Origin of the sequence: Aquimarina addita, from assembly GCF_039539305.1 — a bacterium.
GTDB lineage: Bacteria > Bacteroidota > Bacteroidia > Flavobacteriales > Flavobacteriaceae > Aquimarina > Aquimarina addita.
This window is the reverse complement of record NZ_BAABCW010000028.1, coordinates 1-51,062: the sequence shown is the minus strand read 5'-3', so window position 1 is coordinate 51,062 and position 51,062 is coordinate 1. Positions and strand designations below refer to the sequence as shown.

At 34.2% G+C, this 51,062-nt stretch carries 37 protein-coding genes; 12 read left to right on the top strand and 25 right to left on the bottom strand.

Annotation, left to right across the window (positions count from 1 at the left end):
• Window positions 1-376: 376 nt before the first annotated feature.
• From ABD816_RS20680 to ABD816_RS20600, 17 genes are all read right to left on the bottom strand, one after another.
• Window positions 377-1,339 carry a HaeIII family restriction endonuclease gene (locus ABD816_RS20680; RefSeq protein WP_344930675.1) on the bottom strand — a complete coding sequence of 321 codons (963 nt, stop codon included), beginning with the start codon at window positions 1,337-1,339 and terminating at the stop codon, window positions 377-379.
• A 3-nt stretch (window positions 1,340-1,342) separates the two neighbouring features.
• On the bottom strand, window positions 1,343-2,386 hold the full coding sequence (locus tag ABD816_RS20675; protein ID WP_344930674.1) for a DNA cytosine methyltransferase: 1,044 nt from the start codon (window positions 2,384-2,386) through the stop codon (window positions 1,343-1,345).
• 3 nt (window positions 2,387-2,389) lie between these two features.
• On the bottom strand, window positions 2,390-2,722 hold the full coding sequence (locus tag ABD816_RS20670) for a helix-turn-helix domain-containing protein (protein ID WP_344930673.1): 333 nt from the start codon (window positions 2,720-2,722) through the stop codon (window positions 2,390-2,392).
• A 339-nt stretch (window positions 2,723-3,061) separates the two neighbouring features.
• Complete coding sequence (locus ABD816_RS20665; RefSeq protein WP_344930670.1) at window positions 3,062-4,048, bottom strand: hypothetical protein; 987 nt, start codon at window positions 4,046-4,048, stop codon at window positions 3,062-3,064.
• Window positions 4,049-4,285: 237 nt separating this feature from the next.
• Window positions 4,286-11,503, bottom strand: a complete 7,218-nt coding sequence (locus ABD816_RS20660) for a PKD domain-containing protein (RefSeq protein WP_344930667.1) — start codon at window positions 11,501-11,503, stop codon at window positions 4,286-4,288.
• Window positions 11,504-11,933: 430 nt separating this feature from the next.
• Window positions 11,934-14,327 carry a cellulase family glycosylhydrolase gene (locus ABD816_RS20655; protein ID WP_344930665.1) on the bottom strand — a complete coding sequence of 798 codons (2,394 nt, stop codon included), beginning with the start codon at window positions 14,325-14,327 and terminating at the stop codon, window positions 11,934-11,936.
• A 234-nt stretch (window positions 14,328-14,561) separates the two neighbouring features.
• A complete protein-coding gene (locus ABD816_RS20650; protein WP_344930663.1) occupies window positions 14,562-21,044 on the bottom strand; it encodes a glycoside hydrolase family 48 protein in 6,483 nt (2,160 codons plus the stop codon).
• A gap of 1,127 nt (window positions 21,045-22,171) precedes the next feature.
• The gene (locus ABD816_RS20645; RefSeq protein WP_344930661.1) at window positions 22,172-23,560 is read right to left on the bottom strand and encodes a M20/M25/M40 family metallo-hydrolase; all 1,389 of its coding nucleotides are present in this window, start codon (window positions 23,558-23,560) and stop codon (window positions 22,172-22,174) included.
• Window positions 23,561-23,599: 39 nt separating this feature from the next.
• Entirely contained in the window at window positions 23,600-24,478 is an 879-nt protein-coding gene (locus tag ABD816_RS20640) for a PPK2 family polyphosphate kinase (RefSeq protein ID WP_344930659.1), read from the bottom strand.
• A gap of 128 nt (window positions 24,479-24,606) precedes the next feature.
• The gene (locus ABD816_RS20635) at window positions 24,607-25,125 is read right to left on the bottom strand and encodes a hypothetical protein (protein ID WP_344930658.1); all 519 of its coding nucleotides are present in this window, start codon (window positions 25,123-25,125) and stop codon (window positions 24,607-24,609) included.
• Window positions 25,126-25,137: 12 nt separating this feature from the next.
• Complete coding sequence (locus ABD816_RS20630; RefSeq protein ID WP_344930657.1) at window positions 25,138-25,659, bottom strand: hypothetical protein; 522 nt, start codon at window positions 25,657-25,659, stop codon at window positions 25,138-25,140.
• A 130-nt stretch (window positions 25,660-25,789) separates the two neighbouring features.
• Complete coding sequence (locus tag ABD816_RS20625; protein ID WP_344930655.1) at window positions 25,790-26,953, bottom strand: sigma-54-dependent transcriptional regulator; 1,164 nt, start codon at window positions 26,951-26,953, stop codon at window positions 25,790-25,792.
• 77 nt (window positions 26,954-27,030) lie between these two features.
• Complete coding sequence (locus ABD816_RS20620) at window positions 27,031-27,957, bottom strand: mechanosensitive ion channel family protein (protein ID WP_344930653.1); 927 nt, start codon at window positions 27,955-27,957, stop codon at window positions 27,031-27,033.
• A gap of 1 nt (window position 27,958) precedes the next feature.
• Window positions 27,959-29,191 carry an ABC transporter permease gene (locus tag ABD816_RS20615; protein ID WP_344930651.1) on the bottom strand — a complete coding sequence of 411 codons (1,233 nt, stop codon included), beginning with the start codon at window positions 29,189-29,191 and terminating at the stop codon, window positions 27,959-27,961.
• Window positions 29,192-29,249: 58 nt separating this feature from the next.
• Complete coding sequence (locus ABD816_RS20610; protein ID WP_344930650.1) at window positions 29,250-30,179, bottom strand: ABC transporter ATP-binding protein; 930 nt, start codon at window positions 30,177-30,179, stop codon at window positions 29,250-29,252.
• 235 nt (window positions 30,180-30,414) lie between these two features.
• On the bottom strand, window positions 30,415-31,539 hold the full coding sequence (dnaJ, locus tag ABD816_RS20605) for a molecular chaperone DnaJ (RefSeq protein WP_344930649.1): 1,125 nt from the start codon (window positions 31,537-31,539) through the stop codon (window positions 30,415-30,417).
• A 6-nt stretch (window positions 31,540-31,545) separates the two neighbouring features.
• Window positions 31,546-32,100 carry a nucleotide exchange factor GrpE gene (locus tag ABD816_RS20600; RefSeq protein ID WP_344930648.1) on the bottom strand — a complete coding sequence of 185 codons (555 nt, stop codon included), beginning with the start codon at window positions 32,098-32,100 and terminating at the stop codon, window positions 31,546-31,548.
• 163 nt (window positions 32,101-32,263) lie between these two features.
• Here ABD816_RS20600 and ABD816_RS20595 point away from each other — a divergent pair, with 163 nt between their 5' ends.
• Window positions 32,264-32,935 carry a YceI family protein gene (locus ABD816_RS20595; protein WP_344930647.1) on the top strand — a complete coding sequence of 224 codons (672 nt, stop codon included), beginning with the start codon at window positions 32,264-32,266 and terminating at the stop codon, window positions 32,933-32,935.
• Between the two features lie 73 nt (window positions 32,936-33,008).
• On the opposite strand, the gene ABD816_RS20590 is transcribed toward ABD816_RS20595, so the two are convergent.
• The 3 genes from ABD816_RS20590 to ABD816_RS20580 all read right to left on the bottom strand — a co-directional run bounded on the left by ABD816_RS20590 (window position 33,009) and on the right by ABD816_RS20580 (window position 35,186).
• Complete coding sequence (locus ABD816_RS20590) at window positions 33,009-33,914, bottom strand: TIGR01777 family oxidoreductase (protein ID WP_344930646.1); 906 nt, start codon at window positions 33,912-33,914, stop codon at window positions 33,009-33,011.
• Between the two features lie 63 nt (window positions 33,915-33,977).
• Window positions 33,978-34,676 (bottom strand): tRNA (5-methylaminomethyl-2-thiouridine)(34)-methyltransferase MnmC2, encoded by a 699-nt coding sequence (mnmC2, locus tag ABD816_RS20585; protein ID WP_344930644.1) that lies wholly within the window; start codon window positions 34,674-34,676, stop codon window positions 33,978-33,980.
• A gap of 3 nt (window positions 34,677-34,679) precedes the next feature.
• Window positions 34,680-35,186 (bottom strand): DUF4920 domain-containing protein, encoded by a 507-nt coding sequence (locus tag ABD816_RS20580; protein ID WP_344930643.1) that lies wholly within the window; start codon window positions 35,184-35,186, stop codon window positions 34,680-34,682.
• A 110-nt stretch (window positions 35,187-35,296) separates the two neighbouring features.
• Between ABD816_RS20580 and ABD816_RS20575 the strand changes: the two genes are divergently transcribed.
• A complete protein-coding gene (locus ABD816_RS20575; protein ID WP_344930641.1) occupies window positions 35,297-36,364 on the top strand; it encodes a branched-chain amino acid aminotransferase in 1,068 nt (355 codons plus the stop codon).
• 544 nt (window positions 36,365-36,908) lie between these two features.
• Here ABD816_RS20575 and ABD816_RS20570 read toward each other — a convergent pair.
• The gene (locus ABD816_RS20570; protein WP_344930639.1) at window positions 36,909-37,295 is read right to left on the bottom strand and encodes a pyrophosphohydrolase domain-containing protein; all 387 of its coding nucleotides are present in this window, start codon (window positions 37,293-37,295) and stop codon (window positions 36,909-36,911) included.
• A gap of 44 nt (window positions 37,296-37,339) precedes the next feature.
• On the opposite strand from ABD816_RS20570, the gene ABD816_RS20565 reads away from it, so the two are divergent.
• The 5 genes from ABD816_RS20565 to ABD816_RS20545 all read left to right on the top strand — a co-directional run bounded on the left by ABD816_RS20565 (window position 37,340) and on the right by ABD816_RS20545 (window position 41,579).
• Window positions 37,340-37,528, top strand: coding sequence for a hypothetical protein (locus ABD816_RS20565; protein WP_344930638.1), 189 nt, complete (start codon window positions 37,340-37,342; stop codon window positions 37,526-37,528).
• Window positions 37,529-37,712: 184 nt separating this feature from the next.
• Window positions 37,713-38,168 (top strand): hypothetical protein, encoded by a 456-nt coding sequence (locus tag ABD816_RS20560; protein WP_344930637.1) that lies wholly within the window; start codon window positions 37,713-37,715, stop codon window positions 38,166-38,168.
• Window positions 38,169-38,377: 209 nt separating this feature from the next.
• The gene (locus ABD816_RS20555; protein WP_344930636.1) at window positions 38,378-39,979 is read left to right on the top strand and encodes a tetratricopeptide repeat-containing sensor histidine kinase; all 1,602 of its coding nucleotides are present in this window, start codon (window positions 38,378-38,380) and stop codon (window positions 39,977-39,979) included.
• Window positions 39,976-40,602 (top strand): response regulator transcription factor, encoded by a 627-nt coding sequence (locus ABD816_RS20550; RefSeq protein WP_344930635.1) that lies wholly within the window; start codon window positions 39,976-39,978, stop codon window positions 40,600-40,602. The genes ABD816_RS20555 and ABD816_RS20550 overlap by 4 nt, the downstream gene beginning before the upstream one ends.
• 110 nt (window positions 40,603-40,712) lie before the next feature.
• Complete coding sequence (locus ABD816_RS20545; protein WP_344930634.1) at window positions 40,713-41,579, top strand: hypothetical protein; 867 nt, start codon at window positions 40,713-40,715, stop codon at window positions 41,577-41,579.
• 221 nt (window positions 41,580-41,800) lie between these two features.
• Here the strand turns inward: ABD816_RS20545 and ABD816_RS20540 are convergent, their stop codons facing one another.
• Complete coding sequence (locus tag ABD816_RS20540) at window positions 41,801-42,172, bottom strand: hypothetical protein (protein ID WP_344930632.1); 372 nt, start codon at window positions 42,170-42,172, stop codon at window positions 41,801-41,803.
• Between the two features lie 66 nt (window positions 42,173-42,238).
• Window positions 42,239-44,305 (bottom strand): dipeptidyl-peptidase 3 family protein, encoded by a 2,067-nt coding sequence (locus tag ABD816_RS20535; RefSeq protein WP_344930631.1) that lies wholly within the window; start codon window positions 44,303-44,305, stop codon window positions 42,239-42,241.
• Window positions 44,306-44,535: 230 nt separating this feature from the next.
• Here ABD816_RS20535 and ABD816_RS20530 point away from each other — a divergent pair, with 230 nt between their 5' ends.
• The 4 genes from ABD816_RS20530 (at window position 44,536) to ABD816_RS20515 (ending at window position 47,903) form a co-directional block, all read left to right on the top strand.
• Complete coding sequence (locus ABD816_RS20530; protein WP_344930629.1) at window positions 44,536-45,585, top strand: SRPBCC family protein; 1,050 nt, start codon at window positions 44,536-44,538, stop codon at window positions 45,583-45,585.
• 68 nt (window positions 45,586-45,653) lie between these two features.
• Complete coding sequence (crcB, locus tag ABD816_RS20525) at window positions 45,654-46,019, top strand: fluoride efflux transporter CrcB (RefSeq protein ID WP_344930627.1); 366 nt, start codon at window positions 45,654-45,656, stop codon at window positions 46,017-46,019.
• 118 nt (window positions 46,020-46,137) lie between these two features.
• Window positions 46,138-46,476, top strand: coding sequence for a P-II family nitrogen regulator (locus tag ABD816_RS20520; RefSeq protein ID WP_344930625.1), 339 nt, complete (start codon window positions 46,138-46,140; stop codon window positions 46,474-46,476).
• 317 nt (window positions 46,477-46,793) lie between these two features.
• Window positions 46,794-47,903, top strand: a complete 1,110-nt coding sequence (locus tag ABD816_RS20515; protein WP_344930623.1) for a porin — start codon at window positions 46,794-46,796, stop codon at window positions 47,901-47,903.
• A 156-nt stretch (window positions 47,904-48,059) separates the two neighbouring features.
• Here the strand turns inward: ABD816_RS20515 and ABD816_RS20510 are convergent, their stop codons facing one another.
• Together ABD816_RS20510 and ABD816_RS20505 are read right to left on the bottom strand one after the other, a co-directional pair.
• The gene (locus ABD816_RS20510) at window positions 48,060-48,776 is read right to left on the bottom strand and encodes a hypothetical protein (RefSeq protein WP_344930622.1); all 717 of its coding nucleotides are present in this window, start codon (window positions 48,774-48,776) and stop codon (window positions 48,060-48,062) included.
• A gap of 107 nt (window positions 48,777-48,883) precedes the next feature.
• Entirely contained in the window at window positions 48,884-49,501 is a 618-nt protein-coding gene (locus ABD816_RS20505; protein ID WP_344930620.1) for a DUF1684 domain-containing protein, read from the bottom strand.
• Window positions 49,502-49,683: 182 nt separating this feature from the next.
• Here ABD816_RS20505 and ABD816_RS20500 point away from each other — a divergent pair, with 182 nt between their 5' ends.
• Window positions 49,684-50,886 (top strand): MDR family MFS transporter, encoded by a 1,203-nt coding sequence (locus ABD816_RS20500; protein WP_344930618.1) that lies wholly within the window; start codon window positions 49,684-49,686, stop codon window positions 50,884-50,886.
• The last annotated feature ends 176 nt before the right edge of the window (window positions 50,887-51,062 follow it).

The window sequence follows — 51,062 nt, the reverse complement described above, 5'->3', positions numbered from 1 at the left end:
GCTCGTGCTTACTAAAAGCAGCAACATTTTAAAAAACGGTCTCACAAAGAGCTAAAGTTAATACCCCAGTAAATTACGAATTTTACGTTAGCCAACGTACTGAAGTTTCTGGGGTCTATGGGGGATTGAGCATAACGGTCTCGTATAAGAATAGTAGCGGATTTTTATACACTAACTTTTCGGTTAGACACAGACCTTTGTTCTATTTATTTACTTTGTTTTTAGCGATTAAACCGCTATTATTTTTATACAATGTTGTGTTTTCGTACTTTTTTTCGCAAACTTGCTAGCGTTGGCAAAGACATACTCTTTTATAATTTCAGGCTTGAGTAGTGGCTGTAGCGAATTGCAAATGTGTATGGCTTTAAGCGTTGGCTTATCCATTCACAAATATGTGATTCGTAAATAAAGTATGCGGCGCACTCACTAAATTAATATCAAATTTCAATGAAGGCTCAACTCTCGAACTTGCATTATGAATTCTAAAAGATATTTGCCAACCTTCGTTCAAAGAAACCAATAATGTCGTAGTTGAGTTTTCTTGATATATAATTTCGATTAATCTAGTCGGTAATTTTAGTTTAGGAATCTTCGCTTTTGGTTTTATCTTCTCAAAAGGTAAATTCAAAGTTCCGTGTAAATTGTAAGCCTGAATCTCAACTTTCCTTTTGCCTTTGATGACTTTGTAAAAATCTTGATTTCCAATTAAATACTGTACCAAATTTTCAGCTACAATATTTGGATTTCCTTTGTCCAAGCGAAGTAGTTCTTTTCTAAAAGCATCTAAAATTGGCAAATACACAACTTGATGCATATTTTCAATTGAAGTCCACTTGGTTGATTTGTCTTTTGCTCTTAAATCTGTGAGCATATCAAATATTGGATTGATTTCTTTAAAATAATTACCCGAACAAGAAACGCCTAACCACTTTTCTCCAAAATTGATTTTGTTAGATAATCTTGAATGTTTAACCGCTCTGTGATTATTTTTTGCAGAAATCCCAATCTCCCATTTTTGCAACGAGCGAATCATTAAAACGTCTCGTACATCTCCCGTTTGTCCAGCTTGGTCACTAACTAATTCTAAGACTAGAATATCATTTTCGCTAATTCCATTTGACAATCTTGGTTCAATGTCAAGTAGAAAATTAATAGAAGCACTTGCTGTTATTCTAAATGTATCTTGCTCAGTTTCTTCAAAACTATCAAAGAAACCTTTTGCGGTTTTGTAAGGTTCGTTTTCTGTAATTGAGACGTTTGTTAATTTGTTCAAACGTTCATAAAATTCAAAGAGTAAAGCATATTCAAACGCTTTTCCATTTATTGTCTGACTTGCCATAAATTATGAAAGTGTATTTTCTAATTCCATTTTTTTCTTTGTTACTCGTTTCGGCTTTTTCTGTGCATTCTCGATTTGAGACTTAATACTAATGGCAATATGTTTTGCCAAATTTACAGGAACTGCATTTCCAATCATTTTATATCCAGCTGAAATATGATTGTAATGAAAGATGAAATCGTTTGGGAATGTTTGAATTCTCGCGCATTCTCTAACACTTAATCTACGGTACAAATCTTCTTTTCCTGGAACAAAAACTCGTACGTTTTGCTCAATGAATTTCATTTTTGGTGCTTGTGGATGAAGTGGTGCGTGTCTTCCGCCAGCTTGTATTGTAAATGATTGCTCGTCCCAACTTCTCACTCTATTTCTCGACATAAACATTGACGAGAAACCTCCAATCATATATTCGTGATTTGGAACTTGACAATTTTCTTTATTCGTTTTATTTCCCTCTTTTGCAGGAACAACTGAGTTCTGCAAATCAGCTATTTTCTGTTCGAGTGTAACTTTCTGTTTTAATGGTTGAGGGAACTCAAATTCAAAATCGAGGTCTTCTCTGATACCAACAAAAAAGACTCTTTTTCTATCTTGTGGCACATCAAAATCCGATGCGTTTAATAATTTGAAGGATAATTTATATCCAGCATTTTTAAACATCTCCTTGATGTTTTTTAAAGCCTCGCTATGTCTTTCCAATAACATTCCACTAACATTTTCTGCTAGAAAGAATTTTGGTTGTTTCGCCTCTAATATTCTAATAAAGTCATAAAACAATTGTCCTCTTTTGTCATTTATTCCGCGTAAAGAACCAGCCTCACTCCAGCTCTGGCAAGGTGGACCTCCAATAATCCCGTCACATTCTGGAACTTCGTTAGATTTTATGTCTACAATACTTCGTCTGTCAAGAGTCGTGTTTTTATGGTTCTTCTCGTAAGTTTCCCAAATGTCCTTGTCATATTCATTTGCCCAAACAACATTAAAACCTGCTTTTTCAAAACCTAAATCTAGCCCGCCAGCTCCTGCGAAAAATGATACTACATTCATATTTTATTGTGTTTGAAGTGATTTATTAAGTGTTCTCCGATATTCTGCTTTTTCTTCCGCAACTTGTAAAAGTTGTTTAGTACAATTAGTTTCGTAAATATGTTTTCCGATTTGGTCGGTCACATATTCATTTCGTAATTCCGTAAGATTTAGTTTGAAGATTTTAGCAAGTTTTGGTAAACGTTTTTCATCAAAGTCTCGTTTTCCGTTCTCTATTTTACTCAAGTTTGCAGAGTCCAAATTCAGTTTGGCCGCAAGTTGAGTTAAAGTCAGTTCGTTTTCATTTCTTAAAAGTCGGATGTATTCTCCAAATGTGGTATTCATAAGACTTGTCATTTTTTGACAAATCTAAATGTTTTAATTTGAATATTCAATTCGAGCGTTGGGAAATTTTAGCTCTTTTGGTTTTTTAAGCGTTGGAACTTGTGTATTGGCAAAAACCTAAAGTGCTAAAATGTGCGGCTGGCAGTATGCATCACAACGTTAAATATATGGCAAGTTGGGCAGAAAATAAGCGATTACTTTCGGTTTAGCACAAGCCAAATCTTCTATATTTTGTTTTAATTTTTCTCTTTTAATACCAAATCAAAAGATTTGGTGGTTTTGCAAATAGACAACAACTTTTTGATTAAGCACTAATCGCCCAATTTGCTATATATAGTGTTGTACATCGTTTTATTTCCGTTTGACTAAAGAAACACTTTTATTATCTTTTACTACAATTGAATCTCCACCATCATGTCCTAAAACTCCATTAATTTCTCCTTTTGGATATTTAAGAGTTATTGGGTCAACAAATGAATATGAAATATAATCGTAATTATCTTTATATAAACCATCTTCACTTTTAGGATAGTTTTTAAATAATTCTTTATTGTATTCGGGATTCATAGCGCGTATAAGGGCTTTTTCAGCATCTAAAAATATAGTTTCTTGCTTTGGGAAGTTTTCACCTAGTAATGATGATTTCATTTCTTCTACACTTGAATTTTCTCCAAATACTTGAAATTGTAGATTGTCTTGAAATTCAAAACATAAAATAGCTATTTCGTGTTTCGGTAAGTCTTTGTAGGTTATTGGGTTTTCTAATGATAGAATATCTTGAAATGTACTATGTCCAGTTAGTCTTTTAAGAATGCTTTGTTTCGTTGCTTTACCAACATAATGTACGTTGTAGTTCATAAAAGACTTATAGTCTCCTTTAATTTCGCATTCTACTTGTTCTTTCCACCAATTTTGTAATAATTTCTCAGGTGAAAACCATAATAGAAATTCTTGCTTATCCTTTAATTGTTTTACCAGGGAAAATCCGTGTAAGTTATTAAATGGAGGTTTAGTTTGAATTTCATTTTTATCAAGAAAATTAAATGCAATTGCAATATCATCATTAAAGTTGCAGTCAGCTACGCTTTGTATTAATGGTAGTTTCCCTTTAAGAATATTCGGATTTCCTTTTTGATGAATTTCAAAATCTAAAGTATATTCTGAAGGATTGGGAGAGACATTTTCAAAAGTAATAATTGGTCTTTGAGCTATTACGTATAAACTAGCTCTTTCTATTGCTTTTTCAACAACAGGGTCTTTTTTTACAATTGCAAATTCATATCCAGTCATAGGAGCATATGCCAATTCCAGTTTATTGATAATACTCTTTCTACTCATTTAAATTTACTATGCTTTTTAATGGTGTACAACAATGTTATAATAGCAATTGCTATTATATTCCCTGTATTTACTACAAATCTAATGGATTTTTAATTGATCTAATGGTATTTATAGTCAATTAAATATAGTTTTCTATGACAATAAATTAAAAGTACAACTGATATAACAAAAAAAGCATTCCCTTCTTTATTTAAGAAAGGAATGCTTTATATTATAAATAAATAAAATAGCTATCTATTTACTAAGCTGCTTCACTATAGATTCATTTTCATTTTTTATCTCTATAAAATAAATTCCGGATGGGTACGCTGCCATATTGAATTCGATTTTATTGCTTTCTGAATTATTAATTTGAGCTGATAATACTTTACCAGATACATCTATTAATCTCAATATAGCTCCATTTAGATCTCTATTACTTTCAATTGTCAATTTGTCAATGACAGGTATTGGAAACATAAATATATCGGATACCTTCTCCGATACAGGTGCTTTGATATTATCCAAACAAGATGGAGGTGTGGCATCATTACTAAAATATACGGTAAATGAACCATCTGTGGCTACCAATGCAAAATTAGCACCATCGTTAGCTACATAATAACTACCATCCATATTAACGAATCCTGTGCCAGCAAAGGTTACTTCTGGCTGTGAGCTATTAAAACTTTGATCGGTAATGGTACTTTTTATATCATTCCACCAACCCGGAATTCCATTATTAGTATTCATAGAAAATTGCCAGAGACCATTATTTTGTAAATCCCAATTGATGGTACAATTCGTGACATTACTAAAATCAGGACCTCCGGTTCCCAGCACATGTATATGATCATAAGAAGCATTCGCAATCGTAGACAGCGGGGTATCCATAGGAGTTCCAAAACCGCAATTCGTTACTGGTACAGAGTCATCTGTAATCGAAATTAATTGAGTTACTGTATCGGTTACACCATCCACATGAGAAACCGTAAGTGTGACTGTATACTCCCCTGCATCGGCATATAAATGTGAAACTGCACTTCCATTAGCTATCGTACTGTCTCCAAAATCCCAACTATAGGTTAATATACTATTATCGGAACTCGAAGAGTCACTTGCGTCAAAATTAATTGTCACAGGAGCTATACCAGAAGTAATATCGGCACTCATGATAGCTGTTACAGACACTTCAGGGGTATTTTCTACTGTGATCGATACCGTATCCGTTCCTATACTTTCTCCGTTACTGGCTGTTAAAACTACTTCATACACTCCAATCACCTCAAAAATATGATTAACCGATACTCCTGAAGCCGAAGTACCATCGCCAAAATTCCAGGTAAATGATAACGGAGTATCATTGATGTCAAAAGAACCTGATGCGTCAAATTGAACTGCTAAAGGAACAATTCCTGAGCTAGCAGAAGTATTTATTAATGCCGTAGGTGGTGGCAAAGTTATATCATCAATTACAGTAATCGTCACAACCTCTGAGATATCAGAAAGTATCCCATCACTAATTGTCAGTATCACGGCATAAGAGCCTATTTCTGTATATGTATGCGATGGATTGGCTAAACTACTGGTAGTTCCATCTCCAAAATCCCAAATGTAACTAATCGCAGATGCATCTGGAAATACAGAAGAAGATGAATCAAAATCAACCGTTAATGGGGTACTACCTGAGACTTGGTTTGTTACAAAAGAAGCATTAAAATCGATAGGCAATTCAAAAACCTCTATGGTAGTGGTTTCGCTATCAATACCTCCGTTACCATCATCCACTGTTAATGTTACAGTATATAAACCTATTGTAGCATATTCATAGAATGCAGATACTCCAGTAGCTGTATCACCATTTCCAAAATCCCAGAAATACATTAATGTATCACCATCGGCATCTGTTGATAATGATGCATCATAATTAATAGATAATGGTACATTACCTCCACTGATATTTGTATTTAAAACAGCTGTAGGTCTGGTATTTCCGTCTATTGGATTTCCCGAAGGCTCTAATCCCCAAACTAATTCTCCCTGATAATATAAGGTTACTAGTACGTGAGGTTTTAAACTTGTTTTAGTACTATCAAATGAGAAATCATTACTTTGATCCTGACTCTGAAAACTTAGATGGTTCATACGTGTCTGGATTTCACCAGATTTACTATTCGCCATTAAACTACCAGATGAAGCACTAAAACCTAACTCAGCATACTGTTCTTCGCCATCAGTGCCAAAGGTTCCAGTAACTCCACTCACTGCAGAGTAGTCTGTACTAAAACTCATATCTACATCGTGCTCTGAAGTATACCAATATCGTATAGTGAAATCTGAATATAATACTGCTTCGTCTGCCTCACTAACAATTTGGAATACAGGTTTCAATTCAGCCGCATTTACATCCTGACTATTATTACGATATTCTAAACTAAAATCTGTATCTGGCAAATTGTCAAATGCAGGATCTACTGTTACTGTAATCGCTGAAGAATAATCGGTAAGTGTTCCACTTGCATCCGCCAGCACTAATTCTATAGTATGTTCTCCATCTTCTAAACCTTCAATACTAATAGGAGCCGTATTATACACCGCACCTATTTCTAATCCATCAATGAAATAACGAACGTGATTTCCTCCTAAACTAATATCCCATAAATAGGTGGTGAAATCGACTTCAAAATCAGGGCCTACCAATCCTCCATCAATAGGTGAATTGATAATAGCTGTAGGGTTTTCAGGAAGTGGGTCATTTGTCACAATAATAGTGATGGTATCTTCTAATTCTGTCAATGAATTATTACTTCTTTCCATTTCCAGTGTTAGCTCATGAGCACCTTCTGATAAAGGAGATCCATCAATGAATTCTCCTTCTGAAGAAATAAACCCACGATCCTGACCGTCAATTCTAAATCTCAATTTGTATTGTGATGATGGTAAGGACCAACCTTCTGTTTCAAAATTTACTTTTAGTGGCGTATTGACTAATGCCCCATCTACAGGTAACGTGAAAAATATATCTGCCAATGGATTCACAGGCGTATCAGCATCTCCTCCATGGAGAGTCCATAACACTGCTGCATCAAATAATTTCCATCCATCATCTGTTAGCAAATGTGCGAATCGATCTCTTAACGGGAAGGCAACTCTTCTGGAAGGCATGGTTCCCGATGGCTCATACCCATATAAAATAGGGTCATCACCTGCTGTTGCTATAACAATTGCATCTTCTGATGGGGTTCCAAAAGGTAATGGTTGTGTAATCCCATACAAGACAGCATTCATATCCAAACCAGCTGCCATAGGATGCTCCGGATTTGTAATCGTAGCACTAGCATAGGCTTCTGATGTGAATCCAAAATCTGTAGTAATACTACCTGTTGTCAATCTTAATTTCTCATACATAAATGGATCCCAGGTCATAATGGGTACTACAGCCGATTCGAGATCATTCCCTAGTACTCCTGGATCTACAGAAGAAGATATTAATACCAGATCATATGGATTAGCATCTTCGGGACGTTCTGCATCTTCATCTGCAAACAGCGTAATCATAAACCCTAATTCTTGTTCTAAACGAGATTTTATCAACTGATCTTCTGAGGTAAGCGCCTCATCATCATCTACTACAAACATGACCTTAATCTCATTTTTATAACTCACTTCTATTTCTGGTGTAACAGAAGCGGTATTCCCATTATTATAAAACACTTTTGCAACAATAGTATAGGTCTTCCAGATAATAGGGCTCCAGGTTGTTTCAAAAGGAGGTGTAGACACTTCTTCTACTAATTCATTATCTACATAATATGCTATTTTAGTAACTCCATCTATGTTCGTATCTACTGCAAGTGTAGTTGGATCTGCTCGTTCTATCATTGCTCCATTTACAGGAGAAGACATTTCTAATACCATAGTTTGTGCTGCGGCTGGCTCAGAACCATCAATTTGTTTGATGTATGCTTCTAATTGTTCTAATTCTAATGCACTTAAGGTGGATGTTGTTCCGTGGGCATCATTGGCATTGTATGTCGTCAACACATCTTTGATGCTGGCAGCCGCTCCATTATGCAAATACGGTGCTGTAGCCCATACATCACGTAAGGTAGGCACATCAATACCTAATAGTTGTTTTCCTAATCGATTTCCACTAGTGACATCCATTGTACCTACATCGTGTAACCTTCCTATATTACTATCAGTAAAATTAACTCCACCATGGCAAGATGCACATTCTAAACGCTCATACACTGCCTTTCCTGCGATAGCCGGTGCCGTTAAAGACCCATCATTATTTCTATATGGACTTGGATCAAAAGAATTTAAAGACTCTATATATGCCGTTAATGCATCTAATTCTATAGATTTTCCAGCTTTAGAATCTCCTAAGGTCAACGCAGTAGTTCCTTCATTAAAATTAGCATCACTCATAAAACCGCCACCCTGAAAATGTGAACGTATATCATTCTCAAAATCCTGAATCTCATCAAAATTAGCACTCCAATGTACTCTACCATGTGCAGTACCGGCTCTACCGATTAATGATATTGTATTTCTGAGACCTTCATCCCTGTCTGTAAAGTCCCAAGTTCTACCATCTTGAGTTCCATCGCTATGACAAGTAGCACAACTTACATACCCATCGGAGCCCATTTTTATATCCGCTGCATTATAAAAAATCTGTTTTCCATTAAGCACAGTAGGACTCAGTATTTCTGAACTCACCGTAGTTACAGTATTTAGGTTATCCAATGTACTGGTTCCTGAGGTGATCATATCATTAGCATCAAAAACAGAAACGCTTCGATCCATAAAATTTTTCACAAAGACATGGTTTGTTTGAGTATCTATAGCTACTCCTTGTGGTGCTCTACCAACATCCTTTTTTAATAATTCTAATCCTGTAGCAGGGTCAATCACAACAATTCTATTATTACCCTGCATGGTCACTATTAGATAGTTTCCTGTGGGTGTATATAATGCAGAAGAAGGTTGTCCGTGATTATCAATATCTAATCGCTTTCCTAATTCTTCTGTTCCATTAGTCAAATTAATAGGTGAGATAGCAGTACGAACTGAATTATCAAAGGTTAAAGGTTGCCCATCGCGAGCTAATCCTCTTACTATATTATCCTTTTTGGCTACTGACCAGGCAGATTTATTATCTGGATGAATGGTAATTCCTGCCACATAGTTAGGCAGTCCTCGCCCTTCATTACCATTATCTAATGTAAAATCATCTAATGGCAGTTCTATTGTACCAGCAATAGTAAAATCAGTTAGATCAATTTCCCAAACTTGCCCAGCTTCGTCGGGAGATATAAACCGAGTCACAAGTAACGTGTTTCCATCACCAGTAATGGCTAATGCTCTTGGTGTAGCACCTATCTGTATAGATCTTTGTACATTTTGAGTAGTCGACGATACTTCTAATAATTCACCCGAGCCGTAGGCAGAGATAAACCCTCGACTCCCATTTGGAGTAAATACTACACCATAAGGACGAGCTCCTCTTGATAAAGGAATGGTTGTATCTACACTTCCATCAGTATTTAATACATATAACTCATCAGAATCTCTACAGGTAATCCACGCCTTGCCATCAGTATCGATCGCTACGGAAGAAGGATTATCCCCTACAGCTACTTCATCAATAACAGTAAATGTATCTGCATTAAGTAAGGTAACTGTATTATTATCAGGATTTACTGACCATACGATTCTATTTGTAGTATCTACCGTAATCGGACTTGATTGTGTAGGTAAATCATCCGGAATTGCCGTCACTACCACAATAGATTGTGAAGCTACTACGAATCCACCATTGTTATCAGAAACTTGTACTTGTACCAGAAAGTTACCTGGTTGATCAAAGGTATAAGAAGTGGTGTTCGCTATCCAATCTGTTTTAGGAGACCCATCACCAAAATCCCATCGGTAACTTAGTGTGTTCCCTTCTGGATCTGTAGCATTTGCAGTAAATTCTACAGCAGTATTGATAAGTACCGGAGACGGAACATTTATATCTATTCCTGCTACCTCAGGGGATTGGTTGGTATCATCTCCTCCAGTGGTAAAATAGAAAATATATTCTTCCATACCATTACCTGTAGCATCTTTAATTCCACCTTCTACAAATTTCACTTCATAGGTAGTATTTGGTAAAAGAGGTTCTCGTGGTGCATAGTTAATTACCTGGTATGATGTAGACGTCACGTCTCCTACGATTGGGTCACCACCTAAAGGACGTACTTGTACTGTCTGGTCTGTAATTGACAAATCATCTAATATTTCATTTATAACAAATCCAATAGTTGTTCCAATAGGCTGATTAGTTGCTCCGGATACTGGAAAATGATGACCCACAGTAGGTGGTCTCGTATCTAATTCATCCTGATGAGAAAATATAGATGTTTTACCATCACCACTCGCTACCAATATGTGACCGATAGGAAGCCATTCATTATCTAGAAATTGTAAACTCTCATCATTAGAAGGAGGAAAGAATTCTTGTGCTACTTCCATCTTCTCAAAATTATACTTCACCCCTCTGTCAAATCTTCCAGTAAATCCATATTCATCCTGAAAAGACATATATCGTCCTAAGGTGATATCATCAGACGATATATCAAATCCATGGGTAACATTAGTAGGATCACTAATATCAAAAGCTACAAGGTTATTGTCTCCTTCATTTCCGCTCATATATATTAAATAATTTCTCCATACCTGAAAACCTGTGCTGTATTGTTCATGAGGTATATCACCTCCAAATGATCCTAAAAACTTAATATCTGTAGGATCTCCAAAATCAAATACCGTAATCTCTCCACTCTGAGGTGCATAAAAAACATAGTTTCCCATTCTTACCACAATATCTGGTAATGTTACCGCTTGCGAAATTTCACTCATAAATTCGCCCGTTCGCATATCATACACTCTATTACCATCAATAGTATGTGGAAAAGTTTCTAAATTATCAAAATGAGACTGTCCTTCTTCTACCGTAAATAAGACATCTGAACTGGTGATTGGTTTTCGATCTAACATATCAGAAAGATCCAAATATTTATATCCTGTTCCTTCCACCTCCGGAACCGAATATTCTCTGTAGAACAGATCTCCCATTTTCCACCAGCGGTGCCCATTATTGGCTGCTTCATCAAATTGCAACTGAATAGGATCTGTAGGATTAGAAATATCATAGATACCTGTTCCCTCCTGACCTGTAATCATAAAATAATTACGGTGATAGGTACAAACTCTATCTCCCTGAGGAAAATTGGATAAAAATGTCCCTGCAGGCCAAGTTTGTGTCGTCATTGTCGGACCAGCGGTTCCGTCCATAAATATGGAAACTGTGGTAAATGCCAATCCGATTGATATGAATATAGCAAGTATGTAGAAAAGGGGCTGTTTAATTCTTTTTTGTAAGCTAAATAAGTATGAGTTGATGTGTTTAGGTTTCATGGTTCTAAAAGATTAGTTGCTAGTGTATATGTGTAACTTGAACTCCTACTGGAGTTATAAACTGGATCTAATACCAGTTTATATACTTCTTGAATCTGGTATATATTTCAAAAAACATTGTAAAATTTAAAAGAAAGAATAGGTTTTATTAAGATGAAAAAGGTATTTCTTATTAAAAATGAAGAGTCTTTATAATATCATAAGTTGTATATCAATAATTTATTTTAGGGATAACAGCGTTATAATTTAAAGAGCTTGTTTGTAAGTAAAAACTATGAATTAAATGATTAAAAAATAAATACATTTACATATCGAACCTTCAAACAAGCCCTTCAATTAATTATACGCTTAAATTATGGATCATTCTTAATTTGAATTTGCTCAAAAAATTACTCTTCTTGAACAAACCCAACTAAAAATTAATCATAGTTTATCGTTTTATAAGTGATAAGCTATGAGTTTCGCCATCTTGCTTCATTAATTTTAATAAATACATTCCGGATGTTAAATTATCACCAAAAGTAATGGTGCTTTTCTCTGATGCGCTTACATCTAACTTTTGTAATTCCTGTCCGGTGATACTGTAAAGTCTAATTTCACGAACTTGTTCTGGTGCTAAAATATCTAAATAAAATGCAGTATCAGATGGATTAGTTTGTAATTTCCAGATATCATCTCCTCTTTTTACATTTTCAAGATCTTTATTAGCATCATTACATGTGGGTGCTGTATCACTATTACTAAAATAAATAGTAAATGCATCATCTACAGATACTAAGACAAAATTCGCTCCATCCACTGTAGCATAATAAGAACCATCTAAACCAGAGAATCCTGTTCCAGAAAAGGTAACACTAGGTTGTGCACTATTAAAATTCTGGCTAGTTATATTACTTTTAAGATTACTCCACCAACTTGGAACACCGTTATTAGTATTCATAGAAAGTTGCCATAATCCATTATTAGCTAAATCCCAATTGATTGTAAAATTAGTAACATTACTAAGATCTGGCCCTCCATTTCCTACTACATAAACATTAGAATAGGAAGCATTAGGAATTGTTGCTAATGCAGCACTTAATGGTGCTCCAAAACTACAATCACCAGTAGGCCCAGAAGCTTCTGTTACCGTAACTGTTTGTGTTGCTGTATCAGATATTCCATCCGTATTTGTTACTGTTACGGTCACTATAAAACTACCTGCATTCGTATAGATATGAGAAACAGCACTTCCATTTCCATTTGTATCATCACCAAAATCCCAACTATAAGTCAATGCACTTCCATCAGAACTTGTAGAACTACCAGCATCAAAACTAATGGTTACAGGAGCAAATCCACCAGTAACATCAGATGAAATTGAAGCATTTACTACAACTGCAGGATCATCACTTACCGTAATCGTTACACTTGCCGTGTCACTAATAGTTCCATCATTAACCGTTAAAACTACCTGATATATCCCTTCTTCATCAAATGTATGAGAAACCGTATCTCCGGTATCAGAAGTTCCATCATCAAAACTCCAGGAATATGTAAGACTATCATTATCTGCGTCTGAGGATGCTGAACCATCAAACTGTACGGTTAATGGAGAACTTCCACTTGTTGCAGAAGCTGTAACTCTTGCTATTGGAGCCGTATTACCACCTGTATCACCTATTACATTAGGGATTAGCGGAGCAAAATAAGGACTCAATACATCTATTTTCCATTGATTTACATTTGTCCAATCATCTTGTAAAATACCTCCTGTATCTCCAGAGTTAGGATTCATTGTCCAGAATGTCCAGGAATAAATACCTCCCATAAAATTCATAAACTCTGTAAACCAGGTATAAGCTACACCATCAAATGCATCTTGATTTTTAATTCCGAATTCTCCAACGAATATTGGAGATGTATTGTTTTCATATAAATAATGAAAATGTTCTTCCCATTCTCCTGGCATATTACTAGGGAAACTAGGATCCTCAAACCAATCTTGCTGTGATACCTCTGGCCCATATTCGTGTGCAGAATATACTAATTTACTTGGATCAGATAGTTGTATAGGATATTTAGCAGCTCCTTTTAACTGACCACCCCACCAATATGAATCTCCTTCAAACTCTCCTACACCTTCTATAATGATCAATGCGTTAGGATTCACTTCCAGAATTGCGTTTCCACATCTCTCTGCGGCTTTGTTCCAATCAGACTCAGGGTTACTGTCTCCCCAAGTTGATCCGTGGGGTTCATTATTTAAATCTAATGCAACTACAGCAGAATAATCTTTATACCTTTCTGCAATAAAAAGCCAATCCTGAATCCATCTCTCTTCTGAGTATTCATCTGTATACCATCCTCCTTCTACTAAAAAGGCGTCTGCTGCTCTGGAATGATTATCCAATACAATTTTCATATCGTTTTCCTGACACCATCTCACAAAAATATCCATCAATTCTATTGGAGTACTCACGGTACCTTCTTCTTCATTCATAGGAGAAACACCACTATAGGCATCTGTACCGTATGAATTTATATTTACTGTTGCACCAGGGTTCAACATCTCATTACACCATGGCACTCTAATGGTATTAAATCCGATATCTTTGATCTGTTGTAATACACTTTTCATATCTCTGCTCCAGATACCATGAGGATGGTACAAAGCAGTTTCAAAACCAAACCAATTAACTCCGGTCAATCTTACTTCTTTTCCTGTAGCATCATACAAAGTATTTCCAGACGCTGTCAGAAAATTTTGTTGTTGTCCTAAAACCGAAAAGACATTACTAAAAAGTAATGTTAGGACTAGTAAATGATATATATAACGTTTCATCTATGTATAATTATTTTTTTAAAAGTAAATATGATGTACCATTGGTATTAAGTCTGTATTGACTTAAATAATATGGCATATTTCATCAAGGATATATTTCAAATAGAAGCAAATAGACTGGTAAAAAACGAAAAGTAAAAAAATACACTTCAGTCTTATTTACCAGTCATATTCCAGCTTTTATGAAAAAAAGAGAGAGACATTTAGTCTCCCTCTCCTTGTCTTCTACATTAATTATTCTTTAATTAATTTAGTTGTTGCTTCTGTATTTGTATCAAGATCTAAAGTCTTCATCACGTATAAGCCTGTTGGCAATTCTTCTAATGATATTTGATTTGATCTTTGTTTGTTAGAAAGTTTAAATTCCTTAACCACTCTCCCTGCGATATCAACAATTCTCACTAGTGTATTTTTCATATCAAAATTACTAGAGATATTTAAAATATCCTTAACAGGGTTAGGGTATGTATTCACCACATTCTTTGTAGATGGTGCTTTCTTAGCCTCTTCATCTCCAAAGAAGAATCCGTATTCTGCATTGGCTAAAGCGATTTCCATCTGTGCCCATGTTCTGTGGTAATTCTGAGTAAAATCTTCACCCGCTTCATAAGCAGCTTCTAATCGACCAAACTCAGGATCGTCTCTATATCCAGAACGTAAGTCTAAGAATGATACGCCAGGTACAATAGCATCTCCATTTGCCATTACTCCAGAGAATCCTTCAGGAATATATACTTCTTCTTCAAAAATACGTGAAAAATCTCCTCTTGCTTCTGTACTAGATAATCCTTCTTCGTCTCTGTATTTATTCCACATTCTATCTAATACTTCTTTAGCAAGATCTTTAGCGCCTTCATCAAGCGTTCCATATTTTGCTGTAGCTGCTGCATAATAGATTAGTGCTTTAGACATAGAAGCTGCAATACCAAGATCTACGCTATAGTTTACAACACTAACACTAAGACCAGCATTACTTCCTGGACTATCAGGATTCCAGGTATCTGGTTCTCCAGTCCATTCTAGTGTAGCAGGGATTAAGAAATCATCTTCTCCTACTAACTGTACTTCACTTTCTACCCAAGTAGTCCATTTATCCATTAGGTTTTTAGCCATTGGGTCATTAGTGATGTAGTAGTATTCTGCTACACGCTCCATAGACCAAGCTTGCCATCCGAACCAAGTTCCACTTCCTGGATCGTGATATACAGGGTCTGTATCATACGCCATATCATAGAAAGTAGACTTACCTGCTGGATATGGACTATAATCTCCGTTCCAGCTATTTGTTGCTCCACCTGCGATACCACCTTCACTAGATTGTAACCAAGTATAAAACTCCATTTGTCTCTGTAGACTTTCATTCCAATCTCTTTCTCCATTTGTAGAAATTGGTTTTAATTCATCCACTTGTGTTAAAGCGTATGCTGCAACCGGGTTTTGATACCCAAAGTGACAGTGACTAGAACTAATTCTAAATGCCCAAGGTGATGAAGTATCTGCTGCACCTCCCCAAGACATATACCAAGACATTAAGTAATGTGCACTATCATATCCCGTTCCTGCACCACTAGTAGCACTCTGAACTCCTAATGGTTTGAAATACTTATCAAACATTGATAATCTAAGGTAATCTCCCATTTTTGACGCTTTGTCTAAATCAAGATTTCCTAAACTAGCACCTTGCTCTTTTGCATAAATCTGAGCCCAATACATGGCTTGTACTGCTCTTGCATCTGCATCTGGGGCACTTGTATATCTCCACTGTTGTGAATAATTAGAATCATCTACAAATAATGGTAAGAAACCGTCAGTTCCACCCCAATCAAAACTTTCCCAAGATGGGTGTGGTACTGTTTCATAAACAGATTCCTGCTCACCTCTCTGGAAGGTATTAATATATGAAGGTGTACTTACTCCATCTCCACGATTACCATATCCATAGAAGTTATCATTATCTAATAACCAGTGCATCTGATAAATATCAGCACCATATGTTGCGGTTAAATCAGATGATACAGGATCTACACCAACAGGTGCAGTAAAACTCAATGGAGAAGGATATCCACTTGGCAAAGGAAATTCTGCTGCGTATGCAGCTGGTGATGAAGGGCTATATGCCGCGTTTGTTGGCTGATCAGCATTTGTAGGAATGATAAACTGCTCTGTTTTCTCCCAAACGTCGTTTAATGGCGCCCAGTCACCGCTTATTCTACCGTGCATAACTTCCATCCACATCCAGTAAGAATATAATTCACTAGTAGACTCATGCCCATAATCTGGTGCCTCTACAATAAGTGTTTCTATAGAGTGGTGAGGAGATCCATCTGCACTGAAATACCCGTTAGCTGGATCATAAATTTCATTTCTAAGTTCTGTAAAACGATCGATATATACATTGTCTCCAGTAGGTGGCGCAATAATGATTTCATCAGTCACATTAATAGAAATAATTGCCTGATCTATTCCTTCATTTCCGTCAGTAACTGTCAAAGTAACATCATAAGATCCTATCGTGGTAAACGTATTTTCTACTGTTACACCTGTAGCTGTATTTCCGTCTCCAAAATCCCAAGAATAACTCAATGCGTCTCCATCTTCATCTGTAGAACCACTTGCATCAAAATTAACTACAAGGGGTGCTTCTCCTGCGGTAACATCTGCAGAAATATCAGCAATAGGATTAATATTTCCTCCTGTACTGTCTCCACAATCAGGAACAGTAGCTGAACTACTAAAATAAATTGTAAATCCTCCAGTTATTGAAACTAACACAAAATTACCTTCATCAACAGCCGCATAATACGATCCATCTAATCCAGAGATTCCTGTACCAGCTAATGTAATTGAAGGTGTTGATCCATTAAAATTCTGAGTAGCTTCAGAAAAGTTCACATACCAAGGAGAAGCATTTAGATTAAATGCAAACTGATATAATCCATTATTTGCTAAATCCCAGTTGATTGTAAATTTAGATACATTATCAAGGTTGGGTCCTCCACTACCTAATACGTATGTATAATCAAATGAAGTATTAACATTAGGCAAAGCTGTTGCTAATGGTGTTCCAAAAGTACAATCTCCACCTGGAGGAGTCACGACATCTTCTTCTACTGTAATTGCAACAGATGTTGTATCAGAACCTCCATTACCATCATTTACTGTAACTGTAGCCGTGTAATCTCCTGCAGTATAAATGTGACTTGATATTGCTTCAGTACCAGAAGTACCATCTCCGTAATCTACTGCATATGTAAGAGTATCTCCATCCTCATCTGTAGATGCAGATGCGTCAAAAGAAACTTCTAATGGTGCAGTTCCTGAAACAGGAGTAGCTGTTAGTGCAGCAATCGGATCTATATTAGTTGGATTCACTATTTCTTCTTCTACAGAAATTTCTACTGAAAAAGTACTAGATCCACCATTACCATCATTAGCAGTAACTTCTGCAGTATACTCTCCAACCTCTGTATATATATGGGTAGAGGTAACTCCTGTACCAGTATTACCATCTCCATAATCAATAGTATATGTTAGTGTATCTCCATCCTCATCTGTAGATGCAGATGCATCAAAAGAAACTTCTAATGGTGCAATACCGCTAGTTGGTGTTGCAGTTAAGGAAGCAACAGGTACTCCGTTTGTTACGGTAGTAGAACCACAATCAGGAGCAGTAGCAGAGGCACTGAAATAAATTGTAAATCCTCCTGTTTGAGAAACTAATACAAAATTACCTTCATCCACTGTAGCATAATAACTTCCATCTAATCCTGCTATTCCGGTCTCAGTCAATGTAATTGACGGACTTGGCTCATTAAAATTCTGATTTGACTCAGAAAAGTTAACATACCAAGGAGAAGCATTTAGATTAAATGAAAACTGATATAGTCCATTATTTGCTAAATCCCAATTAATCGTGAATTTATTAACAATATCCATATCCGGACCTCCTTCACCTAATACATAAATATTCTCAAAGAATGTATTTATGTTAGGTAATGATGTTGCTGTTGGAGTTCCAAAAGCACAACTAACACTACCATCGGTTACATTAATTGTTTTAGAAACTGAATCGGTATCTCCAGAAGCATTTGTAACTGTAAGTACTACAGTCTTAGTTCCTACTGTTGTATAGGTAGCAGAAGCTGTCACAGCAGTTGCTGTTTCTCCATTACCAAGATCCCAACTATAGGTAAGATCTCCTCCTGCAGGATCTGCTGATTCTGATGCATCAAAAGTAACTTCTAATGGCGCTATTCCGCTTTCCGTACTTGCAGTAAATGCTGCTACCGGACTACCATCTGTTACAGTAATAGTACTTGTTTTTGTACCTTCTTTACTACCATCACTAACTGTTAACACAACGCTATATTCTCCTATAGCAGTATATTCGTGATCTACTGTTTCACCTGATCCTGTTTCTCCATCTCCAAAATCCCAAGTATATGATAACGTATCTCCATTCTCATCAGATGAAGCGGCAGCATCAAAACTAACTATTACAGGAGCAATTCCTGTAGTTGGCGTTGCAGTAAAATCTGCAATTGGTGCTATATTTCCATCTTCTACCGTAATTTCTTTAGTTACTTCTGAGGATGTATTCTCTCCATCACTCACTGTAAGTGTTACTAAATAAGTTCCTATTTCTGTAAAAGTAATTAATGGATCAACGGTTGTTGAAGTTTCTCCATTTCCAAAATCCCAACTGTATGTAATTGAATCACCATTAGGATCAGAAGATGCTGAAGCATCAAAAGAAACTTCTAAAGGTGCTGTTCCAGTTTCTGGTGTTGCTGTAAATGAAGCCGACGGAACTTCTCCTCCAGTAGGCTCATTACCTCCTGCTAAAGCACCATCAACGTAAATCGGTACATTGTCAGCAATTTGAAGTCCACTGGTTAATCCCTGATAAGAAAAATCATTAGAAGCATCCCAAGCAGATGCTGGTGCATCTGTAGGCAATGAAACTCTTAATTGAATTTCACTTCTATATTCACCCTGACCACCTGGAAATGGCATACTCGCCTGATCTACTTCAATTTCTGCATAGTAGATATTAGCATCAGCATCCCACTCTTGTAATCCACTAGTCGTTGTACTACCAGCTCCTCTCGCTGTTAATTCATAATCACTTACACTGTATCCAGCTGCAATACCTTCTGAGATATCAACAAAATAACGTGCCTTTAATGTATTAGGCACTCTTGCTGGCCATCCAGAGCGGTTGTTTAACCATATAGAAACTTCTGTAAAGAGTGATTGATCATTATTTAACTTCACTTCATTAGCAAATTCCAATCCCGGAGTTTCTACAGGTGGAAAATTAGCTATTGGCGAACCACCAAACTCCATAGTCATACGTGCCAAAACACCTTGGTAACAAGCGTTATAATCTACTGCTACTTCATTTGCCTGAAAATCATCTCGATCTTCCTCAAAAGCATCATTAGCCATTCCTGGTCCTCCCATCAAGGCTCCCCACATAGTATGTCTAGATTCTACAGGGTTTGCACTACTTCTAGACCAGCTAGAATGTTGTCCTCTATGGTGAGGCTTTGTTGGAGGATTTACTCCAAATCCAGTCACTAAACTTCTGTTATTTGGATTATCACCCAGCGCATAATTTACTTGTGCTACTGCAAAATCGTGATATTGATTTTTCTTAGGTGTATCTACATTATCACTATATATAAGTGCTGTCAAAGATGCGTTCATCGCATGACGTAACGATCCCCATTGTGTTAAATGTGCTTGTCCTCCCGGAGAATAACTAACTCCTCCAGATCCTTCTTGCCACCAATCTAAATGACGTTCAGCATCTGTTTTATAGATTTCTTTGTCTGTAAGAATAGATAATAATACCATATTTCCATAAGACTTATCTTCCCAAACAAGACTCCATAAAAAATCTGGCTGTGCATACTCTGCTTCTGCCTTATCTAAATACTTTTGTTCTCCGGTTGCTTTATATAACCAAAGTGCACCCCAGGTCAACTCATCCTGGTAGTTACCAGAAGTGTAAGTACCTAATGCAGGTATCCCTCCATCAGTAGTATAAAGACCTCTGTGATTATCACCAAACTCATACAATTCTATCGCGTGACTCAATAATGTAGCACTGTATGCAGGGTCGCTATCTTTAAAAATGATACTAGCAGAAGCCAACGCTGCTGCAGTTTCACAAGCTACCTCTGTACCTGGATTACTAGTTGTTAATGCATAAGAAAGACGTTGCCCATAAGAAGGATGTACATCTACCATTTCTGCTGGCATCCAGAAGTTATGATCTTGTGATTTACTATCAGCTACCTGAGCGTAAAAAACATTAGGTGATGGATGACATTTGATAAAATAATCCGTTACCCATTTAATGTTTCTCTTAAAATGCTCTGTTTGATTTGCTGCATCATAACCGTCTTGATACTCTAAAAACCCCCAGTTAAGAGCCGTTACAGAAAAAGCCATAGGAAAACCAAATTTAACATGATCTCCGGCATCATTCCAACCTCCAGTAAGATCAAGCCCTACATCATCTCCATCGTTGACACCTGAGTCGGATCGCCAACTAATTCTATTCCAATCCGGTAGCACACCTGATTGTTGTGTTTCGTAGAAAAGCAGAGACTTCTGCAAAGCTTCTCCGTAATTAAATTGTGCATTTGATTTAGCACAAAACAAGCACAATAATAGTATCATACTTGCTTTCATAAAGTTTTTCATTTGTAGTGTAGTTTTAGATTTGTGTGAAATTAAAAATCATGACCATCTAATTATCGCTACTAATTATTTGGCATGATTGCTTAATTAAGATTTAAAAAATTAGTTATTGATTCATATATATTAATTACGATTTTTAGTTGAAATGTTATATTTAATAGATTGCCATTTATAGGTTATTTAACAATACAAAATATCTTATTTTGGATATGAAATCCAAAATCGAGGATGAAATTAATCCTATGATCTGCGGTTTGACTGACATAATTATTATTCGACGATAAAAGAATAGAATTCGTTTTAGATTGTTTAGAATTCGGTAACCAATTGGTCAACCAATTAAATAACCTTAAAATCTCTGCTTTTCTTACCTCTCTGATTTTAAATAGTTTTACATGATTATAAAATGACGTAAACTTGAAAATATCAGGATAAAAAAGTAATTGAGGTAATGACTAATTTCCTAAAGCCCGATTTATTTTTAAGCTTTTATAAAATTAGGCTGAGGAGGTAGTAAAAAAATAGTCCCGTTGCCTTAAGTAAGTCTTAACAATTGTGTTTTATATAACATTTACCAAAAGAACATACGCTAAAAGTGCTTATTTACTGAATTTAAAGTAAAAAGATAAAATCCTGTCATACCTGCTATTAAAGTATAAAACGAGCCTTTGTTAAGATAATGATAAGAAAAATGCGTTAGGATTTAACTTTAAAACTTATCGGATTACAACAATTACAGAAGTACCTATATGGTAAAACCTTATCGTTTTTTTGCAAAAAATCATTTTCTATTAATTGTTTCATGAAAATTTACAAAATCCATTATTTTACTGAGAAATTTTCATCAAAATATTCTACTAAAATAATAAGCACGTACTAAAATTTTCGAATGAAAAATAAAGTATCTTCTTGTCAGGAAGGTGTAGTGAAGTTTGATAACGTATTTTTAGCAATGTAATCTCTCTCTATAATAAATACGTTCCAAATATTAACCATACTAATTATAAGAGATGGATAATCCAGAACCAAGCATACCCGATAGTTAGAAATAAGACTTCTATTATCCTGATTCTATAATTTAACAACCTGAGACACAACTCAAGGTCATTCTATGGATGTAATGGGTTAGTCTATTTTATACCATATTTATCAAAAAGGTAAACCAGGCTTGTCATTGTAGCTGCACCAAGCTCTAATTCTCTTTTACTTACAGCATCAAATGTATCATTTTCAGCATGATGATAATCAAAATAACGCTGGGAATCTGGGCGCAACCCAGCTAGTACAATACCATCTTTTTTTAATGGTCCAATATCAGCACCACTTCCTCCCTGAACAAAATAATGGATTAAGTAAGGTTCGAAAAGAGGTTTCCATTGTTGGACTTTCGAAAAACTAGTATTACTGCAATCAAAAGAAAATCCTCTGGGAGTAAAACCTCCAGCATCACTTTCTAGTGCGAATACATGATTTTCTGCTTTATTTTTCGCTATTTCTGCATATTTTTTTCCACCTCGTAATCCATTTTCTTCATTCATAAAAAGAACTACACGTATCGATCTTTTAGGTTTATAACCTATCTCTTTAAATAATCTTAAAACTTCCATTGACTGGACTACTCCCGCTCCATCATCGTGAGAACCATCACCGAGATCCCATGAGTCTAGATGTCCACCAATAACCATATATTCATCTGGAAACTCGCTTCCCTTAATTTCACCTATTACATTATGAGACTCTACATCTTTCCAGGTACGGCAATTCATATTCATTAAGAATTTAATCTTTGGATTTAATGTTAGCATAGAGCTTAACAAATCAGCTCCATTGGTACTGATAGCTGCTGCAGGAATTTTTTCCATATCTGTTAGATTTCCATAACTCATGCTTCCTGCGTGAGGAAAGTCATCTTTTCTCAAATTCATAGAACGAACTATAACTCCTATTGCTCCAAATTTTGCCGCTTCTTCTGCACCAGCATATCGCTGATCCACACATCCTCCATATGCCTCAAAAGTATTGATCAAATCTGCTTGCATTGGTCTGTTATAAAATACAATCTTACCCTCTATATTTGATGTGCCCAGTTTCCGTAAATCTTCCAGTCCTTTAACTTCAACAACTGAAGCTTTTATGCCGCCAATAGGAGTAGGAACGGATCCTCCTAAAGCACAAATAGGAGCATTTGTAGTAATACCCGGTGCCGTTTCTATATATGCAAATTCTGTAATCCCTCTTGTCCACTTAGGAACCATAACGGATTGTAACCAAACTTTATCTAAACCTACTTCTTTCAATTCTTTTTCTGCCCAAGTAACGGCTCTTTGAGCATTCATCGAACCAGACAATCTGGCTCCAATTTGATTTGATAAATGATCTAACCAAGCATAACTTTTACCATCAAGTAAAGCAGTTTGATAAATTTTCTTAAGAAACAGAGAATCCTCTTTAGCATCTGCTGATTGAGCTGTACCCTTTATTGAAAAAATAATAAGAAACGTAAGCAGTAAGTTTTTCACAGTTTTCTTTTTTTGTTTTTAGTTACTAATGATTAATTTTTATTCATTTTCCAACTCTCTACGATACATTGCCAAATTAGATGTAGTCTCTTCATCCAACTCAGGTTCTTTTATATCGTCATACATTTTTAATGAATCATATATTATTTTTGCTACAATATACCTTGCTGAAGGTTTATTGTCTGCGGGAATGACGTACCAAGGCGCATGTGGTAAAGATGTTTTATTTATAGCATCCTCATAACATGTTCTATACGTATCCCACAACTTTCGTTCTTTGAGATCTCCGGCAGAGAATTTCCAGTTCTTTTCTTTCTTATCCAGTCTCCTCAATAACCTGTTTTTTTGTTCATCTTTTGATAAATGCAAATAAAATTTAAAAATTAAAGTTCCGTTTTCTGCTATATGTTTCTCAAAATTTCTGATTTGCTCAAACCTTTTTTCCCAGAACGCATCTGTAATATCATCAATTGAATTAATATTTGGTAAATTTTCACCTAACACATATTCTGGATGTACTCTTGTTACCAGCACATTTTCATAGTGTGTTCTATTAAAGACTGAAAATTTACCTCTTCGTGGCAGTGCTATATAATGTCTCCATAAATAATCATGTCCTAATTCTAAACTCGTAGGTACTTTAAAACTATGAACCACCACTCCTCTTGAATTAAAGTCTTTGAACACTTCCCTGATCAAACTATCTTTCCCAGAAGTATCCATTCCTTGAAGACAAATTAATACCGCATATTTATTGTGTGCATATAATGTATCTTGTAACTTTCCTAATTTCTCCCTCACCTTTTCCAATTCTTTTTCAACCTTTTTTTCGCTATCATCAAGTAATAAGGTGGTAGGTATTTTAGACAATTCTATGTCCCGGAAAACTTTAAAATCGTTGATCTGTACTTTATTCATAATATACTATAGATTATTCTGTGTAAGATACTAAAGTTTTCACTGGATGAACAAGTAAAAATGAAAGGAAAGAATAAAAAACATCAATAGGTAGTACTATTCGCAACCCTTATAGAATATGAAACTATTTATATCCCTAATGAATAAGTGAGCCCCAAAATTACGGTATCATATCGTTTCCCAAAACTCTTTAAATTAAACTCTGCAAAAACATGAATTGGATTAGTCACTTGATACAATCCTCTAAACTTTAGGAAGGCAGCATGATTAAAATTGCCTGTTGTAAAAAACAAACTGGATGTATCTTCTGCTCTGCTCAATACTCTGTAATCGTTTCCGATATATCCTGCGCCTCCTGTTATACTAAGAGATTCCCAATGAATTAATCGAATATTATATGTTATTCCAAATTCGTTATATACCTCTGTGTTCTCTAATTCTCTTACAAAAAAACGATTATACTCAGTCAAATAGGTATTTTTTTGATTTGGTGTGGTATACTGAAATCGTATATCAAAACCTACTTCCTCCTGTAGTCCTACGCTAATCACTGCTCCCAGCCCAAAATCTACACTACCATGCTCAAATTGTTGTGTATATGAGATCCAATAAAATAGAAAGAACACTAAAAAAAATAACCTTTTCATATGTTTATTGCTTTACCGTGCGTCAAAATCATAACTAAAACCCACAAGAAACGTATCATATCTTCTTCCCAAACTCTTGACATTGAACTCTGCAAAGATATGTACTGGAACAGATATTTGATGTAACGCCCGTATTTTTATCTGGACTCCATGATTTAAATCACCGGTTCTAAATCCCAAAAAAGCGTCTTCTTCAATCTCTTCAAAAGCAGTAGAATCATTCCCTATATACCCTAAACCTGCAGTAATAGTTGTAGGATACCAATTGAATAAAATCAGATTAACACCAAGTGCTAATTCATTATAACTCTCTACATCTTCTTTTGTTCCAACAGAAAACAATCGATTGTATTCGCCTATAAAGGTAGTGTAACAATTAGACGCATATTCTAACCTGACACCTGCTCCTGTTTCATTCAGAGAATGAAAACTTTTAATCACAGAAAATCCATAATTCATTGCTCCCGGATCATATTGCGCAATTGCCATAGGAGAGAAAGAAAGCATACATATAAAAATAATTATTTTCTTCATTGTAAACTAAAACACATAAAGGATTTGTCGGATCTTACCATTTCAAATTACATAAGATAAAAATGTAATCACAAATACATTGCCTGTAATACAAGTCATAATTCGGGTATATCTATCAAAAAAAGCCAGGCTATTTGGACGCAAACAAAGTAACATCTTCTTCGCTCACTTCTTTACCACCCAGGATAATCAATCTTTCTATAACATTTCTTAATTCTCTGATATTACCTGTCCAGTCATATTGCTGAAGTTTCTTAATCGCTTTATCAGAAAATTTCTTTATCGGAGAACCTTGCTCCGTAGATATTTTCTTACTAAAATAATCTACTAACAATGGGATATCGTCTCTTCTATCATTTAATGCAGGAACCTTAACTAAAATAACGGCAAGTCTATGGTATAAATCCTCCCTAAACCTTTTCTCTGCTATCTCTTTCTTAAGGTCTTTATTGGTAGCTGCTACTATTCTCACATCTACCTTAATATCTTTATCGCTTCCTACACGTTGTATTTTATTTTCCTGTAATGCTCTTAATACTTTTGCTTGTGCTGAAAGACTCATGTCTCCTATTTCATCAAGAAATATAACACCTCCATTGGCAGCTTCAAATTTACCAGCACGATCTTTATTTGCAGAGGTAAAAGCTCCTTTTACATGACCAAAAAGTTCACTTTCTATTAATTCTCCGGGAATTGCCGCACAATTCACCTCGATCATTGGTGCATTAGAGCGATCACTTTTTTCGTGGATCCAGTGTGCTACTAACTCTTTACCTGTGCCATTAGGACCAGTAATAAGAACTCTGGCATCCGTCATTGCTACTTTTTCTATTATATCCTTTATATTAGTAATAGCTTCTGATTGCCCTATCATCTCATAGTTTTTAGATACTTTTTTCTTTAGCATCTTATTTTCTACTACAAGTTCTTTACGATCTAATGCATTACGGACGGTATTTAACAAACGATTTAGATCTGGTGGTTTAGATATATAATCAAACGCACCTAATCGCATTGTATTTACCGCAGTATCCAGATCTCCGTGACCCGAGATCATGATCATTGGAATTTCTGGTTTGATTTTTTTAACAGCTTCTAATACTTCAACTCCATCCATCTTAGGCATTTTAATATCACAGAGTACAAGATCATAATCTTCATTTTTGATCTTTTCGATTCCCATCAATCCATCTTCTGCTTCGAACACCTGATACTTATCACTTTCTTCTGATAATATCTTTACCAATACCCTTCTGATTGCCGCCTCGTCTTCTATTACTAGTATTCTTGCCATTATATTTTTTTGTTTATTTTCACTTCAACATTTAATTTAATATGTATTCCTCATTATTAAAAGTTATCTCAATTATCTTATTCTAAACTTTCTTCTTCCTTAACTACATCAGGAGAATCCTTAACTATAGTAACCACTCGCTGAGGAAATGGAATACTGATATTATGTGCTCTGAATAATCTATCTATTTCAAAACGTATCTCGCTTTTAGGGTGCGCAGACTGAAAGCTATCATTAATTGTAAAGACAAGTTTAAAATTTAATGAATTATCTCCAAAATCAACAAAAAGCACAGTAGGTTCAGGAGCATCTAATACCCTGTCATTTACTGTTGCTGCTTTTAATAATAATTCTTTCACTACTTTGGTATCGCTTCCATAGGCTACCCCTACCGTAACAGATTCTCTTGTAACAGAACCGTTTTGAGTCCAATTATATAGAGTTGAAGTAAGATATTTATGGTTAGGAATTATCAATACTTTATTATCAATAGTTACCGCTCTGGTCGTTCTTAATTTAATCTCCTCCACTCTACCTACTTTATCCTCTAACTCGATGATATCTCCCACATGTACTGTTTGATCAATAAAGATAAAGATTCCAGAAATAATATCCTGAATTAAGGTTTGCAATGCGAGACCAACACCTACTAATAATGCTGCTGATGCTGCAAATACAGCAGTAATGTTAAGACCAATACTATCTAATGCTATCAATATAATAATGATATACACAAAATATTTTACAAAAGAGAAAACGGAGATAAATTTTACTTTATTCTCCTCGGGAAGTTTTCTGGTGACAATTCTTCTTATCAACTTAAGAATAACAGATGTTAATAAGAATAATACTATGACAAAAAGTAACAACCCTACAGTGAGAATGATACTATGATCTTTAGACCCAAAACTGAAGATTTCATATCCTAAAAACTCCTTGATTGCTCCCCAAACATCTTCTTTTATAATCTCTTCTACTTGTTCTGCAATCTCTTCCTGAATCATGTTAATATTTTAACCATTTTAATAACTCTTTGTAGCTTGGCTTTTTACCATACATCAAAATTCCTATTCGATATATTTTACCAGCAAACCACACCATAAAGATAAGACTTCCTACCAATAAACCTATTGATACAATTATTTGCCACCACGGAACACCAAAGGGTATTCTCATTAACATTACAATTGGTGATGTTAATGGAATCATAGAAAATGTGACTGCAACTACTCCGTGTGGATCTTCTAAAACCGAAAAGAAACCAACATATACGCCTAACATTAATGGCAATAAAATAGGCAGCATAAACTGTTGAGAATCTGTTTCACTATCTACTGCTGCTCCAATAGCAGCATAAATAGCACTATACAAAAAATAACCACAGATAAAATATATAAAAAAGAAAATCACTAAGGTACCTAATGGTAATTTTAAGATATCCTGTACAAGTAATTGTATTTCTTGAGGATTACTTTCTTGTAATAATATAGAAGAATCAACTCCGGATGGTTCTGGTGTTATTCCGAAAAACACATTAGCTGTAATGAGTAACCCCAACCCAAAAATCACCCAAATAATAAATTGAAGAATTCCCGCAAAAGAAGTTCCTAAAATTTTACCCATCATCAATTCCATAGGCTTTACTGATGATATTATGATTTCTATGATACGATTTGTTTTTTCCTCTATTACAGAACGCATGACCATATTACCATAAATAATAACAAACATCATAAGCAGATACCCTGCTGCACCGCCAAAAGCCATTTTTATAAGATGTTGGTATTTTGATGTTTTCTCTCCTGAGAAATTCTCTACCTGTATGCGTACCTCTGCTATAGCATCTTCAATTGCAGCTACATCCAACCCTTGTTTTTTATAATTTTGAACTGTCAGTTTATCTGCAATACGTTTTTCTAAGGAATTAAGCACCGAAAAATCAGGTGCTTCTTCTGCATAAAATTGAATGGATTCTGTTGATTCTTTATGAGAGGCTTTTTTAGGAATATATAATAATCCATATAAATTTTTGGTCAATGTAGAGTCTTTTGCTTCTTCTAATGTTAAATCGGTGTAGTTAATATATTTTACTTCTTCTGAATTTCTAAAATTCAGAAAAAAAGATCCTGTTTCATCAATAAAGGCTATTTGTTTTGGACCATCACTATTTACAGATGTTAACCAAGAAATTAGAGCAATCATTCCCACTGCAAACAAAGGACCTAGAAATGTCATCATTATAAAAGTCTTATTGCGAATACGCGCTATAAATTCGCGATACATAATCAATCGTAATTTACTCATTATCTGTAATAGTATTAATAAAAATTTCATTTACACTAGGAATCACCTCATTAAAACGAACTACTTGTGCATTACTTGTCAAATAAGATAGTAACTCATTCGAAGAAACATTTTTATCTAATGAAATTTTTAATTTTAATTGATCATCTATTGTTTTAAAATCAGCAGGTACCACACTAAATTTATCTTGTAAACTTTGTAGAATTGTATTATTATCCTCAGTTATCAAACCTACTTCAAAAGTATTGGATTTATATGCTCTTTTAATATCAGTAACTTTCCCTTCTAATATTTTATTAGATTTATGAATAAGTGCCATGTGATCACATAGTTCTTCTACACTTTCCATTCTATGTGTAGAGAAAATGATAGTGGCTCCCTCATCACGTAATTGGAGAATTTCATCCTTTATTACATTTGCATTTATTGGGTCAAATCCGCTAAAAGGTTCATCAAAAATCAGTAATTTAGGACGGTGAAGTACAGTAACGACAAACTGTACTTTCTGTGCCATTCCTTTAGAAAGTTCTTGTATTTTTTTGTTCCACCAATGAGAAATATCAAACTTATCGAACCAGTATGTAAGTCGTTCTTTTGCTTCTTTTTTGGATAATCCTTTTAATTGAGCCAGATATAATGCTTGTTCTCCCACCTTCATAGACTTGTACAACCCTCTTTCTTCTGGTAAATAACCAATATCTTTAATATGAATGGGCTCTAAAGGGGCTCCATCGAGTAGGACTTCACCAGCATCCGGCAGCGTAATTTGATTAACAATCCTTATCAATGTGGTCTTCCCGGCACCATTAGGACCTAGCAGACCAAAAATACTACCTTTAGGAACGGCTATAGAAACATTATTTAAAGCAGTAAAGTCGCCAAACTTTTTTGTTGCACTCCTTACCTCTAATAGATTACTCATATTTTATTTTTATTCAGACTATTAGGTGAATTAAAATATACGATACCCAATAAACAACTCATTACATTAAAAAAACAAAACCCACCCTGAATACAAGTATTAAGGATGGGAAAAAATTGCTATGAAAAAGAAAAATATCACTAATTATATTAGTGATGTATCAAATATACGAATTTTTCTTAATCAAAAGTGAGTAACTTTAAGTCATTAGTAATATGTTTATGACTTGAGTGGTCTAAGAAAACATATCTTTTACTTTCTCAAAAAACGATTTATCCTTACTATCCGGACTTGGTTTAAAATGATCATCCATTGCCATTTTTTCAAAAAACTCTTTTTGTTCTTTGTTTAATGTTTTTGGTGTCCATACATTCACATGTACTAATAAATCTCCTTTACCATAACCATTGATACTAGGAATACCTTTTCCTCTTAATCTTAAAGTTTTACCACTTTGAACTCCTTCTTCTATTTTGATTCGTACTTTTCCTGATACGGTTTCGATCTCTTTTGATGTACCTAATGCTGCTTCAGAAAAACTAATATAAAGATCATAATGAAGATTATCGCCTTCTCTTTGTAAATCAGCATGTTCCAATTCTTCTATAGCAACAATAAGATCGCCTGCAATACCATTACCCGGTGCCTCATTACCTCTACCCGATACTTTAAGTTGCATACCATCTTCAACCCCAGCTGGAATTTTAATACTTACTGTTTCCTCAGAAACTTTTAATCCCTGACCATCTGCGCCAGATGGTTTATGATCTATCATTTGTCCTGCCCCGTTACACGTAGGACAAGTAGAAGCTGTTTGCATCCTGCCAAGAATGGTATTCGTTATTCTTGTGACCTGACCAGCTCCGTTACAGGCTGAACAAGTTTTATAAGTAGTTCCAGGCGCCTGGATCTTACGTTTTACCTTTACTTTTTTCTCTACTCCTTCAGCAATTTCTTCTAAGGTAAGCTTGACACGTATTCTTAGGTTACTCCCCTTAGCACGACGTTGTCTTCCGCCACCACCGCCAAAACCACCAAAGCCGCCACCGCCGCCGCCAAAGATATCACCAAACTGACTGAATATGTCATCCATATTCATTCCGCCACCGCCGAAGCCACCGCCGCCAAAGCCACCTCCCTCAAAAGCCTGATGACCGTATTGATCATACTGTGACTTTTTTGTTGGATCACTTAATACTTCATAAGCTTCTGCTGCTTTTTTAAATTTTTCTTCTGCAGTCGTATCTCCCGGGTTTTTATCCGGATGATATTCTATTGCTTTTTTGCGATATGCTTTCTTTATCTCTGTTTCTGTAGCATTTTTATTAACGCCCAATATTTCATAAAAATCTTCCTTCATATTTTTCTATTGACCGGTTACTACTTTTGGAAAACGAATTACTTTATCTCCTAATTTATACCCTTTCTCTATAACATCTACAATCTTTCCTTTCAGTTCATCACTAGGAGCAGGAATCTGAGTAATCGCTTCATGATCATCCGCATTAAAAGAATCGCCCGCATTTACTTCTACCTCTACCAATCCTTTACTTTTTAAAGTTTCCTTTAATTTGTTATGGATCAGTTCTACACCCTTGATTAAATCCTTATCATCTGATTTTTCAATTTCTTTCATCGCGCGGTCAAAATCATCAATCACTGGTAACATCGATTGTAAAACATCCTGACTTGCTGTCTTAAATAACTCGATTCGCTCTCTAGAAGTTCGTTTTTTATAATTTTCAAACTCAGCAAAAAGACGTAAGAATTTATCTTTTTCCTTTTCTAAATCATTTTTTAACTGTGTTTCTACATCAACATTCTCTGTCTCTGTTTTTGTTTCAGTCTCTTCTATAGTTGCATCAAGTACCTCTTCTACCTGATCCTTTACATCTTCTGTATTTTTATTTTTCTTATTCATGTAACTAGTACCTTTTATAAGTTCTTTTTTTTCCAAGGTGCAAAAGTACTGCCATTTTTAAATAAATGCCATAATGTCACAGGAATAATTTAATATATATTTAAGAATTTTCATTTTATAAAAAAATAATTTTGATCACAGTAAACTAAAAACTAAAAGTATTATGAAAACTAAATTAACAAACCTCTTTATCGCAACTACCCTAATTATAAGTGGAGTTTCTTGTAAAGGTGAGAAAAAGAATGAAGCAGAAGCGGCTCCGGCAGAAGAAGTTATAGAAGCACCTGCTGCAGCAATAAATTTTACAGTAGATACGACCGCTAGTATGATTGAATGGACTGGAAAAAAGCCTACAGGAGAACACACAGGAACTATTAAATTAATGGATGGTTCTGTAAACACACAAGATGGAAAAATCCAGAGTGGATCTTTTGTAATAGATATGACTTCTATTAACGTAACAGACTTAGAAGGAGATAAAAAAGCGGGTCTTGAGGGGCATCTTAAAGGAGAAGGAGAAGAGAAAAAAGATCATTTTTTTAATGTAGCAGAACATCCTAAAGCTACTTTTGAGCTTACTGGAATAGTAGAAAAAGAAGGTAAAACCATGATTGAAGGAAATCTAACAATCAAAGGAATTAAGAAAAATATTTCTTTTCCTGCCACTTCTTCTGTAGAAGGTGATATGATGACATTAACCAGTGAGGTATTTACAATTAACCGAACTGATTGGGGAGTAAATTATGGTTCTAAATCTGTTTTTGAAAACTTAGGAGATAAGTTTATTAATGATGATATTGAATTAAAAGTAAATCTGAAAGCTAATAAAGCATAATTGGTATTACCTAAGTTACTTTAAAAGAGGTTATCTTATCAGGTAATCTCTTTTTATTTATTGTAATAAGTTCTTACGCCAGAAGATCTTCTAGCGCTGGCACTATACTATCATATTTAAATTGAAATCCTTCCTCTGTAATTTTATCACTTGATACGCGCTGACTGGAAAAAAGAAGTACATGCATATCTCCTAATACGAGTTTCATAACAAACCTGGGGACATTAGGCAACCATATTTTCTTTCCTATAACTTCTGCAGTGGTTGATGTAAGTTTTTCATTTGAAACCGGATTGGGTGCTACTCCATTAAAAATACCTGACAATTTTTTGTTCACCACAAATAAAAATAAGTGTGCAAGATCTTCGACGTGTATCCAACTTTGCCATTGTTTACCGCTACCAAAAGCTGCACCAACACCGTACCGAATCGGTTTTGCTATCTTAGGAAACGCGCCTCCTTCTTTAGCCAACACCAGCCCTATTCTAATAGCACTTACTTTTATATTGAGTTCATTAAAAGCAAAAACAGCAGCTTCCCATTTTTTTACTACTTCTCCCAGAAAGTTTGGATTTTTTTCTTCTGCATCTTCTTTATAATAATTAGTTAGAGAATCCGGATAAATTCCAATAGCACTTGCGGATACTATATGATGAACAGTATGTTTGATTTTTCTAAGAGTAGTAAAGATTAGATGAGCGGTATCTACCCTACTATTTATTATTTCTTTTTTATGTTCTGTAGTCCATCTTTGTGCTACCGAGGCTCCTACTAAATTTATAATTACTTCTACCCCTTTAAAACAATCAAGATCAATTTCACCTTTTTTAGGATTCCATAAGTATCCTTTATAATCAGGCTCAGATATTATTTTGTCAGTACTGGTGGTAAGATAGTGCACTGCTATACTTGATTGACGGCATATGCGCACAATCTCCTGACCTATCAGTCCGGTGGCGCCCGTAATTAAAATTTTCATAGTTGATGGATGTATTAATGAATAACAAAGTACTACCAAGTTCGAACAAAACCTATAGCTTTATTATAGGTTTAACACTCCTTTTGTTGCTCTCAGCATTTCTCGTTTACCCGGAGGTCCCGGGAGTCTCTCTACTGTAAAACCAACTTCCTGCATCGCTCGCCGCACGCTTCCCTTTGCTGAATAGGTAACTAAAACCCCGTAGTTTTTTAGGGCATCATACATTTTCTGAAAGATCGCTACTGTCCACAAATCAGGTTGTACTCTAGCTCCAAAAGCATCAAAATAAATTAAATCAAAACGATCTCTGTCTTCTATATCTTTAAAAAATTGCTTTCGCTTTGTTAGCAAAAAAGATGGAGAAACTTCTACAGGTTGCTCCCACACCACCTTATGTAATGTATCAAACACCTGTTTACAAACACCTTCATTTAATATATTCCCATAATTAAGTTGTGCCACCTCTTCTGATGGTACAGGATACGCCTCTACTCCTACATAATCAATATTTTGAATCATTTCCTGACCTTTTAAATAAGTGACAAACGCATTTAAACCTGTTCCAAAACCAATTTCCAGAATACTGATTTTTGAAAAGTTTTTTGAATTTAAAATATGCTCCAATCCACTTCTAATAAATACATGATTCGCCTCATTAACAGCTCCATGTTTAGAATGATATTGTTCATTCAATGCAGGAAAATGAATGGTGGTGGAACCGTCTGAAGTTGTTATAATCTCTCTTTGTAATTTTTCTTGCATTATTTATTTCTTTATTAAAACTCCATCAGCTACAAGAGAATAGGTCATCTTTGGTACTGTAATCGCAGCGATTTCATCCTCAGTTTTCCCTGCATCCTCAGCCAGATGTTTTAAATCAGCTATAGAAGTTTCAGAAACAAATGCTTTTCCTTGTACAATTACGGTATCTTTTTTTAAATCCATAGGGACGAAAAAACCATATGCTTTAAATCTAACTGTTGCTTCTTCTGTATCAGTAAGCGCTATCTTCATCCAGCATCCTTTAACCTCACATACATCCTGAACTGTACTTAAGAAAGTAGTATAGACTGTATCGCCTTCTTTTAACCCTTTATAAATTTCTGTGATAGATTTTTGGTCATAAATGGTGTCAGAAGACACCTTAGCTCCAAAACTATTATAATCTTTTAAAACTAAGTCTCCGGTAGAAAAATAGGTTGTTTCTTTTTGTACCGAGTTACAACTCAAAATACTTGAAAATACTACAATAAAAAGAATGATTTTTTTCATTATACATTATTATTTATGATCTTTTGCAATTTAACTATTTTTAAAATTCTTAATTTACCAGAAAAGGGTATTTTTGTTATAGATATTAACAATAATTAAAAAAGATATCGATGAGAAATGCAATTCGACAAGCAGTTGACATCACTAAAGTAAGTGAGTCAAAAATTGGCCAGGTAGATTTTAACAACTTAAACTTCGGTAAAGTGTTTACTGATCATATGTTTGTCTGCGATTATGTCAATGGCGAATGGCAAACTCCAAAGATAGTTCCTTATGGTCCTCTTACTCTAGATCCATCTGCTCGTGTATTTCATTATGGACAGGCTGTTTTTGAAGGCATGAAAGCTTATAAAGATGATCATGGCGATACTTTTTTATTCAGACCTGATGAAAATTTTAAACGTATTAATAAATCATCTGAAAGATTAGCGATGCCAGAATTTCCTGAATCCTATTTTTTTGATGGACTAAACACCTTATTAGAATTAGAAAATGATTGGATTAAACCAGGATTTGGAAATTCATTATACATACGACCATTTTCTATTGCTACACAGGCAAGTGTATCTGCATCTGAAGCTGATGAATATAAGTTTATGATTATTTGTTCTCCTGCTCAGTCTTATTATAGTGGTGATGTAAGTGTTTTAATTGCTGAAGAGTTTAGTCGTTCTGCTAATGGTGGTATAGGTTATGCAAAAGCTGCAGGTAACTATGCAGCACAATTCTATCCTACAAATTTAGCAAAAAAACAAGGTTATCAACAGATTATATGGACGGATGCAGATACGCATCAATATATAGAAGAAGCTGGGACGATGAATCTTTTCTTTAGGGTTAATGATACATTATTAACGGCTCCTATCAGTGATAGAATTCTGGATGGTGTTACACGTAAAAGTTTAATCACTATTGCAGAAAAAGAAGGTATTCATGTAGATGTAAGACCTATAAAAGTTAGTGAGATTGTAGATGCTGCAACTAATGGTAGTCTCAAAGAGATATTTGGTGCTGGCACCGCAGCTGTAGTTAGCCCTATAAAAGCTTTTGGATATAAAGGAGAACACTATGAGCTTACTCCACAAGAAAATTCTTATGCTGCACATTTCAAAAAAGCACTGCTTGATATTCAATATAACAAAGTAGAAGACCCTTTTGGATGGAGAGTAAAAGTGTAAATTAGTATTGAATAGAAATTTGAAATACGTAATTTGAAATATTAAAAACTCCGAAAAATTGCTTTTCGGAGTTTTTTGTTTATTTGTAATACATTAGTTTGTCTTTAATGTGTATTGGGTATTGAAGTATTCTGTTTAAAATCTCTTGAGAAACATCCTCTTCCAACCTCTCCTTCTGATGCTACTTGTATATTTACAATTTAAATTACTTGATTATACGTGAAACATCCCTCTAAATCTCCCTTCTAAGGGAGACTTTTTTTACATCCTCTCCTTCTGACACCACTTGTGTGTACAAATATAAATTACCTGATTAAACGTGAAACATCCCTCTAAATCTCTCTTCTAAGGGATACTTTTTTACATCCTCTCCTTCTGATGCTACTGTATGCATGCAAATATAAATTATTTGATTAAACGTGAAACATCCCTCTAAATTTCCCTTCTAAGAGAGACTTTTTTACATCCTCTCCTTTGCAGGAGAGGAGCTAGAAACTAGGCTTTACTAAAAATTGAAAATAACAATATCATACAACTAATTAATTTATCGATCCAGGATTTCTTTAATATTTGGCTTAAAATAATTGGGACCTTTTAGCACTTTACCATCTTCGCGGTAAATTGGTTTTCCATCTGCTCCCAGTTTACTCATATTACTGCGCTGAATTTCATTAAATACCTCTTCTATTTTATGTTGCATCCCATGCTCGATAATAGTTCCACACAAAATGTATAGCATGTCACCTAGGGCATCTGCTACTTCTACCAGATCATTATTCTGTGCAGCTTCCAGATATTCTTCATTTTCCTCTTTCATCAGATTAAAACGAAGCGTGTTTTTAGCTTTTCCCAGATCTGCGATCGGTTTACTTTTATATCCTATTTGAAATGCAGTATGAAATTCTTGTACGGCAGCAATTTTATCTTTCATGAATCTTTTTTTATAGTTTATCTTTGCCGTAAAAATAAGGATTTATGTTTAGTACCGGACAGTTGATATTTGCAGTTTTTTTTGTCATAGCTTTTATTATATTAATGATTTTCAGCTATCGTAAAGACCTAAAACTTCATCGCAAATATTATAAAGGTAGTATCTTTATTCTGGTTGGTTTTATTATCTTTATTTTGTTGCTTTTTGGGCTAAAAACATATTTGCACCCTTAAGACCAAATACACCCCTAGTTTTCAATCACATACACCCCGTTCTAGTCAACCTTATCAGGTAATGACCTTAGATTTCTTTTTGATTTTATTATCTAAAAAGAGAAAATACCCTGTATTGGGTAGGGAATGATGTGGTTTTTTTAAAGAGATTTGGAGTGTAACTAAATAACAAAATATATATTTTATGGAAAATAAAACACGAGAACGAGAACAAAAACAAAGGTGCGAAATAAAAATTAACGGAAATGGATATCAATTAATCTTTAAAGATGATTATGTTTCATTAAAAGCTAGATTTTACTGGGAAAACAATGAGATTATTAAAGGAGATTTCAAACTAACAAACCATAGACGCCAGAATGGAAATAGATTTAAACTTCATAAAGTATTTTTTTGTAAAGAATTTCAAAGACTAGAAGCTTTCATATCCCATCATTCTCTTAATGAAACGAAAAAGCATAAACTTTATGATGAATACATCAAAGGGTTTTATCCAAAGACAGCAGAAGAAAACCAACTAAATGATATTAATTTTTTACTTACTATCTCTTTGGAACCTATTACCATTATTAATGAGATAAAAGAGTGTAATAGGGATAAACCCAAAGATAAAGACGGAAGTATAATTGTAGGTATTTAATGAAACTATTAAAATACATAAACCTTTATCCATTACCAGTAATATTTTTAATTACTGGTTTTTGCTTTGCACAAAGTCATACATTTGATGAAGTCAAGTTACAACTTGATAAATCTCAATTGGATTCAGCTTATATTTATTTAAAAAAAACAAAGCCTGTGTCGAATAAATTTCAAACTGGTTTATATCATTATTATTCAGGAATAATAATGAAAAAGAAAGATGAACATGATGAAGGTTTTAAGGAATTACTTTCTGCAAAAAAATATTTCAAATCTATAGATAGCTTAGAATATGTGGCTGATACCAATTACGAAATCTATGAGCTATTAACACATCAGAAACATTTAGTAATTAATTCCACACCTTTTTTAGATGAGTATATTGACTATGCTAGCAAAAGTCAAAAACCATTATTTTTGGCTAGAGCCAACTCTAAAATTGCCGATATCCATTCTGATATAAACGATTTAAAAAACACCCTTTACTTTTATAGAAAATCAGTATATGAATTACAAAAAATTAATGATTCTCTAAGAATAGCTTTAATAGAAATGAATATTGGTACCGCTTTTAATACTATTGAAAAAAATACCGATTCTGCTTTTTATTATTTCAAAAAAACATTGCCCGTATTTAAGAAACTTAATTTACCACAATTCATTTCCATAAATTATAATAATCAAGCTAGAACCTACGAAACAGCTGGTGATTATGCCACGGCAATTTCTTATTACCAAAAAACAAATAATATTAATTTACAAGAATATGACATCAAAACAAGAGTCGTTTATTATGAAAACCAACTTAATGCGTATAAAAAAGTTCAAGATTTCGAAAAAGCTTTTATATATGCACAGAAACTAATCCAAATAAAAGACTCTATAGACAACCAAGCCCAAAACAAAGCTATTGTTGAAGCCGAAAATAAATATCGCGCAGCAGAAAAGGAAAAAGAGAACCTACAACTTAAAAATGATAACCTAGAAATACAATCCCAAAGAATCCAGAACAGAAACCTACTCATCGGTGCTTTATTACTATTATTTTTTGGGGCAATCACTGCTTTTTTAATTCATAAAAACACTAAACGTAAACAACGTATTGCAGAACAAGAACGGGAAATCGAAATCCAAAAAACAGAAAAACTACTTAAAGAACAAGAACTAACTGCAATTGATGCTATGATCTCCGGACAGGAAAAAGAACGACAGCGTATTGCAAATGATTTACACGATAATCTGGGAAGTTCTCTTGCCACCGTAAAACTGCATTTTGATCATTTAAAAAATAATAAGAATAATCCCAAAATAGAAAATATAGAAGAATTATATATAAAAACAGATAATTTGCTTAACGAAGCGTATCAAAAAGTACGTGCCATCGCCCACGAAAAGAATAGCGGTGTGATGGCTAATCAAGGACTACTACCCGCTATTAAAAATCTGGCAAAAAAAGTATCGAACAGAAATGGCACGGGTCTCCATATCGAAATACAAGAGTATGGGCTGGATGAGCGATTGGATAACGCCTTAGAGATTTCTATTTTTAGAATCATTCAGGAATTAATTACAAATACAATTAAACATGCACATGCTACTGAGATCAATATTTCATTAACCAATCACGACGCTCTATTGAATATCATTGTAGAAGATAATGGAAAAGGATTTGACGCTACCATCTTACCAGAAAAGGATGGTATGGGATTAAAAAGTATTGAAAAACGCATAGAGCATCTGGAAGGCACTTTTGAAATTGATACTACTATAGGAAAAGGAACTAACATCATCATAAATATACCCATATGATTACCGTAGCCATTGCAGAAGATCATCAATCTCTTATTGATGGTGTAGAACTACTGCTTAGATATGAAGAGGAGATTCGTATTATCGGTATGGCTAATGATGGAGAAGAATTACTATACCTCGTAAGAAGAAAACAGCCCAAAGTAGTTTTAATGGATATCAGGATGCCAAAAATCGATGGTATTGCTGCTACAAAAATTATCAAAAAAGAACTACCGCATATCAAGATCATTGCATTCTCTATGTTTGATCAGGAAGATGCTGTACGCCAAATGATCGCTGCCGGGGCAGAAGGATATCTGGTAAAAAACTCTCCGTTGGAAGAGGTACTAAAAGCGATTTATGAGGTAATGAAAGGAAATACCTATTACGATGCGACTATCGATCCTTCTTTTTTTTCTGGAAATACGGCACAACAAATAAAAAAACAGGTATTATCAAAAAGCGAACGCGAAATCCTAACCTTTATCGGTCAAGGAAAAACTACTTCAGAAATTGCAGCGATTCGTTTTAATTCTGTTTCTACCATAGAAACACATCGTAAAAACATTATCCGTAAACTAGGACTTAAAGGCAAAGGCGAATTACTTCGGTATGCAATTGAAAAAAAATATGATTTCTAAACGCTAAAACTTACTTAGTATTGATATGAAAATACCCGCTTATGGGTATTTTTTTGTGCTTGATTCTAAGGTAATTTTGAAGTGTACTAACAACAAAAATCTTAGAAATTATGAGAACATTCAACCTAGTTATTTTATTTCTGTTATTCTTCTTTTATTCTTTTTCCAATACGGCGAAAGGCGGAAATGAGAATACTATTTTAAAAGTAGATCTATCTCAAAACGTTTTAACCGAAGAACAAACCTTACCAAAAGGTAACTATGAATTAAAAATATTTAGTAACTTTAATTGTAATGAATATATAATTACTTCATCATTCAAAATTACAAATCAGGTTAATGAACCTTTAGACACTTCCTTACTAAATCAAACATCCAATGATTCTAAAGACATTAGTATTAAAAAATCTTGTATATATTCAGGCACTAAAAAATTTGAAATAAAAAAAAGAACTGTTGCAGAACTCGTTATTACTGCTAAAAAAATTACTGATGGCACTACTAAAGTCTACACCAGAAAATACGAATCCATTATCAGTAATAAATGGATTACCTCCATAGGAATCTCTGCTATTTCTTTACTAAATAGCGATACCTACAAAACTCAAGTCACAGAAGATGGAATAAAAATAGTAAGAGATGGCAGTCAAACAATACTTCAACCCATTCCTATGCTACAGTTCTCATATATTAATTTAGAGAAAGATGTTTGTCTTGGCTATATGGGAGGAATAGGAATTGATATAGATGAACTTTCGGTTTTTGCCGGAGGAACGTTTTATGTAGGCCACAATCTTTTTTTGTCCGCCGGACTAGCATTTCATCAACAATTGAGACTCGAAAATCAGTATACTGAAAACGATATTGTGTCTGCAGAAATATCAGCAGCAGACTTAAATGAAAAATATTATCGAATCAATCCTTTTGTGTCATTAACCTTTAGAATGGATAAGAATATCTTTAAAAACGACAACTGATCCTATTATTTTAAAAGATTTACATGGACAAAAGATTATTAGTAATGAAGACACCCTGACCACGTTGGATATAGCTAATCGTGATTTTTTTAAAGAGGAGTATCTCCCCTCAATCGCGATTAAACTGATTTATAAAATTCTTTAAAAATCAAAAACACCTAAAAATTAAAAGCCTCCAGAAAACATCAATTTCCGGAGGCTTTTTGTAATGTTTGATTTCTCTACAGACAAAAATTCAATATTCCTAGTATCCCGGACACTAAAGCTCCAATTCCTATTGGGATGGCAAAAGCTTTTAGAATATTAGAAACTCTGACCAGAATATCTCCAATACCCGGAACCGATTTTAAAGCTACACCCAATAAGACTAATCCTGCCAGAATTGCTGCAAGATCCATCAGAAAACAACCGGGTATCAAAACATATAAGGCTCCCATTATTGATAGTATACTACCAATAATTGCCTGAAATCCAGATAAAAAATTTGTTAATTTACCAACAGAATCATACTTAGTAAATACTGATTGCGCAAGCAACAACCCACCGGCAATCTTTGCCAGATCAAAAATCAAATAAAATAATCCGTTATTCATAGTTGCTTTTTAATATTCTACCCAATACAGATAGATTGATCAGGATTTATTTTTCTTACATTATTTTTAATTCACTTCTGGTAAAAAGCTGTATTCCTTTGCATACGATAACATCTGAGCAACAAAGCTTTCTGGTTGCGTTACTTTAATTGCCGTGATCTCTCCATCATCATTCTTTTCTGCAACTAGTACAGGGTTCACAAACCCGCTATAGGGAGCAGAGGTAAACTGCTCATTTCTTTTTAACACTTCTGCATGGATATCCTGATCTACTTTTACACCATATCCCTCTACTAATGCTTCTACAGCAGTATAATCACCTTCTGATTTTATTCGTTGTGTCTCCTTAAGTAATTCTCCAAATAAGTCATGCAATTTTTCATAATCATTGATATTATAGTACGTTTTTCCTTCTCTTGTTATCTTTTCGATCACATTATCAGCTTTACCTTTCTCAAAAACCCATGCAGAAACCCATTGTCTGTTACGCATATGAGCTTCTTCTACATTATCTCCCAGATTCAATCTAATAAGTTGTGTTAGCAAACCGTTACGAATATATCCGTCATATGCTGCCATTCCAACCTTTTTCCAGTCTTCTACTAAGCCTAATTCTTGTAATTTTGGATGATACAGATAATACAAGCCTACTAAATCCGCACGACCTTCTTCTAGGGTTGATGCATAATTTTTTAGTGTCTCTTTAGTCTCTCCTACACCTGGATTTAATTTACCAGAAGCATGACCAATTACCTCGTGCAATGCGGTATGCAATTTATCTGCTAACTGTCCATATTTTTCTTCTAGTTCAAACTCCTCCGAGTCATTAACAAATTCTTTTAGTCTTCCGGAGCTTCCAGCATTATTATAAGCATTTATAATATTCCCTAAAGAAACTGATTTACTCCCCACTGCTGCACGAATCCAGTTAGCATTAGGCAAATTCACTCCAATAGGTGTGCTCGGTGAAGCATCACCAGCTTCTCCTGCAACAGAAACTACTTTATAAGTAACTCCTACTACTTTTTCTTTTTTGTGAGCATCCATTAATGGTGAATTATCTTCAAACCATTGTGCATTTTTTGATAATACTTCCATTTTCTTAGACATATCAAAATCTTTAATCTGTACAATAGTTTCATAAGACCCTCTATACCCTAATGGATCATTGTATACTTCTATAAAACTGTTGATGTAATCAATATTACCCTCTGTAGCAGCAGTCCATGCCACATTATAATCGTCCCAGGTTTGTAAATCTCCTGTTTTATAATATTGAATTAGTAATCCCAATGCATCACCTTGTGCTTTATTTTCTGCAACTCCCTGAGCTTTTTCTAACCATTTGATAATTTCATCGATCGCAGTACCGTATAATCCGCCGGATTTATAGACCCGTTCTTTGATCACTCCATTTTCTTTAATTAACTGAGAATTTAACCCATATGACAAAGGCTTATCAGGATCAGGTGATTTCATTTTACCGTAAAAGGAGGTTACATCTTTATTTGTAACTCCCGGTCCATAAAAATTTACCGCTGACAATGCGACATTGTCTACACCCTTTGCCTGGTTTACCTTTTTTACATCTTTTTCATTAAAAATAATATCAAGTGCCTCTTTAGATAATGTTGTTTTTGTTTCCTTTAAAAGCGTCTCTAAATAAGCAACGTCAAACGATGGCTTAAGCTTATCATTACTATAATGATGATGAATTCCATTAGAGAACCATACTCTTTTTAGATAAGTTTCAAAAGCTTTCCAATCGGTTGTGGTTTTATCCCCGGCATATGTAGTATATATGTTCTCTAAAGCTTTGCGAATTGTCAAATTGTATCGATAATTCTGGTCCCACATAATATCACGGCCGCTTAATCCTGCTTGTGTAAGATAATATACCAGTTTTTGCTCTTTTAAAGTAAGCTTATCCCATCCAGGAATTTGATATCTTAGTATTTTTAGATCTGCTACTTGTTCTACTACATAATCAAATGTATCTTCATTGGTTTCTGCAGTTTCTTCAACCTGCTCCTCCTGTTGTTGATTAATTTGATCCTGAACTGAAGGATTCTTTTTACACCCAATTAGCATAACACTTGCTATTGCAATGGGAAATAGATACTTAGTTTTCATTAGTTTGAGTTTAATTTATTGAGTTTTTAATTGTCTCTATTGTTAAAATGAGAGCTATTAAATAGTTAATTTTAAAAACAAATGTAGTAAAATGAAAATAGCTGCATTTTGTATTTTCAATTAAAAAAAAAGACTAAAAAACTTAAATTGATTTTTTAGAATATATAATGAGTAAAATACACATTAAAAATTGAGTATATTAGCCTTATTAACGACCAAAACTAACAAACATGAAAATTATAAAATATTTATTCTTTATACTATTAATAGTTATTATTGGAGGCGCTGTATTTATTGCCACCAAAGATGGAGAAATCAGAGTAGAAGAAAGTAAAGTAATTGAAGCTCCGGATGAACTATTATTTAAGATTGTCAATGAATTTAAAACCTGGGAAAAATGGGGTCCATGGATGGATGAATCTGAGGATATGATTATGAAGTACCCTAGTAACACCAGTGGTGATGGCGCATCTTATAGCTGGACTAGTGAAACACAACCTGATGGCAGTATGAAAACGATACAATCAATTCCTTTTGCCAGTATTAATCAAAAGCTAACCATGCTGATACCTGTAGTGGGAGAAACTAATAGTGATGTATTCTGGAAATTCGAAAAATTAGAAGGAAAAAAGACAAAAGTAACCTGGGGAATGAAAGGTGAACAGGGTTTTATGGAAAAGATGTTCTGGATGACAAAAGATAGTACGGCTTCAGAGAGTATTGCTCCCATGTATCAAAGAGGACTGGAAAAACTAGATCTTTTTGTACAAGAGAAAATGAAAGAATACACAATCCATGTAGATGGACTAACAGAACACGGAGGTGGGTTTTATATGTATAATGCTACTGCTTCTTCTATAGCAGCTATTCCAGAAAAAATGTCACAAATGCTTCCTATTGTTAATGCGTATATCAAACAAAACAATCTACCACAGACAGGAATGCCTTTTACTTTATTCAATGAATTTAATGAAGAATTAGGAACTGCCATTTATTCTGTAGGAGTACCTGTTAGGGAACGCGTAATTACTCCTGTAGAAAGTGGAGTATTATGTGACTTTTTACCGAGACAAAAAGCTGTTAAAACTACCTTAAAAGGAGAATACTCCAATCTGAAAGAAGCATGGATGGCAGGCTATGAATACCTTGCAAAAAATGGTTTAGAAGCTGATCCAGCCTCTCCACCTTTTGAAGTATATAAATCAGGACCCGATTTGCAACCAAATCCTGCAGAATGGATTACAGAAATTTATATCCCAGTACTAAAAACAGTGGAATAATTTATATAGACCCTAAAAATCCTAAAAGCTACTGTTATCTTATTATTTTTATTAAAAAGTAATTAAAAATGAAACAAATTCTCTTGGTATTTATTGGTGGTGGCACAGGAAGTGTAGGCAGATATCTTATTAGTAAGTTTCTTAACAATCCTACTAGCGGAATCCCCTATGGTACTTTTATCGCTAACATCTTAGGAAGTTTTATTATAGGAATCATTTTAGGATTAGCTCTAAAAAACACTATTCTTTCACAAAATACGGTGCTACTATTAGCCACTGGGTTTTGTGGAGGATTTACTACCTTCTCTACCTTTGCTTATGAAAATCATATGCTATTGAAAACAGGCGATATTACGAGCTTTTTCATTTATACAATTGCCTCTTTTATTACTGGATTCCTTTTAGTATTTTTAGGAATGTGGTTAGTGCGGTAAAAGCAAAACCTATGTGATTTAGGTAAAATAACAGCGAAGAATGTTATATGAGTATTTAAAAAATATAGAATATAAGTGATGAACTTATAATGATTTTAACAAATAACACAAAAAGTACATGAAAAAAATAGAAGCAATTATACGCAAATCAAGATTCAATGCCGTGAAGGATGCATTGCATGATATAGAAGTTAATTTTTTCACTTACTGGGATGTAACAGGGGTTGGGAACGAGAAAAAAGGACATGTCTATAGAGGTATTACCTATAGCACATCGGATATTCAACGTAGATATTTATCCCTGGTAGTTTCGGATGAATTTGAACAAAATACTATTCAAGCTATTCTTGAAGCTGCAAAAACCGGGGAAGTTGGTGATGGCAAAATTTTTGTGTCAGATATACAAAATACCTATAGAATCAGAACAGGAGAACATGGTAGTCAGGCGTTAAACTAGTCGGGAGAAGCACCAATAAAAAAGACTTTTTCTTTAAAGAAAAAGTCTTTTTTATTGGTTTTTATTATATTAAAATAACTAATCAATAGTATCATTTTTTAATAAAATGAATGATAAAATGCATTAAAACTCAAATAACCTAGTTAAAGATTCTTAAAAAAATATCAAATAAACGTCAATGTTTGATTTTTTAGGGGTATAAACTAAAAAAAACATAAAAATTTAAGAACTAACCCCTTTTTCTATTGGGATAACATTGTTTTAACATAATTTTACATTTTTAATTCAAACAAAATTAACACCAATTAATTTTTATTATGAAAACAAATACCATAACAACACTTTTTAAAAAAGTATGCCTGATCGCATTAGCATTTATTAGCTTTACTGCGGTTGCTCAGGATGAGGAAGAAAAAAAATGGTTTGATAACTTTTCTGTCAACGGATCTGTAGATGGTTATTTTAGGGCTAACCTTACTGGACCTAATAAGGCTGCAGATGGAGAATTTTTAGCACCTTCAACTTCTTTTGCTAATCAAAATGGTTTTTCTTTAGGTATGGCTAATGTAATTTTAGGCTATGAAGGAGAAAAAGTAGGTTTTGTAGCAGATCTTGTATATGGACCGAGAGGAGCGGATGCCGTATTTAATTCTGAGGGATCAGCAAATATCATTAATCAAATGTATGTTTACTGGAATGTAAGTGAAAAAGTTACATTAACGATGGGTAACTTTAATACCTATTTAGGATATGAAGTGATTTCTCCTACTGGAAACTTTAACTACTCTACTTCTTATATGTTTTCTTATGGACCTTTTTCTCATACTGGTTTAAAAGCTGATTTTGCTATTAACGATGAATGGTCTGCAATGGTAGCTGTTATGAATCCAACAGATTACACTGAAAACAATCCATTTGATACTTACATAGTAGGGGCACAATTAGGGTATGCTGTAGATAATGGTAGTGCTTACTTGAATTTCAGATATGGAAACGAAGGAGTTCCTGGAGAAGTAGGTCCAACTTTCCAAGCTGATTTAACTACGGGTTGGGATCTTTCTGAAGATTTTTATTTAGGAATTAACGGAACGTACTTATCAACAGAACCACAAGAAGACGGAGATTCTTTTGGTTTTTATGGTGTTGCATTATACCCACAGTATAAAACATCTGAGAGTTTTACTTTAGGATTAAGAGGAGAATATTTTGCTGAATACTCTGGTGGAGTTGATGCTTTAGATGTAGATGATGAAGGTGACGGTTCTGTATTTGCTGCTACTTTAACAGGAAGCTATGCAGTAGGTGATCTTACTTTTAAACCAGAATTAAGATTAGACTCTACATCTGAAGACTCTTTTGAAGATGGTGATTTTGAGCCTACGGATAGTCTTATCTCTTTTACGCTAGGTGCAATCTATAAATTTTAATATATTATTATTTAATATATTGTTTGTTCAAAGTTGAGACCGTCTTTACAGACGGTCTTTTTATTTTAAATCTAATTAATTTTACATTAAAAAATTCAAACTTTACCCATATGAGTTAGTTATAATATATTTACAAAATTCTTTAATATAGCTTATCTAATATACAGGAATAGCAAACCTGATTTTAGTTACAGAAACAAATGAATTATCCCTTCCAATTTCTGACAGATCAAATCTGGTTACAGTTTGACTCGAAGATTGAGGATTCTCAAACTGCATATATCTTGAAATATTACGACCTTTAAGCACGAAATAATATTTCATTAATGCATATGAATTATTGTAAAGCTCCATATAAGAAACTTTCTTATACAAATCGGTTTGACACCCATTATCAATTGGAGTAACTCCATATTCACACCTAGCTGTTTGTAATGAAACAGTTCTAAATTCTGGATTAGATGCATTCAGATAAAAATCAATTCTAGGACCAAAATTATAACTCAAGTCATACAAAGTTACTCTTGAATTGGGTTCAGGAATTTGATTATTGGATAATGTTTTTAGAGAGCGTAACTCTTCTTGCTCTTCCAAGGTAGAAATTCTCAAAACTTCAGAGCCATCATTTATAATAACTGTATCATCTGAACTCAACATTATATTTTCAAACTCTATCAAATCATCATTTTCGATATACTCCTTTTGTAAAATATTATATTCTAAAGTAATTTTTCTTCCATCAGAAAGCAAATAAATTTCTTCCCTAATTGAATTATTATCAGTCTCTAAATTTTCTATTCCATCATTACTACAAGATAAAATTAAAATTAAGCTTAAAAATAAAATTGAATACTTACATAAATAATTTTTCATAATTTCAAGTTTTAAAAGTTATTATTTTAAATACTTCTAAAGTAAATAAAAAAAGAACATCGAATTATGAAAAACGGGGAATTTAACTTTAAATTAATCCATTGAGGCTACTTATTTTCCTCTTTCACTTTATATTTTTTAACCCCTACCGGGATATCAATATCAAGATGATTTTCTTCTGGTGGTATTGGACAGGAATATCGATCATTATAAGAACAATATGGATTATAAGCAGTATTAAAATCAATAATGATTTTTTTGCCTTCTGGAATAGTAAGATCAATATAACGACCACCTTCATAAGTCGTTACCCCATTAGTGGTATCTGTAAAAGGTAAAAAAAGATAGGCCTCATATTCAGGTTGCGTTTTTAATCCTTGATTTTGGTAAATATTTACAACCCACTCTTTTTCCTGAAGCATAAAATGTGCTTCACCATACTTAACATATAAAGGCTCTCGCTCCGTAGTCGTTTTCATAATGAATGGAGTTTCATAAGGTGTTCTTACAAAAGTTGCCTCTACACTAAATGAAGTATCAATATCAAAAAAATCAAGCCCTTTAAAAATGGCTAAGTCTTTGGATGTCAGCGGCGATTCTTCTTCAGAAGCAAATTTGCGATTAAGTTCTGCCTGAAATGTTAATGCTTTTTCAACATTTATGGTTTCCTGAGAGTATATCGTAACACCAATGAATAATATGAACAGAAAAGATAATTTATACACGAGTCCCCTTATTTTTTGCAAAAATACAAACCATTAGTAACAAACAAGTTAATATTCTCTAAAATTGTATATCAAATTTAGACAAAAAGCTATTTTTACCAGTTATACTGTGATTATTTTATATTGACTTTACTGGATTTAAAAAATAATTAGTAGCAACCGATCAATAACCAACCCATACATTGAAAAATCTTATACAAAACTATTTACGTACTTTTTCGGGTTTATCGAGAGAAGTGTGGTGGTTAGCACTCATTACATTAATCAATAGAATGGGAGCTATGGTAATACCATTTTTATCCCTATATCTCTCTGACAACTTATCTTTTTCTCTAAAAGAAATTGGTTGGGTGATGACAAGTTATGGATTAGGTTCATTACTGGGCGCTTGGGCTGGTGGCAAATTATGTGATAAACTTGGTTATTACAAAGTGATTTTAGGCTCCTTATTTTTTACTGGAATCTCCTTTTTTATTGTTCAGAATTTTTCTGAATTCTGGAGTATCTGTTTTGGTTTTTTTATATTAATCGCTATTGCAGATACAGCACGTCCGGCTTTTTTTGTTGCCCTAAGTGCTTATAGTAAGCCAGAAAACAAAACAAGATCACTTACCTTAATAAGGTTAGCCATTAATCTCGGCTTTTCTATGGGACCAGCTGTAGGTGGTTTAATAATCGCGTCCATAGGATATGCCGGATTGTTTTGGGTAGATGGAATCACTTGCGTTATAGCTGGCTTTATTATGATCAGAACCTTACATCCTAAAAAAGCAAAAATACTCGATAAAGAAATTGTCATAGACTCACCAGTTCCACCGCATCGTGACAGTTCCTATATATTATTTTTAATAGCACTTATATTATTTGGATTCATTTTTGTTCAGTATTTTTCTACTATACCATTGTATTATAAACAAATTCATCAACTCCCAGAAGAAACGATAGGGCTCATACTTGCCTTAAATGGTGCATTAATTTTTATTTTTGAAATGCCTTTGATTACCTATCTAGAATCCACCTCTTTGTCAAAAATAAGTACTGTAATATATGGTATGATTCTTACTGGTTGCAGCTTTATTATATTAACCCTTACTCCATGGGCAGGCATACTTATATTAGGAATGGTTATCGCAACATTAGGCGAAATGATAGCTTTCCCGTTTGGTAACGCTTTTGCTTTAGAGCGTTCTAAAAAAGGTAAACAGGGAGCCTACATGGGACTTTATAGTATGTCTTTTTCTGTTGCTCATATTCTAGGACACAACTCCGGTATGCAACTCATAGAAAATTATGGATATACTAATAGTTGGATATTTATGACCATTATTGCTATTGTAGGAACAGTTTTATTGGTAATTGTAAAACGGAAAGTCGCTAAAGAATGATAAAACTTATCCCTGCAATTATTCCCCGGGTAATATTTAGGTATATATGAAGAGGCTGTCTAAAAAGGCAGTCTTTTTTTTGTATAAAATTTCGGTTATTTGTAAATTTAGATTATGAGTCGCAAAGTAATCTTCAAGACTTACGATCAAGATCAGTTAAGTCTTTTACCACCTAG

What these genes read in the sequence shown, in the direction of transcription:
- ABD816_RS20655 (WP_344930665.1), bottom strand. Translation starts at nt 14,327, where the DNA reads ATGAAACGTTATATATATCATTTACTAGTCCTAACATTACTTTTTAGT.
- ABD816_RS20665 (WP_344930670.1), bottom strand. Translation starts at nt 4,048, where the DNA reads ATGAGTAGAAAGAGTATTATCAATAAACTGGAATTGGCATATGCTCCT.
- ABD816_RS20615 (WP_344930651.1), bottom strand. Translation starts at nt 29,191, where the DNA reads ATGATGACATTTCTAGGTCCTTTGTTTGCAGTGGGAATGATTGCTCTA.
- mnmC2 (WP_344930644.1), bottom strand. Translation starts at nt 34,676, where the DNA reads ATGCAAGAAAAATTACAAAGAGAGATTATAACAACTTCAGACGGTTCC.
- ABD816_RS20635 (WP_344930658.1), bottom strand. Translation starts at nt 25,125, where the DNA reads ATGAAAAGGTTATTTTTTTTAGTGTTCTTTCTATTTTATTGGATCTCA.
- ABD816_RS20640 (WP_344930659.1), bottom strand. Translation starts at nt 24,478, where the DNA reads ATGAATAAAGTACAGATCAACGATTTTAAAGTTTTCCGGGACATAGAA.
- ABD816_RS20580 (WP_344930643.1), bottom strand. Translation starts at nt 35,186, where the DNA reads ATGAAAAAAATCATTCTTTTTATTGTAGTATTTTCAAGTATTTTGAGT.
- ABD816_RS20575 (WP_344930641.1), top strand. Translation starts at nt 35,297, where the DNA reads ATGAGAAATGCAATTCGACAAGCAGTTGACATCACTAAAGTAAGTGAG.
- ABD816_RS20595 (WP_344930647.1), top strand. Translation starts at nt 32,264, where the DNA reads ATGAAAACTAAATTAACAAACCTCTTTATCGCAACTACCCTAATTATA.
- ABD816_RS20590 (WP_344930646.1), bottom strand. Translation starts at nt 33,914, where the DNA reads ATGAAAATTTTAATTACGGGCGCCACCGGACTGATAGGTCAGGAGATT.
- ABD816_RS20560 (WP_344930637.1), top strand. Translation starts at nt 37,713, where the DNA reads ATGGAAAATAAAACACGAGAACGAGAACAAAAACAAAGGTGCGAAATA.
- ABD816_RS20620 (WP_344930653.1), bottom strand. Translation starts at nt 27,957, where the DNA reads ATGATTCAGGAAGAGATTGCAGAACAAGTAGAAGAGATTATAAAAGAA.
- ABD816_RS20565 (WP_344930638.1), top strand. Translation starts at nt 37,340, where the DNA reads ATGTTTAGTACCGGACAGTTGATATTTGCAGTTTTTTTTGTCATAGCT.
- ABD816_RS20670 (WP_344930673.1), bottom strand. Translation starts at nt 2,722, where the DNA reads ATGACAAGTCTTATGAATACCACATTTGGAGAATACATCCGACTTTTA.
- ABD816_RS20535 (WP_344930631.1), bottom strand. Translation starts at nt 44,305, where the DNA reads ATGAAAACTAAGTATCTATTTCCCATTGCAATAGCAAGTGTTATGCTA.
- ABD816_RS20555 (WP_344930636.1), top strand. Translation starts at nt 38,378, where the DNA reads ATGAAAAAGAAAGATGAACATGATGAAGGTTTTAAGGAATTACTTTCT.
- ABD816_RS20675 (WP_344930674.1), bottom strand. Translation starts at nt 2,386, where the DNA reads ATGAATGTAGTATCATTTTTCGCAGGAGCTGGCGGGCTAGATTTAGGT.
- ABD816_RS20510 (WP_344930622.1), bottom strand. Translation starts at nt 48,776, where the DNA reads ATGAAAAATTATTTATGTAAGTATTCAATTTTATTTTTAAGCTTAATT.
- dnaJ (WP_344930649.1), bottom strand. Translation starts at nt 31,539, where the DNA reads ATGAAGGAAGATTTTTATGAAATATTGGGCGTTAATAAAAATGCTACA.
- ABD816_RS20660 (WP_344930667.1), bottom strand. Translation starts at nt 11,503, where the DNA reads ATGAAACCTAAACACATCAACTCATACTTATTTAGCTTACAAAAAAGA.
- ABD816_RS20630 (WP_344930657.1), bottom strand. Translation starts at nt 25,659, where the DNA reads ATGAAGAAAATAATTATTTTTATATGTATGCTTTCTTTCTCTCCTATG.
- ABD816_RS20625 (WP_344930655.1), bottom strand. Translation starts at nt 26,953, where the DNA reads ATGGCAAGAATACTAGTAATAGAAGACGAGGCGGCAATCAGAAGGGTA.
- ABD816_RS20530 (WP_344930629.1), top strand. Translation starts at nt 44,536, where the DNA reads ATGAAAATTATAAAATATTTATTCTTTATACTATTAATAGTTATTATT.
- ABD816_RS20545 (WP_344930634.1), top strand. Translation starts at nt 40,713, where the DNA reads ATGAGAACATTCAACCTAGTTATTTTATTTCTGTTATTCTTCTTTTAT.
- ABD816_RS20680 (WP_344930675.1), bottom strand. Translation starts at nt 1,339, where the DNA reads ATGGCAAGTCAGACAATAAATGGAAAAGCGTTTGAATATGCTTTACTC.
- ABD816_RS20570 (WP_344930639.1), bottom strand. Translation starts at nt 37,295, where the DNA reads ATGAAAGATAAAATTGCTGCCGTACAAGAATTTCATACTGCATTTCAA.
- ABD816_RS20540 (WP_344930632.1), bottom strand. Translation starts at nt 42,172, where the DNA reads ATGAATAACGGATTATTTTATTTGATTTTTGATCTGGCAAAGATTGCC.
- ABD816_RS20515 (WP_344930623.1), top strand. Translation starts at nt 46,794, where the DNA reads ATGAAAACAAATACCATAACAACACTTTTTAAAAAAGTATGCCTGATC.
- crcB (WP_344930627.1), top strand. Translation starts at nt 45,654, where the DNA reads ATGAAACAAATTCTCTTGGTATTTATTGGTGGTGGCACAGGAAGTGTA.
- ABD816_RS20550 (WP_344930635.1), top strand. Translation starts at nt 39,976, where the DNA reads ATGATTACCGTAGCCATTGCAGAAGATCATCAATCTCTTATTGATGGT.
- ABD816_RS20520 (WP_344930625.1), top strand. Translation starts at nt 46,138, where the DNA reads ATGAAAAAAATAGAAGCAATTATACGCAAATCAAGATTCAATGCCGTG.
- ABD816_RS20610 (WP_344930650.1), bottom strand. Translation starts at nt 30,179, where the DNA reads ATGAGTAATCTATTAGAGGTAAGGAGTGCAACAAAAAAGTTTGGCGAC.
- ABD816_RS20600 (WP_344930648.1), bottom strand. Translation starts at nt 32,100, where the DNA reads ATGAATAAGAAAAATAAAAATACAGAAGATGTAAAGGATCAGGTAGAA.
- ABD816_RS20650 (WP_344930663.1), bottom strand. Translation starts at nt 21,044, where the DNA reads ATGAAAAACTTTATGAAAGCAAGTATGATACTATTATTGTGCTTGTTT.